This is a genomic window from Streptomyces sp. cmx-18-6, from assembly GCF_046548915.1.
Taxonomy (GTDB): Bacteria; Actinomycetota; Actinomycetes; order Streptomycetales; family Streptomycetaceae; genus Streptomyces.
Genome location: NZ_JAEBEP010000004.1, coordinates 282,810 through 340,480 on the forward strand (window position 1 = coordinate 282,810; position 57,671 = coordinate 340,480).

A 57,671-nucleotide genomic window follows, 5' to 3' on the forward strand; every position below is an offset into this window, starting at 1 on the left:
CCGAGGCGGTCGGCCAGGAAGCCCTGGGTGTCGCCGTCCGCGATGAAGCAGATGTCGTGGCTGTCGGGCTTCTTGGCGACGGCCAGGCCCCGGCGCTCGGCCTCGGCGCGGATCTCGTCCTTGGTGGTGAGGGTGTCGCCGAGCGGGAACATGGCGTGCGCGAGCTGCTTCTCGTCCAGGACGCCCAGCACATAGCTCTGGTCCTTGGCCATGTCGGAGGCGCGGTGCAGCTCGCGGCCGCCGTCCTCGGTCAGCACGACCGTGGCGTAGTGGCCGGTGCAGACGGCGTCGAAGCCGAGGGCGAGGGCCTTGTCGAGCAGCGCGGCGAACTTGATCTTCTCGTTGCAGCGCAGGCACGGGTTGGGCGTGCGCCCGGCCTCGTACTCCGCGACGAAGTCCTCCACGACGTCCTCGCGGAAGCGTTCCGCCAGGTCCCAGACGTAGAACGGGATACCGATGACGTCGGCCGCGCGGCGGGCGTCCCGGGAGTCCTCGATGGTGCAACACCCGCGCGCCCCGGTCCTGAAGGACTGGGGGTTCGCGGAGAGGGCGAGGTGGACACCGGTCACGTCGTGGCCCGCCTCGGCGGCGCGGGCGGCGGCGACGGCGGAGTCCACGCCGCCCGACATCGCGGCGAGGACACGCAGGGGGCGCTGGGAAGTCTGAGTCATAGCCCCTCCAGGGTACGGGTCGCCGGGAACCGAATGCTCGCGGATATGCGTTGGTGATCACATGGGGAACAACGGGAGCGCCCGGGCGTCGGCCAAGCCCTCGGGCGGGTCGTCGCGGAAGAAGCCCTCGGGCGGCGTCGGCCGGCGTGCGCTGCTGGTCGGCGGCGGTGCGATGGTGGCCGCCGGCGCCGCCGCCGTGCTCGCGCGCGACGAGCTGAAGCGGGCGTGGTGGCGGGTGCCCGGCGTGGAGAAGCCGCGCAAGCCGGGTGAGCTGGACTACGCGGGCGCGACCTGGGTGGCCGCCTCCGAGGCGAACTGGCGGCGGGCGGACCGGCCCGACGACTTCCGGATCGACCGCGTGATCGTCCATGTCACCCAGGGCAGCTTCGACAGCGCGGTGCGGGTGTTCCAGAACCCCGCCCACCGGGCCGCGACGCACTACATCGTGGGGCAGGACGGGCGGGTGGTGCAGATGATCCGCGAGCTGGACGTGGCGTACCAGGCGGGGAACCGCTCGTACAACGAACGTGCCGTCGGCATCGAGCACGAGGGGTTCGTGGACCGGCCGAAGGACCTCACCAAGGCGATGTACGAGTCCTCGGCGCGGCTCACGGCGTCGATCTGCGCGCGGTACGACATACCCGTCGACCGCGAGCACATCATCGGGCATGTGGAGGTGCCGGGCACCGACCACACCGACCCGGGGCCGCACTGGGACTGGGACCGCTATCTGAAGCTGGTGCGGCGGGCGGCGACGGCGCCGCCCTCCCCCACGCCCTCGGCTTCCGCGCCGGCGAAGGCGGAGTAGCGGCCCTCAGCTCAGTCCGGCCGTCCGCGCCCGCTCCACCGCCGGGCCGATCGCCTGGGCCAGCGCCTTCACGTCCTCCTCGGTCGAGGTGTGGCCGAGCGAGAAGCGCAGGGTGCCCCGGGCCAGGTCCGGATCGGTGCCGGTCGCCAGGAGTACGTGGCTGGGCTGGGCGATTCCGGCGGTGCAGGCGGAGCCGGTGGAGCACTCGATGCCCTGGGCGTCCAGGAGGAGCAGGAGGGAGTCGCCCTCGCAGCCGGGGAAGCTGAAGTGGGCGTTGGCCGGGAGCCGTCCCGCCGGGTCCGGGTCGCCGCCCAGGACGGCGTCGGGGACGGCATGGCGCACGGCGGCCACGAGGTCGTCGCGCAGGGAGCCGACGCGCCGGGCGAAGTGCTCGCGCCGCTCGGCGGCCAGGCTGCCCGCCACCGCGAAGGAGGCGACGGCCGGCACGTCCAGGGTGCCCGAGCGCACGTGCCGCTCCTGTCCGCCGCCGTGCAGCACGGGTACGGGGGTGTGGTCGCGGCCCAGCAGCAGCGCGCCGATGCCGAACGGGCCGCCGACCTTGTGCCCGCTGACCGTCATCGCGGCCAGCCCGGACGCGGCGAAGCCGACTTCCAGCTGACCGAACGCCTGGACCGCGTCGGCGTGCATCGGGATCCCGAACTCGGCGGCCACCGCAGCCAGTTCCCGTACCGGCATGATCGTGCCGATCTCGTTGTTGGCCCACATCACGGTGATCATCGCGACGTCGTCGGGGTTGCGGAGGATCGCCTCGCGCAGCTCCTCGGGGTGGACCCGGCCGTAGCGGTCGACCGGGAGGTAGTCGACCCTCGCGCCCTCGTGCTCGGCCAGCCAGTCGACGGCGTCCAGGACCGCGTGGTGCTCGACGGGGCCCGCGAGGACCCGGGTGCGGCGGGGGTCGGCGTCGCGGCGGGACCAGAACAGGCCCTTGACGGCGAGGTTGTCGGCCTCCGTGCCGCCGGAGGTGAGGACCACCTCGCTGGGGCGTGCGCCGAGGGCGTCGGCGAGGGCCTCTCTGGACTCCTCGACGGTGCGGCGGGCCCTGCGGCCGGCCGCGTGCAGTGAGGACGCGTTGCCGGTGACGGAGAGCTGGGCGGTCATCGCCTCGATCGCTTCGGGAAGCATCGGCGTGGTCGCGGCGTGGTCGAGGTAAGCCATGGTGTGGCCGATTCTACGAGGCCGGGGCGGGGCGCACGGCGGGCGTCTCACGGCGCGGGGGCCGCGCACGTGCGCACGGGGTGCGGCGGGTCTTTCCGGAGTCCCATCCGGAGCCCGGCCCGCGCCCGGTCCGGAGCCCGATCCGGAACGGGGTGAGCGGCTCGGGCCGGTGGCGTCAGGCGCCGAAGCTCCAGGCGACGGCGCCGTTGACGGTGACCAGGACGGCCAGGACCACGAGGTCGGCGACGCCCAGTGCGAGGCCGAGGTAGGCGCGGCGCGGACGTCGGGTGCGGCGGGCCAGGGCCAGCAGGGCCATCACGATCGCGGCGGGGCCGAGGAGCAGGTTGAACACCAGCAGGCCGACGAGGCCGAGGACGAAGGACGCCACAGCCAGCCCGTCCGCCTCCCGGCCGGCGGCCCGGCGGGGAGCGGGGGCGGGGGCGGGGGCCTCCACGGAGGCGGGGACGGGGGCGGGGGCGTCCTGCGGGGCCTGGGCGGATTCGGGTGCCGGGGCGGGAGCGGTTCCGGGTGCCGGGGCGGCCTTCTCGCGCGGACGCGGCGGTGATTCCGGGGCGACGGCCTTGTCGATGACGTGACTCGTACGGCGGGCGAGGTCGGTGAGGGTCATGGTGCGAGCTCCTTCGGATCGGTCCGGGTGCGGCCGGCTCGGCGGGGGCGACGGGATCGGGGCGATCGATGCGGGTCGGCGGGTGCGGGCCAGCAGGCGCGGGTCAGCGGATGCGGGTCCGCGGATGCGGGTCAGCGGATGCGGGTCAGCGGATGCGGGTCAGCGGATGCGGGTCAGCGGATGCGGGTCCGCGGATGCGGGTCCGCGGATGCGGGTCCGCACGTGCGGGCCCGGGTCAGCGGGTGTTGGTCCGCAGGCACGAGTTGGCAGGCGCGGATCAGCGGGCGCGGCGCGCGTGGCGTTCACGCGCGACGAAGGCCAGCAGCCAGCAGCCGATCACGGTCGCGAAGGCCAGGGAGAGCGGGAGCGGGAGCAGGGTGACCGCCCCGAGGACGATTCCCAACAGCAGCAGCGCGGCGACGAGGACAAGCACGGCGGAACCTCTCTGTGCGAAGACGAAAGCCGTTCGGAGTACAGGTGTTCACTGACTCGCCAGCCTAAACCTCCCAGCCCCTTCCTTGACTCGGAGAACGGTTGTTTACTGAATGGCATGAGTCACACCGCCGGAATCCGTCAGACCCAGAAGCTGAAGACCCGCCAGGCCCTCCTGGACGCCGCGCTCCTCCTGCTGGAGCACCAGAGCCTGAGCAGCCTGGGGCTGCGCGAGGTGACCCGGGCCGCCGGGGTCACCCCCACCGCCTTCTACCGGCACTTCGAGGACACCGCCGCGCTCGGCGTGGCCCTGGTGGAGGAGGCCCTGGGCAGCCTGCACGGGCTGATCGGCGCGGTGCTCGCGGAGACGGGCGACAGTGAGGAGCGGCTGGACCGCAGCGTGGAGGTGATAGCGCGTCATGTCGCCGCGCAGCCCGCCCACTTCCGGTTCATCGCCCGGGAGCAGCACGGCGGGGTGGGCCCGGTGCGCGAGGCCATCGCCGCCCAGTTGTTCCGGTTCGCGGAAGAGGTGGCGCTCGCGCTCGCGCAGGAGCCGGGGTCGGCCGGGTGGAGTGAGGAGGATCTGCTGATGCTGGGCGGTCTCTACGTGGACCACATGGTGATCACCACGTCGGCGCTGCTGGAGGCGGGGCCGCAGCACGAGAGAGACGTCGTCCGGGTGGCCCGGCGACGGCTGCGCCTGGTCTCGATCGGCCGCGCCCACTGGCTGGACGAGGCACCCGGGACGGACTGAGCCCCTGACCCCATGACCCGCCCCCGTCAGCCGACCCTGGACCCGTCAGCCGGCTCCGCCCCCGTCAGCCGGCTCCGGACCCGCCAACCGCCCCCGTCCCCTCCCCGTACATCTCCACCACCTCCGCCGCCGCCCGCGCCAGCAGCCGCCGGGCCTCGGGCGGTGCGAGGACCTCCAGGTTCGGCCCGAAGGAGAGCAGGGAGCGGGCCCAGGCGGCCTCGGAGACCGCGAGCTCGGCCAGCAGCCACTGCCCCGGCTCCTCCCCCGGCCGGGGTTCGTCGGGCCGCGGCTCGCCCGTCAGCACGCCCCCGTTCAGCCGCCGGAACAGGTCCAGTCGGGAGCGGTGCACCCGGACCCGCAGACGTACCCCGCGAGGGCGCTCCTCCACCTGGGCGCGCAACACCTCCCAGACGTCGCCCAGTTCGGCCCCGGCCCGCCGGTGTGCGGGCTCCTCGGCCGGGGCGGCCTCCTGGATCCGGTCGGCGCGGAAGAGGCGCGGGTCGCCGTCGAGGTCCGCGACGAGGTACCAGACGCCGGCCTTGACGACGAGGCCGTAGGGGTCGACGGCGTACGTGACGGGTGCGGCGGTCCCGCTGTGCCGGTAGCGCAGGCGCAGCCGTACGTCGGCGAGGACGGCTTCGTGGAGTTCGGCCACGTCGACGGCGGCCCGGGGGCCGCTCATCCAGCGGACCGGGTCGACCAGGACGCGGCGGCCGGTCTGTTCGGCGGCCGGGCGGTGCGGGGCGGGGAGGGCGGCCATCACCTTGCGCAGGGCGGAGCTCAGCGCGGCGTCCAGGCCGAGTGCGGCGTGCGCGCCCTCGGCGGCCAGGACGAACAGGGCGCGCGCCTCGTCGGCGGTCAGGCCGGTGACGTCGGTGCGGAAGCCGGGGAGCAGGGCGATGCCGCCGTACCGGCCGCGTTCGGCGTAGACGGGCACACCGGCGGTGGAGAGCGCCTCGACGTCCCGGTAGATCGTCCGCACGGAGACGTCGAGGCGCTCGGCCAGCTCGGTAGCAGGGACCGTGCCCCGGGTCTGGAGGAGCAGGAGGATGGAGAGCAGCCGGTCGGATTTCACCCGCCCATGATCCGCCGCGAGCCCCGTACGCGCCCGCCCCGGCCGCTACTTGGCGCGCGGGGCCTTCGCCAGCTGGCGGGACTGGGCGACCAGGCGGTCCGCGCTGTCCCAGACCTCCGCGTCCTCCTCCAGGAAGCCGCCCGCGAGGTTGCGGGTGGTGATGGAGACGCGCAGCGGGCCGGGGGCCGGGCGGCAGCGGATGTGGGTGGTGAGCTCGACGGTGGGGGTCCAGCCGGTGAGGCCCAGCTCGAACGAGGTCGGCGGCAGGGCGTCCACGGTGAGGAGCAGGGAGAGCGCGTCGGGGTCGCGGCCGTCCGCGAGGCCGAACCAGCCGCGCATCTCGCCCTTGCCGGAGGGAGCGCCGATCGCCCAGCCCACGGTCGCCGGGTCGAGCTTGATGTCCAGGCGGTCGGTGATGGCGGAGCTGCCGGGGATCTTGGGCGCGCCGTCGCTCGGGCCCAGGCAGTGGTCCCGGTCGGGCATGGCGGGCGGCAGGGCGGTGGTGCGTACGTCGTCGGGGAGGGCGTCCAGGTCGCCGTAGGTGGCGAGGACCCGGATGCGCTCGATCTCGCTGCCGTCCTCCGCGTACTGGAAGAGGGACGCCTGCCCGGTGGAGAGGGTGCGGCCGGTGCGGACGATCTGGGTCCGGATCACGGCGGGGCCGGGGACGGAGGCGGTCAGGTAGTGCGCCGAGACGGAGAACGGGTCCGAGTGCGGCAGGGCCTCGCCCAGCGCGCGGCCGAGGAGGGCCAGCAGATAGCCGCCGTTGACGGCGTGGATGATCGTCCAGCCCGCGGAGAGCTCCGCGTCGTAGACGCCCCCTTCACGCAGGGTGACCGCGGTGTCCCGGTCGAACTCGCTGTCGCCGATGGTTGCCCGGGCGGTCTGCGCCGCCGCCTCTGTCGCTGCCTGTGCCATGGCATGCACGGTACATGCAGTGCATTACTGAGCGGTAGCTTTTAAGCCGCCCATTCCCGCTCTAGGCTTCCTCCGCCCGCGCCGAGGACCGGTTGTACGCACGCGGCGCGCGCCAGTGGTAGCGCAGGGCCAGCAGGCGCAGGGTGAACGCGGCGATGACCGCCAGGCCGCTGGTGAAGGCGTTGAGGGTGTCGAAGCGGATGCACAGGACGACCATGGTCGCGCCGACGATCGCGGGCACCGCGTACAGGTCGCGGTCCCAGCGCAGCAGCGAGGGCACCTCGTTGGCGAGCACGTCGCGCAGCACACCGCCGCCGACCGCCGTCGCGAGGCCCAGCGCCGCCGAGGACGTGAGCCCGAGCCCGTACTCGTACGCCTTGACCGTGCCGGTCACGCAGAACAGGCCGAGCCCCGCCGCGTCGAAGACGTTGACGCCGACCTGGATGCGCTCCACGTGCGGGTGGAGGAAGAAGACCAGGACGGCGGCGAACAGGGGGGTGGTGAAGTAGCCGAGGTCGGTGAAGGCGGCGGGCGGGATCGCGCCGATCATCACGTCGCGGAACAGCCCTCCGCCCAGCGCTGTCACCTCCGCGAGAACCGCGATGCCGAAGACGTCGAAGTTCTTGCGTACGGCGAGCAGGGCGCCCGAGATCGCGAAGACGAAGATCCCGACGAGATCGAGCGCATGCTGGACGGAGGGCGTGAACAGTTCGGTGAGCACCGGGCAATTGTGCCGGTTTTACTCCTTGGCTCCGCCCTTCGCCCCTTCCCTGGCTGCGCCCTTGCCCGCGTCCGTGGCTCCGTCCGTAGCCGGTACGGAGTCGGGGGCGTCGGCCTGGCCCGGCACCTTCGCGGGCTTCTCCGCGGCGGGGGCGGGGGCGTCGCCCTCGGAGACCTCCACCGCCTCGGTCGCCACCGCCTCCGTGGAGATGACCGCCTCGATGCCCGTCGCCAGGGTCTGCTTCACGGTCCCGGCCTCGATCTCGGCCGTGAAGTGGCAGGCCACCTTGTGCCCGTCGCCCGTGTCGAGCAGCGGCGGGCGCTCCGTGGCGCACTTGGTCTCCTGCACCCAGGGGCAGCGGGTGTGGAAGCGGCAGCCGGCCGGCGGGTTCGCCGGGGAGGGCAGGTCGCCGTGGAGCAGGATGCGCTCCCGGCGGTCCTCGACCTCGGGGTCGGGCACCGGGACGGCCGACATCAGCGCCTTGGTGTACGGGTGCCGGGGCTTCGCGTACAGCGCGTCGCTCGGGGCCTCCTCGACCAGCCCGCCCAGGTACATCACCCCGATGACGTCCGAGATGTGCCGGACCACGGCGAGGTCGTGGGCGATGACCAGGTAGGTCAGGCCCAGCGACTCCTGGAGCTCCTCCAGCAGGTTGATGACCTGCGCCTGGACCGACACGTCGAGCGCGGAGACGGGCTCGTCGCAGATGATCACGTCGGGTTCCAGGACCAGGGCGCGGGCGATGCCGATGCGCTGGCGCTGGCCGCCGGAGAACTCGTGCGGGTAGCGGGACATCGCGTTGGCCGGCAGGCCGACCTTGGCGAGGATGTCCGTGATCTTCTCCCGGCGCTCGTCCCGGTCCTTGCCGATGCCGTGGGCGGCCATGCCCTCGGAGAGGATCGACTCGATGTTCTGGCGGGGGTTGAGGCTGCCCAGCGGGTCCTGGAAGACCATCTGGAGCCGGCGGCGGAAGGCCCGCATCTCCTCCGCCGGCAGCTTCGCGAGGTCGGTGCCGTCGAAGACGACCGCCCCGTCGGTGATGTCGTTCAGGCGCAGCACCGCGCGCCCGAGGGTGGTCTTGCCGCACCCCGACTCCCCGACCAGGCCGTATGTCTGGCCGGCCTCCACGCTGAGCGAGATGCCGTCGACGGCGTAGACATGGCCCACCGTACGGTCGAAGACGATGCCCTTCTTGACCGGGAAGTGGACTTTGACGCCGTCCAGTTCGAGCAGGCTCATGCCGGGACCTCCGCCTTGGGCAGGACCGGGTTGACGCAGCGCACCTGGTGTCCGGCGGCGCGTGGTTCGGTCAGTTCGGGGGTGCCGGTGAGGCACTCCAGCGTGTAGTGGTCGCAGCGGGGCGCGAAGGCGCAGCCGTCCGCCCAGGCGATCTTGTCGTTGATGGAGCCGCGGATCGGGCGGAGCGGTTCGCCGCGCGCCGAGTCGAGCCGCGGGATGGAGCCGAGCAGCCCGTGCGCGTACGGGTGGGTGGGGTGCGCGAACAGCTCGCGGCGGCCCGCCGATTCCACCGCCCGCCCCGCGTAGAGGACGTTGACCTGGTCGCAGAGGCCGGCCACCACGCCCAGGTCGTGGGTGATCATCAGCAGGGCGGTGCCCTCCTGGTCGACCAGTTCCTTCAGGAGCTCCAGGATCTGGGCCTGGATGGTCACGTCCAGTGCGGTGGTCGGCTCGTCCGCGATCAGCAGCCGGGGCGCGCAGGCCACGGCCATGGCGATCAGCGCACGCTGGCGCATACCGCCGGAGAGCTGGTGCGGGTACTCCTTCAGCCGCCGCGCCGGGTCGGGGATGCCGACCCGGTCGAGCAGCGAGGCCGCTTCCTTGCGGGCCTTGTCGCCCTTGAGGCCGCGGTGGCGCTGGAGGATCTCGGTGACCTGGACGCCGATGGGGACGACCGGGTTCAGCGAGGACAGCGGGTCCTGGAAGATCATCGCCAGCTGGCTGCCGCGCAGGTCGCGGAGCTTGCGCTCGCTGATGCCCAGCAGGTTCTGGCCGTCGAACTCGGCCCGGCCGCCGACGCGGACGCCCTTGCGGGGCAGCAGCCCCATCAGGGCGAGCGAGGTGACGGACTTGCCGCACCCCGACTCGCCCACCAGGCCGACGACCTGGCCCTGGTCGACGTCGAAGGAGACGCCGTCCACGGCTGTGGCGTCCTTGCGGCCGCGCGCGGTGAAGGTGACGCTGAGTTCTTCAACTGAGAGCAGTGGCATGGGACGTCAGCCTCGCAGCTTCGGGTCGAGGGCTTCGCGCATGGCCTCGCCGAGCAGGGTGAAGCCCAGTGCGGTGATGATGATCCCGACAGCCGGGTAGGCGGCCATCATCGGCTCGTTGTCGAAGAAGCGCTGCGCCTGGGAGAGCATCACGCCCCACTCGGGTACGGCCGGGTCGGGGTTGCCGAGCCCCAGATAGGACAGGGCCGCCGCCTCGATGATCGCGGTGGCGAGGCTCAGCGTCGCCTGGACGATCACCGGGCTCAGGGAGTTCGGCAGGATCTGGGTGAGCACGATCCGCTTGCGCCGGATGCCGACCGCCTTCGCGGCGAGCACGTAGTCCGCGCCGCCCTGGACGAGCATCGAACCGCGCAGCAGGCGGGCGAAGATGGGGATCTGGACGACGCCGACAGCGATCATCACGGTGGTCAGCGACTGCCCGAGCACCGCGGCGATGGAGACGGCCAGCAGCAGGGACGGCAGCGACAGCATGATGTCGGTGAAGCGCATGATCACGGTGTCGACGCGCTGTCCGGCCCGGCCCCCGAGGGTGGCGGCGGCTCCGGAGAGGATGCCGACCACAGCGCCGACGATCAGGCCGATGAGCATGGAGACCACACCGACGAGGAGCGTCTGCCGGGCCCCGACGAGCCAGCGGGAGAACATGTCGCGGCCCAGGTGGTCCAGGCCGAACCAGTTCTCGCCGCGCATGCCGACGAACTTGCCCTGGTTCTGGAAGACCTCGCCCCGCCAGTTCTGGCCGGTGGGGCTGTGCGGGGCGATCCAGGGGCCGATGATCGCGAGGACGACGAACACGGCGATGACGACGGCTCCGATGACCGCCATCTTGCTGTTGCGCAGCCGCCGCATGGCCTCGCGCCAGAGGCTCGCACCGCTGGTGACCTCGGACGTCTGCATCAGCTCGGCGAGCCGGTCGATCTTGTCGGCCTTCTTGGTCAAGGTCGTCACGTCAGTGCACCCGCACTCTCGGGTCGATGATGCTGTACGCGAGGTCGACCAACAGGTTGATGACGACGTACACCATCGCGATGAAGAGGATGAACCCGACGAGCACGGGGTAGTCGCGCGCGTCGATCGCGGTGCGGATGAAGGAGCCGATGCCGCCGAAGGAGAACACCGACTCGGTGAGCACCGCTCCGGACAGGAGGCTGCCGGTCAGCAGGCCGAGCGCGGTGACCACGGGCAGCATCGCGTTGCGCAGCACGTGACGGCCCCGTACGGTCCGCTTGTCCAGGCCCTTGGACTCGGCGGTGCGGATGTAGTCCTCGCCGAGCACCTCCAGGACGCTGGCGCGGGTCATACGGACGATCACCGCGAGCGGGATCGAGGCCAGGGCGACGGCCGGCAGGACGAGGTGCCCGAGCGCGTCCCAGGCCGCGTCCAGCTCGCCGGTCAACAGGCCGTCGAGGACGGCGAACCCGGTGATGTCCGTGGCGTCGATACCCGTCGACAGCCGCCCGTAGCTCGGGAACCAGCCGAGCTGCACGGCGAAGACGCCCTTGAGCAGCAGGGCGAGGAAGAACACGGGGATGCAGATGCCGATCAGCGAACCGGACACGGACGCGACGTCCAGCCAGCCGCCGCGGTGCTTGGCCGCCAGGTATCCGAGCGGGATGCCGACCGCGACGGCGATGAGGATCGCCGCGAGGCTGAGCTCCACGGTGGCCGGGAAGCGCAGCGTGAACTCCTCCCACACCGGCTGTCCGGTCTGGGTGGACGTGCCGAGGTCCAGTTCGACGATGCGCTTGAGGAAGCGCCAGTACTGGACGTACACGGGCTGATCGAGTCCCAGGGACCGGTTGATCCTCACGACGTCGGCTTCGGTGGCCCGCTCGCCCAGGATCGCTGAGGCGGGTCCGCCGGGTAGTCGGTTCAGCCACAGGAAGAGCAGGACCGACAGGCCGAGCAGGGTGGGAATGAGCTGGATAAGTCTTCTTACGACGAGTCGCAGCACCCCGCGTGCCCCTTTCTCACGTGCGTCGATGCGGGTCCGCCCGGCCACCGAGGTTCTGTGGCCGGGCGGACCCGCTGGTGTGCGATTACTTGAAGGAGACCTCGGCGAAGTTCTCCTGCGTCAGCGGGGAGACCTTCGGCGGGTTGACGTTCTTCGCGAACGCGATGGCCGGCGGGGAGGAGGAGATCGGCACGCCGGGCAGGTAGTCCATGACGATCTCGTTGGCCGCCTTGTACAGGTCGACGCGCTTGGCGGCGTCGGGCTCGGCGGACGCGGCCTTCAGGGCGTCGAAGACCTTCTTGTCCTTGAAGCCCCACTGCTTGTCGTACCCGGCGAACCAGGTGCCGATGAAGTTGTAGCCGTCGTTGAAGTCACCGGTCCAGCCGAGCAGGTAGAGGCTGCAGCCACCGTTCTGCGTCGTGTCGCTGTAGTCCGGGTTCCACTTCATCGCCTTGGGCGTGACGGTGATGCCGACCTTCTCCAGGTCCGCCTTCAGCAGTTCGAAGATGTCCTGGGGGGCGGGCATGTACGGGCGGGTGACCTCGGTCGGGTAGCAGAAGTCGATCTTGAGCTTCTCCTCGCCCGCCTCCTTGAGGAGGTCCTTGGCCTTGTTCGTGTCGTAGTCGTACGTCGTGACCTTGTCCGAGTACCCGGCGACCGTGTCCGGCATGAACTGGGTCGCCTTCACACCACCGGCCGGGAGCTGCGTCTTGACGATGTTGTCCCGGTCGATCGCGTGGGCGAGGGCCTGCCGGACCTCTTTCTTCTCCAGGGCCTTGTGGTGGTCCTGCGTGAAGCCCAGGTAGAAGATGTTGAAGACGTCACGGGACGGGACCTGGTAGCCCTCCTTCGCCAGCGTCTTGGCGTCGGCCGGGGCGACGAGGTCGTAACCGTCGATGTCACCGGCCTGGAGCGCCTGACGACGGCCCTCCTCGGTGGAGATGGTGCGGAAGACCAGGTTCTTCACCTTGGCCTTCTCGCCCCAGTAGTCGTCGAAGCGTTCCAGGGTGACTTCCTTGTTGCCCTTGTTCCACTTCGCGTACTTGTACGGGCCGGTACCGGCCAGCGCGCCGGCCTCCTGGCTGTACTTGGGGTACGTGATGGCATCGCCCTTGGCGCTCACGTCGTCCTTCTTGTACCTCTCCAGCGCCTTCGGCGAGTGGATCGCCAGCGCCTGGAGCGAGAATCCGCCGGGAAGGTTGGCGGTCGCCTCGTTCACCTCGATGACGGCGGTGTTCTCGTCCTTGGCCGTGCAGGACTTGAAGTTGGCCTTCGCCGTCTCCTTGTCCTGGTTCTTGGCGAAGCCCCCCATGATGGCCTGCCAGTAGTAGGACAGGGCGCTGGACTGGTACGTGCCCTTCCAGTTGAACCAGAAGTTGTAGTTGGCGCAGACCGCCTCGGCGTTGAACGCCTCACCGTCGTGGAACTTGACGTTCTTGCGCAGGTTGAAGGTCCACACGGTGCCTTCGGGGTTGCTCTCCCACTTCTCGGCGAGGCCGCCGACGAGGTCGCTGCCTCCCGGCTCGTGCTCGATGAGCGCCTCGAACGCCTGACGGGTCACCCGGAAGGTCTCCCCGTCGGTCGCCAGGGCCGGGTCGAGCGACTTGGGGTCGCCCGCGCCGGCGAAGACGAAGGTGTCCTTGGCGCTCGCGTTGCTGTCGTCGTCCCGCTCACTGGCGCAACCGGTCGCGATCAGGCCGACGGCAACGGTCGCCGTGAGTGCCCGGATTACTCCGGACTTGAATATTCGCATGGGGCCACCCCTGGTTCACCATGTGGGAGATCTTGACCGGCCGAACACTACAGACGGGAGGGACCGGGGAGAACAGTCCGGATAGCGGTGATACCCAGTCGAGACCCGGACGCTCAACAAAGGCGGCTGATACGGGACATCGCGGCGAATCACCCCTTCGCCACCCGGATGCGGCCGCTCCGGACCTCGCCCTCCGCGACCCGGGCGGAGGCGCGGTGGGCGGGGGCTCGGAAGGCGCGGCGGGGGGAGAGCAGGGCGGGTGCGGCACGGCCGGTGGTACGGCGGCGGCGCGGGTGGCGGGCACGGCGCGCGGGGGCCCGGCGGGGCCGGCCACTGCTCCGGGAGCACCGACCAGCCCACTTTCCCGGGGTCGATTCCTCGGGGGCCGAGACCTTCAGCGTGATATCGCTGCGTCAGGAATTCCTGGAGCAGAGAAATTCCGGCGGCTTTGTCCGGCCGACGGGATCGCAATCATCGGCACGCCCGAGGACGATCGGCTTCAGGAGACCGGACTCAGGAAGCGGTCTCCCAGTACCTCCAGCCGCGGAGGGTACTGACGATGTTCGCGGTGCCGGTGGCCCGCGTGGTCCTCTTGCAGTCGGGGGTCTCCTGGTAGTAGCGCCACTTCACCTGCTGGCCCCAGGAGCCGTACCGCATGTTGCCGTACTTCTTCTTGGCGACCTTGCGCGTGAACTTGCTCCCGACCGAGGTCGGCACCTCCTTGCGGAGCGTGTCCTTGACCTCCCGCTTGGCCTGGGCGATGACTCCGGCCGCCGACGCGCCGCCGGTGACCGGGACCCGGCTGCGGATCATCTCCTTCTTGGTGACCTTGCCCGTGAGCGTGCCGCCGGGGCCCTTCTTGAAGGTCTTCCCCACGCTTATGTGGAGCAGTTTGTTCGACGTGATGTCGTACTTCAGACCGCCCGAGCAGACCCCGGCGGGCGCCAGGGACGGAGCGGCCGCGACGGCGGCGACCGAGGACCCGGAAACCAGCGTGCCGGCCAGAACGGCCGAAGCGGCGACCAGTGAACCTATGCGAACTCTCACATTTCCCCTTTGAGTGTGAATCCGATATGCCCTCGAAAGAACCGGTAAAGGGGCCGGTCCGGGCGGCGGCTCCTTGAGCCTGGACTCACGCTATACGGACGCATAGAAGATTCGCACTAGTAATTACTCGCGAGACCCAACCGTAATCTCTTGAGCATTATTTGAGTTTTCCTGTGCAGCCTTCGAGGAGAACCCGGAAAGCGGAATTCCGCTTTCCCTATCTGGTTCAGCGGCCGTTCAGTAGGCGCGGGGAGCCGCGGGCGGATAGCCGTAACCGGGGGCGGCGGGCGGGGGGCCGGCCGGAACGTGCGCCTCGCGGTCGTAGAACGGGCGGGTGTTGGCCCGCAGCCACATCGCGACCGGGTCGTATTCGTCGGACATGGCGACGGTGGAGACGGGCAGCCCGTCGGGGACCGCGCCGATCGACTGCCGCATCATCGTGCGCACCGCGTCGACGGAGGCCCGCCCGGTGTCGTACAGGTCGAGGCCGATCGCGAGGTACGGGACGCCGACCGCGGGGTGCACCCAGGCGCGGCGCAGGGAGCGGACGGCCTGGGTGCGGTGGGCGTTCTGGGTGAGCTGGGCGTAGAACCGCGGGAGCTCGACGGCGGGTTCGGTCAGCCGGAGCGGGCCCGCGGGCAGCCGGTCCAGGCCGGTGGCGATCCGGCGCAGATCGAGCCAGGGGATGCCGACGCCGCCGCCGGGGGCGTGCGGGTTGAGCCAGATCCCCCAGCGGTCGGGGAACAGGGCGCGGGCGATGTCCCGGCCGGGGACCAGCTCGTGGGCCCTGCTCCAGCCGCTGGCGGAGAGCTCCTGGGCGGAGGTGACGCACGGGGTGTATCCCAGGCCGTCGATCTCCATGGCCCCGTACTGGGCGTCCGGGGAACCGGCCGTGCCGTGCCAGAGCAGCATCCAGACCCGGCCCTCGGCGAGGGCCGCGAGCAGCGCCTCGTAGGCGTCGTAACGCCCGGGGGTCACCTGGCGCAGCAGGTGCTCGACCTTTCCGGCCGCCGCGGTGCCTGACGCACTCACCCTGGGTCCCGCCCCTCATCGATCCGTCCGAGCCCCCGGGCACACGGGAGCGACCTCGCCATCAAACCAGCTTATGCGCCGCTTCTGACACCGACTTGACGCCACGGTCGGCCGGCGCCGGTGGGTCAGTGGCCCTCGCGCCGGTAGAACGGCCGTACTTTCTCCCGCATCCAGTCGCCGACCAGGTCCTGGGCCACGTCCAGCAGGACCAGGTTCACCGGCCAGGGGATCTCCACCCGGCCCAGCGCCCGCCCCAGGGCGTCCATCGGAGCGCTCTGCCCCGCGCCGTCCCAGGTGGCGAACTCGACGCCGACGAAGAGGACGGGGTCGCCGCCCTCGATGCTGGCCAGGGCCCGGCGGGCGGTGCTCACCACGCCGGTGGCCTCGAACTCCGCGGACACGGCGGCGAGGAAGTCGACCGGGTCGTGCTGCCAGTCCGGTTCGTACAGCTTGACCCGGCCGCCGGTGGCCGGCCCGTCCAGGGCGGTGCGCCCGGCCCGGCAGAGCTCGGCGACGGCGGGCGGCGGCAGCGGGATGCCGACCGCGCCGCCCGGGTTCACCGCGATGCCGACCTGCGGGGGCAGGCCCCGGGCGAAGTCGCGGGCGGGCGCCACGGCGAAGGCCATGTGGCTGCCGACGCAGGAGAGGAACTGGCCCTCGGAGCTGAAGACGGGGACGTACGCGGCGCCGTCGATGTCCATCATCGGCAGGTCCAGGTCGGCGCTGGCGGGCGAACCGCCGGCCGGCAGGGGCACCCAGACCGAGCTGCGGCCCAGCACCTCGACCAGGCGGCCGCCCGCGTCGGGGACGCCGAGGGACGCGGTCAGCACCTCTTCGAGCTCGTTGGCGGGCCACCCGTGCTGGGGGCGCGCCGGGACCTGGGCCGGAATGTCCACTGCCTCTGTGCCTCTCGCCGTTGTCGTCGCTCCGGCCAGAACCCTAACCGGAGCAGTCCGCCGGGTCGTGACCGTCCGTGAAGGAGATCCGGCTCAGCGCGCTCGCCGCCTCCCGGTCCAGCAGCACCGCCGAGCCGCAGCCGGGGGGCAGCTCGCCGCGTTCGGTGGAGCGGATCAGCCGGGCCACCGCGTGCCGGTGGCGGGCGAAGGCGTATCCGGAGACGCCCCGGCCGCGTTCGCGCTGCCCCTGGCGGGCGGTCTCGGGGTCCACGTCGAGGAGGAGCAGGCGCAGGGTGCGGCCCCGGCGGGCGGCGTACAGGGCGAGCCAGCGGCGTACCCAGGTCTGCGTACCGCAGTCGTGGACGACGACGGAGGCGCCGGAGCGCAGGACGGCCCAGAGCCCGAGGTAGTGGGCGGCGCGGACCAGGGGGCGGTAGAGGGCGTAGGGGAGTAACCGCGGCAGGGCGGCGGCCCAGCGGTCGCGGGTGTTCTGGGAGTCGATGGCCCGGTCGGTCACGGCCCGCCGGATCAGGGTGGACTTGCCCCCGCCGGGGAGCCCGGAGACGACCACGATGTCGCCGGGGGTGAAGTCGAGGCTGTACGGGCCGTGGCCGGTGCGCCCGCGCAGGTCGCGTACCACCGGCGTACGGGATTCCAGCAGCTCACGCGCGGGTGCGCCGGGCAGCGCGCGCGAGGACGCGCCGGGGTGCTCGGGGTGCTCGCGTGCGGACGCTCCGGGCAGTTCCCGTACGGGTGCGCCGGGCTGCTCGCGTGCGGGCGCTCCGGGCTGTACGGACCGGTCCGGCGCTCCGGGCTGCGCGGGCATCGCGTCGTGCGCGACCCCCGCGGTCGGTACCGACGGCTGCAACGTCATCGCCCATCCCCCTGCTGTCGGGCCCGCCCACGCCTGCTGTGAAGTGTAAAGAAACGGCAAGGCTCCACAACCGCCCCCGCTGTTCGCACACACGTTGCGGACCGGCCGCCCCACTCTGTCGCGATGCGTGCGATGATGACCCCGCCAACTGCATACCGGCCGTTCGAATCCGCGCGGGAGAGTTCCGGCCACAGTGTGAGCCGGGCGCCGAAGGAGCAAGATCCTCCCTTGAATCTCTCAGGCCCCGTACCGCGTGGATGAGGCAGATCTGAAAAGCGAGCCGCCCGGCGGCTCCACCCAAGGTGCAAGCCGAGCCCTGTGAACAGGGCGTCCCCCTCCAGGGGCATACCCCGTCAGGGGCTATCGGCGAACCTCTCAGGTTCCGATGACAGATGGGGAGGATTCGTCCTGACGTCGTCATGCCCTGGAGCCGTATCCATGAGCACTGCCCCCCGTCTCACCGCCCTCGACGCAACGCACCGCTCGCTCGGCGCGACCATGACCGACTTCGCGGGCTGGGACATGCCGCTCCGGTACGCCAGCGAGCGCGACGAGCACAACGCCGTACGCACCCGGGCCGGCCTCTTCGACCTGTCGCACATGGGCGAGATCACCGTCACCGGCCCCCAGGCGGCCGCCTTCCTGAGCTACGCGCTGGTCGGCAACATCGCCACCGTGGGCAACGGCCGGGCCCGCTACACGATGATCGTCCAGGAGGACGGCGGGATCGTGGACGACCTGATCGTCTACCGCCTGGGCGAGACCGAGTACATGGTGGTCGCCAACGCGGGCAACGCGCAGATCGTGCTGGACGCGCTGACCGAGCGCGTCGCGGGCTTCGACGCCGAGGTGCGGGACGACCGGGACGCGTACGCGCTGCTCGCGGTCCAGGGCCCCGAGTCCCCCGCCATCATGAAGGCCGTCACCGACGCCGACCTGGACGGGCTGAAGTACTACGCGGGCCTGCCGGGCACGGTCGCGGGCGTCCCGGCGCTCATCGCCCGTACCGGCTACACCGGCGAGGACGGCTTTGAACTCTTCGTATCGCCCGAGCACGCCGAGCGGCTCTGGCAGGCGCTGACGGAGGCCGGTCAGGCGCACGGGCTGATCCCCTGCGGCCTCTCCTGCCGCGACACGCTGCGCCTGGAGGCGGGCATGCCGCTGTACGGGCACGAGCTGACGACCGCGCTGACCCCGTTCGACGCGGGCCTGGGCCGGGTCGTGAAGTTCGAGAAGGAGGGCGACTTCGTGGGGCGCGAGGCGCTGAAGGCCGCCGCCGAGCGCGCCGAGAGCGCCCCGCCGCGCAAGCTGGTCGGCCTCATCGCCGAGGGCCGCCGGGTCCCGCGCGCGGGTTTCCCGGTGGTCGCGGACGGCAAGGTGATCGGCGAGGTCACCTCCGGCGCGCCCTCCCCCACCCTGGGCAGGCCGATCGCCATGGCGTACGTGGACGCGGCCTTCGCCGCGCCCGGAGCCGGGGGCGTGGGCGTGGACATCCGGGGCACGCACGAGCCGTACGAGGTCGTCGCGCTGCCGTTCTACAAGCGCCAGAAGTGATATCCCGGGAACGACCGGGCCGACCGGGCCGACCGGGCCTTCGCATCGGCACCTGCGCGTCACCGAAGTGACGTACCTCCGTCTCACACCGTAAGACCACCGTTCATCAGCACTCCCCCGCGTACAGGAGAATTCAGGTCATGAGCAACCCCCAGCAGCTGCGGTACAGCAAGGAGCACGAGTGGCTGTCGGCCGTCGAGGACGGCGTGGCCACGATCGGCATCACGGAGTACGCGGCCAACGCGCTCGGTGACGTCGTCTACGCCCAGCTTCCTGAGGTCGGTGACACGGTGACCGCGGGCGAGACCTGCGGCGAGCTGGAGTCGACCAAGTCGGTCAGCGATCTGTACTCGCCGGTGACCGGTGAGGTGACGGCGGCCAACCAGGACGTCGTGGACGACCCCTCGCTGGTGAACTCCGCTCCCTTCGAGGGCGGCTGGCTGTTCAAGGTGCGCGTCACGGAGGAGCCGGCCGACCTGCTCTCCGCCGACGAGTACACCGCGTTCTCCGGCAACTGAGACCTTAAGGGACCCCCTGATGTCGCTTCTGAACTCCTCCCTCCACGAGCTGGACCCGGACGTCGCCGCCGCCGTCGACGCCGAGCTCCACCGTCAGCAGTCCACCCTCGAGATGATCGCCTCGGAGAACTTCGCTCCGGTCGCGGTCATGGAGGCCCAGGGCTCCGTCCTCACCAACAAGTACGCCGAGGGCTACCCCGGCCGCCGCTACTACGGCGGCTGTGAGCACGTCGACGTCGTCGAGCAGATCGCGATCGACCGGATCAAGGACCTGTTCGGCGCCGAGGCCGCGAACGTCCAGCCGCACTCCGGCGCCCAGGCGAACGCCGCCGCGATGTTCGCGCTGCTGAAGCCGGGCGACACGATCATGGGCCTGAACCTGGCCCACGGCGGTCACCTGACCCACGGCATGAAGATCAACTTCTCCGGCAAGCTCTACAACGTGGTCCCCTACCACGTCGACGAGAGCGGTCTCGTGGACATGGAGGAGGTCGAGCGCCTCGCCAAGGAGTCCCAGCCGAAGCTGATCGTGGCCGGCTGGTCCGCCTACCCGCGCCAGCTGGACTTCGCCGCCTTCCGCCGTATCGCGGACGAGGTCGGCGCGTACCTGATGGTCGACATGGCGCACTTCGCGGGTCTGGTCGCGGCCGGTCTGCACCCCAACCCGGTGCCGCACGCCCATGTCGTCACCACCACCACGCACAAGACCCTCGGCGGTCCGCGCGGCGGCGTGATCCTCTCCACCCAGGAACTCGCCAAGAAGATCAACTCGGCGGTCTTCCCGGGTCAGCAGGGCGGTCCGCTGGAGCACGTGATCGCGGCCAAGGCGGTCTCGTTCAAGATCGCGGCGGGCGAGGAGTTCAAGGAGCGCCAGCAGCGCACCCTGGACGGCGCGCGCATCCTCGCCGAGCGCCTGGTCCAGCCGGACGTCACCGAGGCGGGCGTCTCCGTCCTCTCCGGCGGCACCGACGTGCACCTGGTCCTGGTGGACCTGCGCAACTCCGAGCTGGACGGCCAGCAGGCCGAGGACCGGCTCCACGAGCTGGGCATCACGGTCAACCGGAACGCCATCCCGAACGACCCGCGCCCCCCGATGGTCACCTCGGGCCTGCGGATCGGCACCCCGGCGCTCGCGACCCGAGGCTTCGGCGCCGAGGACTTCACCGAGGTCGCGGAGATCATCGCCGCCGCCCTCAAGCCGTCGTACGACGCCGACGACCTCAAGGCCCGCGTCGTGGCGCTGGCCGAGAAGTTCCCGCTGTACCCCGGCCTGAAGTAGCACCTGGCCTGCGGTTCCGCGCATCCGGACGGGGCACCGCGCACACTGGACGAAAGTGAGCGCGGTGCCCCGTTCCTTGCCCCTCGCCCGAAGTTTTCCCCCTGCTTGACCCGGTTGTTCCCCGCACCACCCAGGCAGACAACGGCGTCTTCCAACCCCCCAAGGAGTCCTCCCGTGGCCATCTCGGTCTTCGACCTCTTCTCGGTCGGCATCGGCCCGTCCAGCTCCCACACGGTGGGCCCGATGCGGGCCGCCCGGATGTTCGCGCGCCGCCTGAAGAACGAGGGGCTGCTCGCGCACACCTCCTCGATACGCGCCGAGCTGTACGGCTCCCTCGGCGCGACCGGCCACGGCCACGGCACCCCGAAGGCGGTCCTGCTGGGCCTGGAGGGCGAGTCGCCGCAGACGGTCGACGTGGAGAGGGCCGATGTCCGGGTGGACGAGATCCGCTCCTCGGGCCGGATCAACCTGCTCGGCATGCACGAGATCGCGTTCGCCTTCGACGACGACCTGGTCCTGCACCGCCGCAAGGCGCTCCCGTACCACGCCAACGGTATGACGATCTTCGCGTACGACACCGAGGGCGCCCCGGTCCTGGAGAAGACGTACTACTCGGTCGGCGGCGGCTTCGTCGTGGACGAGGACGCGGTGGCGGGCGAGAACCCGATCGTTCCCGAGGACACGGTCCTGCGCCACCCCTTCCGCACGGGCGACGAGCTGCTGCGGCTGGCCCGGGAGACGGGCCTGTCCATCTCCTCGATGATGCTGGAGAACGAGCTGGCCTGGCGCACCGAGGCGGAGATCCGGTCCGGGCTGCTGGACATCTGGCGGGTCATGCAGGCGTGCGTCTCGCGCGGCATGTCCCGCGAGGGCATCCTCCCCGGCGGCCTCAAGGTCCGCCGCCGCGCCGCGAACTCGGCCCGCCAACTGCGCGCCGAGGGCGACCCGCAGGCCCACGCGATGGAGTGGATCACCCTCTACGCGATGGCGGTCAACGAGGAGAACGCGGCGGGCGGCCGCGTGGTCACCGCCCCCACCAACGGTGCGGCCGGCATCATCCCGGCGGTCCTGCACTACTACATGAACTTCGCGGCCGGCGGCTGCACCGAGGCGGAGAGGGAGGACAGCGTCGTCCGCTTCCTCCTCGCCGCCGGGGCGATCGGCCTGCTCTTCAAGGAGAACGCCTCCATCTCCGGCGCCGAGGTCGGCTGCCAGGGCGAGGTCGGCTCGGCCTGCTCGATGGCGGCCGGCGCCCTGGCCGAGGTCCTGGGCGGCTCCCCCGAGCAGGTGGAGAACGCCGCCGAGATCGGCATGGAGCACAACCTGGGCCTGACCTGCGACCCGGTCGGCGGCCTCGTGCAGATCCCGTGCATCGAGCGCAACGGCATGGCGGCGGTGAAGGCGGTGACGGCGGCGAAGATGGCGCTGCGCGGCGACGGCAGCCACAAGGTCTCCCTCGACAAGGTCATCAAGACCATGAAGGAGACCGGGGCCGACATGAGCGTCAAGTACAAGGAGACGGCGCGGGGCGGGCTCGCGGTGAACATCATCGAGTGCTGAGGCCCGGCCCGGCGTCTGTCCACCGGCGTCGAACCGGACGCGAACCGGTTCGGGGTTTTTGCGGTTCACCGGAGGTGAGCGAGGCTTCGGACCCGATCCCGTGTGAGCGGGCAGCGGTGAGGGGCCGCTCGTTCTCGCTGGTGAGCGGCCCCTGACCGGTTTTGCTACGGATGTGCTCAGTTGGTGTTGAGCGTCAGCCCGTAGTGGTTGAGGGCGTCGTCGAGCGGCTGGAAGTAGGAGGAGCCGCGGGAGTTGACCCCGCCGGAGCACCTCTGGTTGAGCGGGCCGCCGGAGGTCATGCCCTGGGCCTGGTTGCCGGAGATGTACGCGCCGCCGCTGTCGCCGCCCTCCACGCAGACGCTGGAGGTGGCCAGGCCGCTGACGACCGTGTCGGGGCCTCCGTTCTGGTCGACGTAGGTGACGGAGTTGTTGTAGGAACCGATCGCGCCGCAGGTCCAGCCGGTGGTGGCGCCGGACTTGCAGACCGCGGCCCCGGAAGAGGCGCGGCTGCCGCCCCTGACGGCGACCGGGTTGCTGTTGCCCCAGGTGCCGACGCTGGTGGTGATCGAGTGGCCTGAGTTGATGGTGAGGATGCCCATGTCGACGCTGCGGGTGCCGACCGCGTAGCGGGTCTTGTAGCCCTTGGCGAAGGCCGCCCCGTCGTAGCGCAGGGTGTTCGTGACGCAGTGTCCCGCGGTCACCAGGTACTGGTTGCCCGACCGGTCGCGGGCCCCGTACCCGACGGAACACCACTGGCTGGTGTTGTTGAACGTCATCTTGCTGCCGGGGTAGATCGCGGCCTTGGCTTCCAGCTTCTCCTGGCCCCGTACGATCTCGACGGCGGAGCCGTGCTTGGCGGCCTCGGCGAGGAACGCCTTGGCGGCGGCGCCCCGCGCGTCGTTGACCTTGACGGTCACCTTGTCGGAGGCCACGTCCACGGACCAGGCGACCACCCCGGAGGGGACCCGCTCGGCGGCGACGGCGTCCAGCTCGGCCTTGACCTTGTCGAGCTCGGCCTCGCCACGGGCGGGCACCCGGGCGGCCAGGCCGGCCTTCTCGATTCTGGCCGCCTCGGCGGTGTCGTCGGCGTTGACGGTCAGCTGGCCGGAGGCGTCGAAGAAGGCCCCGTCGCCGGCTATCCCGCTCTTCGTCAGCTCGGCGAGCTTGGCCTGCTGGGCGTCCTGCCGGTCCAGCCGGTCGACCGCGGCCTTCTCGCTCACGCCGAGCGACGCGGCCAACGCCCGCACCATCTCCGGCTGGTAGCGGGGGGCGGGCGCCACGTCCTGGGCCTGCGCCATGGTCTGAGTGCCCAGGAGCGCGGAGGCCGAGAGCACGACGCCCGCGGCAAGACCGTACTTACGAGAGTTACGCACGTTGATTCCTTCCGAATCACAGCCAGAAACCCGAGGAGGGGGGTGTTCGCCGGCATACGTCAACGACGCACCGGCGAAAGGTGGTTTCTGTCTGACGGGGAGTTCGGAACTCGCCGCGCCCCGACTATCGCCCAGCGATTGGAGGGAATTCAAGACACGTGCGGGAGGAAGTTTTCACAGGGCTCCGAATACTTCCGTTGAATGGAGTGGAACCTCACGAGGCGTCAATTCGGACGGCTCTGACGGATTTTGGGCAGCGTTGAGCGAGCCGATGGAAATCCCCTCCGCTTGGTCGGGACCTTAGAGGTGTCGGGTTCGCCGCTGTATCAGGCGGGCGGATTTACGGATACGCAGAAAAACTCGGCGCGCTCCTCGACGGCGGCGACACCGCTCCGGCGCCCCGGTCCGACGCGTACCGGTGTGGCGATGTCGGCAGCTCGCAGGCGCTGCGCCGGGCCTGCGGGGTCCGCACGCTCGAACGATCGCTTCACCGCTCTCGCGGTAAGGGGATTCCCGTGGAGAACCTGAGCTCTTCGCGGAGTTCGCACCGGCAGGTCGTGGGTGCGGAATCAGTGGGAGTGGGTGATTCCGAGACGGACGGATTTCACGGAAGTGCTCACGCTTCTTCGGCATCCCCGCGCACCGCTCCCCTCGCTCGGCCCGCCCTGTGCGCGGCGGGCGGCGCCGCGCTCACCCGTGGGGCGCGAAGATACGTATAGGTGATGGGCTTGTTCCGGATATTCGGGGCCCGGAGCGCCTCGTACGTTGGTAGGACCTGTCAGCGGTCGGTCCGACGCGGGGAATCACAGCTCCACCCGCGCGAATCCGTCGCGGTCCGCGCCGGTAGGGCAGGGAGCCGCGACACCGAGGAGATGGCGCCATGACCAAGCTCTACTTCCAGGTCGATGTCCCCACCAGGAACTCTGTGCAGCCCGAGCGGTGTGGCCTGCATGTCTTCACCGGGTCCGCCGAAACCGAAACGGACGCCCTCCGCGTCGCGCGTGAGACCTGTGAGGCGGCGGTCGCCGCTCAGAAGGCGGGTTTCGCGCTTCCGCGCCGACGTCCGGACGGCTGGGGCGCGCGCGGGGTGCGTTCCGGTTGGGTGTTCGACTGGACGGCCGCGACCGTAGCCGTTTGGGAGCACGACAAGACGTTCCGGACCGCCAGGGCCCCTCTGCCCCTGCCCTCGCGGGACAGGTGACAGCGGCCCTCTCGCGGGGCAAGTGGTAGCCGCCACAGCGGCCTCCTCGCGGCAGAGCCCCGGCAGAGGCGTTCAGCGACGGTGCGGAGCCCGGCTCAGGAAGTCCGCCCCAGGCTGTGCGCGAGATCGCGGCGGGAGAGTGCGCCGCTCTTGCGCATGGCTCCGGCGATGTGCTGCTCCACCGTCCGGGGCGAGAGGCGCAGCGTCGCGGCGATCTCCCGGTTGGTCAGGCCGGAGACGGCGAGCTGCGCCACCTCCGCCTCCCGGGGCGACAGGGCGTCGGCGTGCGAGGGGCGTCCGGGCGGGCGGCCCTTCCTGGCCGGCTGTCGTGTGCGCAGCAGGGCTCTGGTCCGGGCGGCGTCCCAGACGGCGCCCAGGTCGGTGTAGCACTGGACGCACGACTCCAGCTCGGCGAGCGCCGACAGGGCACGGGCCTGATCGGACGCCGGGGCGGGGGAAGCCGCGGCGTCCTCGCACTCCGCGACCGGGGCGCGACCCCCTGTGGTGTCCGCCGCCAGCACGCAGCGGGCGGCGCCCTCCGTGGTCAGCGCCTGTGGGTACGGGCGGGGAAGCACCGCGTAGGCGGCCGCGGCCGTCCGGTACAGCTCCGCGGCTTCCAGCAACCCGTCCCGCCGCTTCTCGGCCAGGGCTTCGGTCTCGGTGAGGACGGCCCGGCTCCACATCAGCGCGGCTCTGGCGGCGGGCGCTTCACGTCGGCCGAGGCCCTGGGAGAAGGTGCGGACCATGGTGTGGGCCGCGGTCCTGTCCCCGGCGCGCGCCAGTGCCTCCACGGCCCACGGCGCGAGTTCAGCGGCCCAGGGCCATACCCCTTTGTCGACCACCGCCTTCCAGGCGGCACGCGCGTGTTCCGCCGCGGCCGCCACCTCCTGCCGGGCCAGGGCCAGACGGATCACGGCCCCGGCCGTCGCCGCGCCCAGGGGGACGGGCAGCTTCTCCGTCCCGAACGTCCCCTGCTGGGAGAACCAGGACCTCGCTTCTCCCCAGTCCCCCTGCGCGACGGCGAGCAAGCCGCGTACGACATAGGCGTCGGAGGCGAGGAACGGCATGTCGGCGGTGGCGGCGACGAAGTCCTCGCACCGTTTGTCCAGGCCCGGCCACTGGCCGGTCAGCCACTCGTGGAGCAGCCGCGTCGCCAGCGCACTGTGTTCGGTGTAGGGCGCGCCGCTTCGCGCGGACAGCTCGCGCCCCTCAGCCAACAGGGCGTCCACTCGCCCGTGGAAGCCGAGCCAGACGGCGGAGTCCGCGGCGTTGCACAGGCCGCGTGCCGCCTGCCGGGCGCACGCGGGGTCCGTGTCCGTCACGGGCAGTCGCTTCAGCAGCTCCCACGCCTCGGGGTCGGCGCAGCTCATGGCGAGTCCGATCCGGTTGGCCAGGACCGCCGCGCGCATGGCGTCGTCCCCGCTGTCGTCCGCGGCGGCCAGGGCCCTGATCAGCCACCCCTGGTGGACGTCGAGGGAACCGCCCGGCCAGTTGGGGCTGATCAGTGCCGCCATGGCGCGTACGGCCAGGGCGGAGCGGACTTCGTACAGTTCGGCGGCGGCGATCTCCAGCATCCGCCAGCCCTCGGCGAACCGGCCCATCTGGTTGCACAGCATCAGCCCCAGGTCGAGCCGCAGCTCCCCCCGTACGGCCGGCGGGAGGGCCGCGTCCCGCACGATCTGCGCGAGCACCTCCACGGTCTGGTCCGAGCGCAGTCCGGTCACCGCGTTGCGGGCCAGCAGCGGCGCCAGGCGGGCGCGGGCCCGCGGGGGCAGGCCGGGCGCGGCCAGCGTCTGTTCCAGGAGCGTGATCGCCTGCTCGTGCCGGCCGAAAGCCTCCGCCGACACGGCGGCCTTCTCCACCGCCCTGAGCCATTGGTGCCCGTCACCGGCCGCCCTGTGGTGTGCGGCGACGGCGGCCCATGCCACGGGCTGCCTGCGGCTGAGCACGCCGGCCGCCCGCCGGTGAAGATCCTGGCGTACGGGGCCGGGCACGGTGGCCCGTACGGCCGACGCGGCCAGGGGGACCGCGAAGCCGTAGCGGCCTTCGCCGAGCTCCGCCAGGGCCGCGCCCTCCAGGGCCCGCAGCAGCGCGCTGTTCCCCGTCGCGGCACCGAGCCCGGACACCGCGTTCAGTTCGTCACGGCCGGCGGGGCCGTCGAGGACGGCGGCCGCCCAGACCACCGGCCGGTACGCCGGGGGCACGGCGTGCGTACGGCTCAGCACCAGCTCCGCCAGTCGGGCGGGTGCCCCGGCCGCCGCCACCTCGGCGGCCGTTCCGGTGAACGCCGGCCGCTGTTCCCGCAGCGCGGCGAGGAGGTCGACGACCACGCGGGGCACTCCGCCGGTGCGCTCACGCAGCAGGCGCACCGCCTCGGCCGTGCAGCCGTCGCCCAGCGCCCTGGCGGCGGCCCGCCCGACGTGTTCCTCGTCCCAGGGCTCCAACCGGTGCCGGAGCACGGTCAGCCCGCTCGGATACGTCATCGGCGCGCCGCCCAACGGCAGCCCGGGCAGGGGCAGTTCCTCGGGGCGGTAGGTCACAGCGGCCGCCGAGCCCGGTTCCAGCGCCTCCAGCACCCGGCGCAGGCGGCGCAGCTCGTCCTCGTCCGCCCGGTGGACGTCGTCCACCAGCCACAGGGTCGCCTCCCGCCGGCGCCCGCCCTCGTCCGGCGGCCCGTCGTCGGCTCCGCACCGCCATCGCAGACGGGTCGCGTCCGCCGTCGTGGCGAGGTCGGCCAGTTCCTGGAGCAGGTGGCTCTTCCCCCCGCCGGCGGGGGCTTCGACGAACAGCAGCACCGGCCCGGCGTGCCGGGTGGAGACGGCACGCACGAGGGGCCCCAGGGCCGAACCATGCGTCGCGATCACGTCGCCACCCTCGCTCTCCTTCGCCCGGGCGCCCCGGGGCACCCGTGCCGGGAAGACGACGCCGGCCTGCCGGAACGGCACGGGGATTCGTTCAGGGGGCAGTCCCCGCACGCGCCTTCAGATGCCCTGCGGGCATGTTCATGCACGGGTGCGCGGAAGAGCTGTCGGCGCTGCCGCGTGCCGCGGAGCACGCTCGGCCGACTGCCGAAAAGCAAGGCGCGGCGCCATCCGGCCGGGACTGCCGAATGCGGCGCGCACAGCTCGTTCCGCGCACCCGTGCACAGTTCCGGCCGACCGGGGCTACGCGGTTTCGCGCATCCCACTTGCATGTGACGCAAGTCCGGTCGACCGGCGTCCGAACCTACGCCGCCCAGGTGTTCCCGAACATCCGGAGGGCCGGTTCACGGATACGCAATCAACGTGCGCAAGCCTGCTTCGGTGCGGCTGGTGCCGCGCACCCGATCCAGGGCAGCCCAGCCCTCCCCCGGCGGTCGTGACCGCTGGGGGAGCCTCCTCACGGTCGGGCCGCCGCCCGGAAGCCGGTCCAGCGCAGGTCGCCCGGCAGGTGGCTCATGTCGTTGAACATCACCAGCGTGGGCGACAGGCCGGCCCGGTACTCGATCACCGTGAGCCCCGTGTTCGCGCTGTCCAGGCCGAGCCATCGGGTCGGCGGGGCCCCCAGCGCGTCCCGCACCAGCCAGGCGATCGGGTACGCGTGCGTCACCAGCACCTCACGCACGTCGGGACCGGTGCGCTCGGGAGCCCTGGCGAACCGCGCCACCAGGGCCTCGGCGGTCCGCCTGCCGGCCTCGGCCTCGGCCTCCTCGAACCCGTCGAAGAAACCGGCCCAGGCTTGGGGCATCTCGTCCGCGTCCGGCAGGTAGGGCACATGGTCGATGAGCTCGGCGGCCTCGGCCACGGGCACGCCCGGCAGATGCCGGGCGATCTCCTGTGCGCTCGCGGCGGCGCGGGGCAGCATCGAGTGCCATACGGCGTCGACCGGCAGCCCGGCGAGCCGCTCGCCGACCAGGCCGGCCTGCTGGTACCCGATGTCGGTGAGCCGGCCGAACGGGTCCGCCGAGCCGTGCCGGACCAGGTAGAGACAGCGCGTAGCCACGGCCCGGGCCTACCGGTTTCCCGGCTCGGCGTCACGGGGAACCCCGGGGGCCGGCTGCTCGCGCTGCGGCCGGCCCTGGTCCGGGGCGCCGCTGCCCGGCCGCTCGCGCCGCGGCTGCCCCTCGTCCGGGGAGGCGCTCCCCGGACGCGCGTCCTCATGCTGCCCATCGCCTTCGCGAACGCCGTGGTCCGCCGCGGCGTGGCCCGCGCCCCGGCCCTCCGCGCGGGCCACGATCAGCCCGTCCCGCACCCGGATCGCGACCTCGGTGCGGTCGTCGGCCGACTCCAGGCCGATGGCGGCAAGAACCGTGCAGGCGTCATCGAACACGAGGCGCAGCCGGGGCAGTTCCCCGGCCGGGAACACGCGTCGCAGACAGCCGACGAGATCGGTGATCCGGAGCCGGGCCAGCCGGCCCGCCTCGGCGGGGTCGTCCGTCACGACGACGAGCGTCACCTCGTCGCGCGGCCCTGCCGAGCGCACCGCCTCCACGGTCGCGGACAGTCGCCGCACGCCCAGGACGACGACCACGCCGTCGTCGTCCAGATCGATCCGGCGGCCGGTGATCTCGTCGCGCAGCCCCCGGGGCGCGGCCCACCGGTCCTCGGCCGACCGTGCCGGGGCGACGTAGGGCAGGTGCGGCGGCTCCGAGTCGTCGAGGAGAGGGATGGCGGCCAAGTGCTCGGCGGCACGCGCCAGTTCGAACGGGTCACCGACGCCCGGGGCGTTCTCCGCGAGACCGGCCGCACCGTGGAGGAGCGTGAGCGCCAACTCGGCCAGGCGCACCGTCCGGGTGCGCGGCGCGGTGCGCGGTTCCAGCGCCAGGGCGAGCAACAGGGCTTCGAGGCGCAGGAGTTCGGCCAGCGCGGCCCGCACGGCCTCGGTGTCGAGGACCCCCGACAGCGAGCGCAGCTGAAGGTGACCGCTGCCCGGCGTGTCACCGGACAGGGGCAGCCGTTCGAGCCAGACCCGGGCGAACGTGCCGAGCGCCGCTCCGGCGGATCCGGGTGATTCCAGGGGCGGTTCGGCGTGGGCCAGGGCCTGTTCGGCGGCGTCGGCCAGCACGGCCAGATAGAGCGCGCGCTTGCCGGTGAAGTTGGAATAGACGGCGCCCCTGGTCAGTTCGGCCCGCTCGGCGATGCGGTCGACCTTGGCCTCGGCGTAGCCGTACTCGGCGAACTCCTGCCGGGCCGCGACCAGCACCACCCCACGGGTCCGCTCCTGCTGCTGTGCGCGGGTCAGCCGTGCCATCGTCTCCCCTTCCGTGCCTCCTCCTGCGTCCTGCCGCATGATGATACAGACGACATCCGGATGTTGTCACCATCCGAGATGCATGCGCAGCGGAGGCCGGTCGCGGGCGACCCTGATCGCAGCCCGCGCCTGCCGGAGCCCGCCGGTGCTCGGCGGTCCCGGCGGTCTCGGCGGTCCCGGCGGTCCCGGCGAAGCCTGGCGAAGGCCGTGCTATCCCTGGCCTCGACGCCCCTGCGCCTTCTCCAGCCATGGTCCGAACTCGCTCTCCAGCACCAGCCGGCCCAGTTTGCGGTACTCCTGGAGCACCGCCGTGACGATCTGGTCCATGGCCAGCGGCTCCCCCGACTCCGCCGCGAGATAGGCGGCGGTCACCGCGCAGGCCCGGATCGAGCCGCCCGCCAGCTCGAAGCGGGCCGCGCAGAACTCCAGGTCGAGCGCCGCGTCGCGGGGCATCGAGGACCCCAGGCACCGGTCCCACAGGGCGAGCCGCTGCTCGGCGTCGGGCATCGGGAACTCCGCGATCACGTCCAGACGGCGGGTGAACGCCTCGTCCAGGTTGGCCCGGAGGTTGGTCGTGAGCACGGCGATCCCGTCGAAGGACTCCATGCGCTGGAGGAGGTACGCGGACTCCACGTTGGCGTGCTTGTCGTGCGCGTCCTTGACCTGGGACCGCTTGCCGAAGATCGCGTCGGCCTCGTCGAAGAGCAGGATGCCGTTGACGTCGGAAGCCTCGACGAAGATCCGCTCAAGGTTCTTCTCGGTCTCACCGATGTACTTGTCCACCACCGTGGACAGGTCGACGACGTAGAGCTCCATGCCCAGTTCACGGGCGACCACCTCGGCGGACATGGTCTTGCCGGTGCCGGACTCGCCCGCGAACAGGGCGATGACCCCGCGCCCCCGGCCGCCGCCCGGCCGCATCCCCCACTGCCCGAGCACCTGTTCGCGGTGGCGGGCGCGCAGGGCGAGTTCGGTGAGCTGGGTGTGCGTGGCCGGGGGCAGGACCAGGTCGTCCCAGCCCACGGCGGGTTCGATGCGGCGGGCGAGCCGTTCGAGGCCCGCGCCGTTCTGGGCCCGGACCGCCGCGCGCAGGTCGTCCGGGTGCACCGGGCGCTGCTCCAGGACGGCGAGCCGGGAGGCGACGGTGGCGGCCTTGCGCAGCTGGTCGGAGTCCAGGCGGTAGGAGGCGGTGGCCTCGATCAGGCGGTCGTCGGCAAAGGCGTGCTCGGCGGGCAGGCCCACCGACCTGGCCGCGTCGGCGAGCGCCCGCCGCCACTGCCGTGCCGCGCCCGCGGGGCCCGGCGGCAGGACGGCCAGCGGGACGGGGCTGTCCCTGGTCCAGAGCGGGTCCCAGTTCTTCTTCCCGTACGCGATCAGGGGCGTACCGCTCAGCACCGTGCACAGGGTGGCCAACAGGCGGGCCCCCTCCGGGCGTTCGGGGGCCAGCGCTTCGAGCGGGCCGAGGACGACGCCGCCGTGGGCGAGGCGGGCCTCGGCCGCCAGGGTCCGTACCAGCTCGGCCGCCCGGTCACCGGCCGCCGCGAGGGCCCCGATGTCCACCACGAGGGGGCGGCGGCCGGCGGCGGTGAGCGCGTCGACGGCGAGCCCCGAGGGGTCGCCGCCCCGGTCGAGCAGGTGCACCAGGCCGCTGCCCGTGGCGAGCGCGGCCGCGATGCGGTGGGCCTCCGGCCGCTCGTCCGGTTCGCCGCCGGGGGCGGGCACGTGGACGAGGCCGCGCAGCCGCCCATCGGGCTCGTCGTCGCCGAGGAGGTGGGCGGTGACCCGGTCCGGCACCCTCAAGGCCCGGGAGAGCAGGGGGCGTTCGGGGTCGCCGATCTCCAGGAGCCCGCCCGCGACGAGCGGGGCGGACGGCTGGAACCGGAAGCGGCCGGAGCCCGCCGCGGGGAGCCCGCAGAGCTCCAGCGCCAGGCCGATGGCGGGGCGGCGGCGGGTCAGGTCGTCGTTGAGGTAGCCGTAGAGCCGCTCGAAGCGGGCGTCGACGTCCGGCGCCATCGCGACCAGCAGGAGTTCCACGTCGAGGGGGACGAGGCCGAAGCTCCGGGCCAGCCGGTCGAGCCGGGAGCCGGCGGGGGCGGCCTCCGTGACGTGGGTCCCCTCCGGTACGGGCGCGAACGCGTCGCGCGACTCCAGGACGCGTTCGACCCCCTCAGGGGTGAGGTACTGCCCCCGGTACGGGTCGTCGGGCTCCGGGTCGACGGCGCGGCGGGCCGCCACCGCGTGCCGGACGCGCTCCTCGACGCGGCCCAGCCGCTCCCACAGCACCTCGACGTCCGTCGTCGGCGGCCGGCCGGCCGCGTCCTGGACCGGCGCGCTCTGCGTGATCGTCATCGCGCCGCACTCCCCCGCTTGCGCCGGCCGGGCGGCAGCTGTCGTTCCCGTTCGGCGGCGAAGCCCCGCGACTCCAGGTCGCCCGCCCCTTCGTACCGCAGGCGGCGGCCGGGGTCGTCGCCCGCCGTGCCGTCGACGGCGGGCGCGGCCTTCATCACCAGGCCCTCGGTGACCGGCGGGCCGGCCGGGGCCCGTTCGCCGGCGAGCGGGGCCAGGACGCGCAGGTCGATCGCGGCCTTCAGCTCGCCGCCGAGCGCGGACCACACGTCGGAGGCGGACGGGCCGTCGGTGCGCGGGCCGGCCGCCTCCAGCTCCACGGTGAGCGCGAGTTCGGCGAGGCTGCCGGTGAGCATCCGGGCGGGCAGCACGTCGTGGCGCATCAGGCAGCGCAACACCTCGGAGAGCAGGCGGTGTTCGTCCTGCGGGCGGTTGGTCCAGGCGGTGACCAGGTAGGTCAGCTCGAACCAGCGCGGCGGGGTCCGCCAGCCGGTGATCACCCCGTTCTCGTCGTGCTCCTCGGCCGTGCCGGTCCGCCGCCTCCCCGCGTCCTCACGGATGCCGTGCAGGAAGACGCTGATCGTGGGGGCGTTGCGCCGGGCCGACCAGTCCTTCGTCGGCGCGTCGAAGACCAGGTCGACCCCGCTCTCCTGGAGCCCGGCGTCGACCAGCAACAGCCGCAGCCCTTCGTCGACTTCGTGGATCATCGGCGGGTCACCTCGTCCGGCGGGGTGATGGTGCCGACCACCACGAGGAAGTCCGTCCTGACCGGGCTGAAGCCGGGGCCCCTGGCCGTGATCGTGCGCGGGCCGGTCCGGTCCTTCGCCAGGATGAGCAGTTGGGCGATGAACGTGCCATCCGGGTTCGGCAGGGTCGGCGTGGCGGCGGCCGTGATGCCCGGGTTCCAGTTGAGCTTCACGGGCGCACCGGGCGGGAAGTCCTTGCCGCGTACGGAGGTGACGAAGCCGGGCTTGCCGATGGCGGGCACCGCGATGATGCGGGGCTGGAGGATGCGCAGCGGGATGCGGGAGACGTTGTCGCCCCGGTTCGCGTCCGTGCCGGTGGTGGTGAGGGTCGCCGTGATGGTCGTGCGCAGCGCGCGGTCCGGCGAGAGGACGACCCGTACGACGGTGGACGCGCCGGGCGCCAGGTCGGGCAGCGCGCACCGGCCGGCCGTGCAGCCGGCCGGGAGCGGGCCGGACGGGATGTTCCCGGGCAGGCCGAGTCGCAGCCGCAGGCCGGTGGCAGAGGCGTCGCGGCCGTTGCGCACGGTGTACGTGACCACCACCTTGCCGCCGACGTAGCCGGGGCTGGGCTGGGCCCGCACCACGACGCCGGGGCCGGCCAGGGGGGCGGGCGGCAGGGGGGCCGGGGGGCGGGCGGCGGGGGGCCTCGGGGCCGGGGGCCGGGGCGGCGCGGGCGCGGTGGTCGAGGGGGTGGGCGGCGGCGTGGGGCTGGACGTCGGCGGGGACGTCGGGGTGGTCGGGGTGGGAGTCGGGGTCGGGGTGGGGGGCGTGGGCGACGGGGTCGGCGGGGGCACGTCCTGGACCGGGACGATGGTGCCGGTGGCGTTGTCCGTGGGGTTCGGGTCGAGCACGGCGCCGGTGACGGACCAGCCGATCGGCTGGTCGCCCCGGGTGACCCCGGTCAGCCGGGCGGTGACCTCCACGCTCGTGCCGGGCTGGAGCACGCCCAGGTCGCACTGGGGCGATCCGGCGGCGCAGGTTCCGGCGTCGGTGGTCAGCTCCTCCAGCCGTACGCCGGGCGGGGCGTCGGCGGTGAACGTGGTGCCGGGCGAGGGCGACGGGCCGTGGTTGGTCACCGTGACCGTCACCTCGACCGATGAGCCCACCTCCACGGCGGGTCCGGTGGGCGGGGCGGCCACGGCGAGGTCGACGGACTGCTGGTAGCTGGGCTCCTTCTGCCGTCCGGCGTGCGTGTTGTCCAGGGGGGTCAGCTCGCCGGAGGCGATGTCGAGGACGGAGAGCTGCTCCATCGAGTTCGGCGCGAGCTCGCGGCGGGAGGTCAGCACGATCCGGCTGCCGTCCGGCGACCAGGCCACGTCACGCGGCTGGTGGGGGCCGGTCCCGGCGGTGTCGGGGATCGGCTGGTCGCAGCCGTCCGGGTCGTCCCGCTCGGAGGAGGGCAGCACGACCCGGCAGCCGCCGCCGCGCAGGGGCTTGATGAGGATGCCGGCCTGCTCGTTGATCCGGCCGCCGCCGTCCTTCCGGTTGAAGGCCACCTTCGTACCGTCCGGGGAGAACGCCGGGCTGTCGTCGATGACTTCGCAGTCGCCGGGGCAGATGGTGGCGCTGAGGTCCCGCTGCTGGTCGAGGGCGTTCACCGGCACGGTCCAGATGTGCTTGTTGCCGCCGTGGCCGTTGATCACGTGGTTGCGGGTGAAGGCGAGGTTGACGCCGTCCGACGACCAGGTCGGCTGGGCGTCGCCGCCCTCCTGCTGGCCCTCGGGCGGGCGGATCTCGTCCAGGATCGCGCCGGTGGCCACGTCAGCGACGAGGATGCGGCCCGGTCCCGCCGTCCCACCGGTCCCGCCGGGCGAGGTGCGGGTGAACGCCAGCTTGGAGCCGTCCGGCGAGAAGGTGGGGTCGGTGTCCCAGTCGCGGTCGCCGCGTCCGGCGAGCGGCAGCGGGGCGGCGTTGGAGCCGTCCGCGTCGACCATCCAGATCCGCTGGATCCGCGCGTCGTCGGGGCCCTCGAAGCGGGTCACGACGATGCGCCGGCCGTCCGGGGTGTAGTTCTGCCGCTCGGTCCACGGGTCGTACCCGGCACCCGGGTTGAACAGCGGGTCCAGCGCGGGGTCGGTGTTGGTGCGGGCCGCCGGGTCCTCGCGGAGGATGGTGAGCCCGAGGTCGCGCGGGTCGGAGCCGTCCTGCCGTACGTCCTGGAGCGTGACGGTGGTCGCCGCCGACGAGCTGATCCGGGAGACGATGACGCCCCCGGAGTCGGAGCCGCCGGTCCAGGTGGGCGACTGGACCTCGCGGTTCTCGGTGAGCAGTTGCGTCGGCGTCACGTCGGTGAGGGCGGGGGCCCGGTAGACGTGGTCGAAGTCGTCGCAGCCGCAGACGTGGAAGGGACTGAGGAAGAGGACGTCGTCGCCGTTCGGCAGCCAGGACACCGAGTGGCTGCCCCACTCCGCGTGGCCTCCGGCGAACAGCGGCCGGTCGGCGCCGATGCCCTCGGTGACCCGCAGCCGGGAGCCCTTCTCGGGGTCGGGGTCGGTGACATGGGTGTAGGCGACCCGGCTGCGGCGGGTGTCGTCGTCCACCGGGTTCCAGGACGGATCGACCGCGTCGCCGGGCGGGCCGTCGCTGATCCGGGTCCGCTCGCCGCCGGCGAGGGCCTGCTCGTATATCTGCCAGCCGAGTGAGGTGTCGCCGTCGCAGGCGTACGCGATGCGGGTCCCGTCCGGGGAGAAGGTCGGGGACTCCTCGTTGTCGGGGGTGTCCGACAGCCGCCGCAGGTCCGAGCCGTCCACGCCGACCGACCACAGGTCGCGCTGGACGCTCCCGCCCGGTCCGGGCTCCGCCGAGTCGAAGACGACGGTCCGGCCGTCCGGGGAGAGTTCGGGGTGCGCCGCGTCCCGGTCGGTGGTGAGCCTGCGTACGGTCCCGTCCGCGTCGCGCACGTACACCTGGGGGCGCACGCTGTCGCGGAGGCTGGTGAAGACGAGGACGTCACCGCGTACGGAGGGGTCCTCGTCGTAGTGGGCCGGGCCGCCCCCGAAGAGCGGCTCGGTGGCGTCCGGGCTCGCGACCCGGCCGAGGCTGCGGTGCTCCGTACCGGCGAAGGCGATCCGCCCCGCCTCCGCCGGGTCCGCCTCGGCCGCCGCCGGAGCGAGCCTGGGCGCCCCGTGCGGTGCGGAGGCGGAGCCGACGACCAGCAGCGGCGCCAGCAGCACCACCGCGCCCGCCAGTCGGGTCCACCGGGCATGCTTCGCCGGGCCAGCAGTGCCGGTCACGGCCCACCTCACAGTCTGTTGTCGACGCTCCCCGCCGATCATCGCGCTCGCGCGGGGCGGGAGGACAGGGCCCCGAGTACCCGGACCGGGGGAAGGAGCCGCTGCCCTTTGCGGCGGCCCCTTCCTCACCCCTGGTCCAGGATCGCCCAGGAACTCCCGTACGGCGACGGCTCGTACGGGTCGATATGACGCATGGTCAGCTGGCTGAACCGGCAACCCGGCGAACCGCCGACGCGGCCAACTGTCACCGCGGTGAACCGTCAGCGCGGTCGACGGCCACCGCGGTGAACCGTCAGTCGGGCGAACCGTCAGATCAGCCCGTGCCGCATCGCATAGCCCACCGCGTGGGCCCGGTTGCGCAGTTCCAGGCGGGTCGCCACCTCGTGCAGCACGTTCTTGACGGTGCGTTCGGAGTACGAGGTCTTCTGCGCGATCTCCGCCGTGTCGAAGCCCTCCGACACCAGCCGGATCATCTCCGCCTCCCGCGCCGTGAGGGTGGAGAGGGTGAGCCCGCGGGGGTCCAGGACCGTCCGCTGGAGGCTGCTGACGTGGTCGAGGAGCTTGCCGAGCAGGTCGCCCGGCAGGACGCCCTCGCCGTTCGCCATCGCCCTGACCAGGTGGACCAGCCGGTCCTGGTCGGCCTCGCCGCGCCGGAGCACGGCGGCGACCCCGCACTCGATCATGGTCTGGAGCGCGCCCGACTCGAAGAAGCCGACGACGAGTCCGGTGCGGGTGGAGGTGTTGCGCTGCAGGCGGTGCAGGAGCTGGACGGTGGCCTCGTCCACCATGTCCACCACCACCAGGGAGACTTGGGCCCGGTCCGCCTCGGCCTCCGGTATCAGTTCTATCTCCGGCCGCATCCGCAGCTGGTGGATCATCCCGGTCTGGAGGATCAGGTCCTCCGCGTACACCGCGACGGTGACCCTGCCCAGGGGCGTCGCCCCGGGCGCACTCCGCGCGGCGCGCTGCGCCGCGTCGGGCCGGCGGTACTGCCCGCGCTCCGTCGTCCCGCTCTTCGTCTGTGCCGTCGTCATCGTTTCCGCTGTCGTCATTGTTCCGCGCCGTCTTCCTGAGGTGCTTCCGCCCGATATGCCATGTCCGCCCCCGACCGCTCCGGTCTTCGGCAGGGGGCGCGGGCCCGGGGCGGGGTCGCGGGGCCCTGTCGCCGGTGTGCTCCCGGGGCATCTCCGCTGCCCGCCCGTTGCCCTCGCGACCCTGCTGCGCGGCCGCCCGGGCGGCTTACCGTCGCAGGGTGACCACATCTGCCGAACTCGAAATCCCCACGGTGACGGTGTCGCCCGGCGGTACCGCGACGACGACCCTGACCGTGCGCAACGACGGCGACATCGTCGAGGCGTACACGCTCGAAGTGGTCGGCGACTGCGCCCCGTGGAGCACGGTCGAGCCGGTCCGCGTGTCGCTGTACCCGGGCACCTCCGAGACGGTGACCCTCACCTTCGCCCCGCCCCGCTCCCACGAGGTGCGGGCGGGCGAGACCCCGCTCGCCGTTCGCGTGCTGCCCGCGGAGCACCCGGACGCGGTGGTGGTCCCCGAGGGCACGGTGACCGTCGAGCCCTTCCACGAGCTGCGCACCGAGCTGGAACCGCGCCGCCGCCGGGGCTGGCTGGGGGCCCGCTTCCGTACCGCCGTGCAGAACCGGGGCAACACCCCGGTCGATGTCGCGTTCGCCGGCAAGCAGGCCGGGGAGGAGCTGCGGTTGGGCTTCACTCCGGGTCAACGGCGGCTGGAGCCTGGGGAGTCGGCGGAGATACGGCTCAAGGTCCGGGCGGCCAAGCTGATCTGGTTCGGCGAGCCGGTCACCTGGCCGTTCGAGGTGGAGGCCGCCGAGACCGCGCAGGCCGACGCGGGGGCCGGGAGCGCCACGGGGTCGGAGGCCGTACCGGCCGACCGGCCGGACGTCGTGAGCGACCGGCTGGATCCCGTGCGGCCGGAGCCGGTCCCCGGGGAGTTCCTGCAACTGCCCGTACTGCCCAAGTGGTTGCTGATCGTGCTGGCCGCGCTGCTGGCGCTGCTGCTGGCCTGGTTCGCCCTGGTCCGGCCGGCGGTGCAGAGCACCGCGAAGCAGGCGGTGACCGAAGCCGCGAAGGAGGAGGCCGCCCGCGGCGAGCAGCAGCAGGGTGCGACAACGCCGGGCGGCGCGGACGACCCGGCGGCCGGCCCGGGGCAGGGCGCCGGCCCGGACGGATCGACCGCGCCCGGGGCCACCGGAGGCTCCGGCACGGGGCCGGGGACCGGGACAGGACCGGGCAACGGTACGGGAGTCGGCGGGGGCGGCGAGCAGAGCTCCGCGACGATCGACGTGGAGACCGACACGGGCCTGGAGAAGAAGGGGACGTACAAGGTTCCGCCGGGCAAGGTGTTCGGCATCACCGACCTCGTGGTGGCGAACTTCCAGGGCGACGAGGGAGTGCTGACCATCTCCTTCGGAGAGCGGAAGATCACCACCATCGCTCTGGAGACTTTCCGCAACCAGGACTATCACTGGGTCACCCCCATTCAGATTCCGGAGAACGCCACGGTCACCGCTGCCGTCACCTGTGCCAAGCCCGGCACTCCGGCGACCGGAACGCAGGCTTCCCAGTGCCATCAGGTGGTTAATGTCAGCGGCGTACTGAGCGATCTCGCACGGTAGAGCACGACAGAAAACAGCGGCGTCGAGTGCTCCGCTTCCCCTATGGGTGATGACAACAGCAGAAACCGGCCCCGGAGGAAACCCGGCGTGCCGAGCTGTGGCGCATTCATCCTCCCGAAAACGCCAAAGGTCTACACCAATTCGGTCACCGTCGACGCCGACAGCCACAGAAGAATATCCGGTTCCGGCAGGTCCAGGCACGAACGGACCTGCTCAGAACCGTTCCTGACGGTTCGCGTTCATCGGGCGGACGCCCGAACGGAAGGCCCGCGCGCCCGCTTCCATCGCCGGAACGGGGCCGGATCACCGCACCTTCTCGGCGCATTCTGGCCGAATCCCGTCTGTCGGCGACGATGGCCCGGGCCACGCCCGTACGGGCCCGGGCCTCGTTCCGTTCAGCGCGAAAAAGAGATACCGAACACACCGTCACACCGAACCGGAATCGACTCTTCCGGTGAAATCCCCGGCAACGACCGGAACGGAAACTGTTCTGTAACCCGCTGTTAGCCCTCTCTTCATCCGCGTCGTCCCGGTCGCCCGGGCCGCCGAATGCGGGCCCCGCCCCCCGGTGAATACGGCGAGCGTCGCGGCCCCGGCCCGCCGAGGGCAGCGTTTCCCCTCGTCCGGGTGCCCGGGAAGGCAGCGTCGTTGCCCCGCGCCCGGGACTTCCGGACCTACTCCCCGCCGTACCCGCCGGTCGAGACTGACGGGTGAACGAGTGACCACCCCGAAGGAGCGAGCATGCCGTCGTACCTCACCCCCGGTGTATACGTGGAGGAGGTGCAGTCCGGAGCACGGCCCATCGAGGGAGTCGGCACCGCGGTCGCAGCCTTCGTCGGCTTCGCCGAGACGGGCCCCTTCCACCAGCCGACGCTGGTGACCAACTGGGACCAGTACGTCCAGGCGTTCGGCGCCTTCACCGCCGACACCTACCTGGCGCACGCCGTCTACGGCTTCTTCGCCAACGGCGGCGGCGCGGCCTACATCGTGCGCATCGGAGGCCCGGCCCAGGGCGCGTCCGGGTCCACCGCCCCCGGCGCGGTCGCCCAGGCGGCCCCCGCGCCCGTCGCCCTCGGCGGCTTCCTGGTCTCCGCCAAGCCCGGCACGAGCGCCGACCTCTCCGTCGAGGTCGCCGACGCCGAGGGCGAGAACCCGCCGGAGGACCGCTTCCGGCTGCTGGTGCGGCAGGCCGGCAAGGTGGTGGAGACGTACGACGTCTCCACCCGCAAGAACGTCAAGGGCTACCTGGTCACCCAGGTCCGCGACTCCAAGCTCGTCCAGGTCGCCGAGCAGCCCGGCACGGCCCAGACCCGCCCGGAGAAGCAGACGGTCGCCCTGGCCCCCGCCGACTCCGCCCCGGGTTCCGGCGTGGCACGGCTCGACGCGTCCGAGTACGTCGGCGACGCCTCCGCCCGCACGGGGTTCTCCGGTCTCGAGTCGATCGACGAGATCACCATGGTCGCCGTCCCGGACCTGATGAGCGCCTTCCAGCGCGGCGACATCGACGCCGAGGGCGTCAAGACCGTGCAGCTCGCGGTCATCTCGCACTGCGAGCAGATGGGCGACCGCGTCGCCGTCCTGGACACCCCGCCCAGCCTGAACGCCCAGCAGGTCCGCACCTGGCGCAACGACGACGCCGGTTACGACTCCCGCTACGCCACCCTCTACTACCCGTGGGTCAAGGTCTTCGACCCGGCGACCGGCCGCAACTCCCTGGTTCCGCCGAGCGGTCACGTGGCCGGCGTCTGGGCGCGCAGCGACGGCGAGCGCGGCGTGCACAAGGCCCCCGCCAACGAGGTCATCCGCGGTGCGGTGGACCTGGAGATCCGCCTCAGCAAGGGTGAGCAGGACCTGCTGAACCCGATCGGCGTCAACTGCGTACGGGCCTTCCCCGGCCGCGGCATCCGCATCTGGGGCGCGCGCACCCTCTCCTCCGACCCGGCCTGGCGCTACCTCAACGTGCGCCGGCTCTTCAACTACCTGGAGGAGTCCATCCTCCTGGGCACCCAGTGGGTGGTCTTCGAGCCGAACGACGACCGCCTCTGGTCGAGCATCCGGCGCAACGTCACCGCCTTCCTCACCGAGGAGTGGCGACGCGGCGCGCTGTTCGGCCGCACGGCCGAGGAGGCGTTCTACGTCCGCTGCGACCGGAGCAACAACCCGCAGGAGTCGATCGACCTCGGCCAGGTCGTCTGCGAGATCGGCGTCGCCCCGGTGAAGCCCGCGGAGTTCGTGGTCTTCCGCCTCGCGCAGTTCTCCGACAGCACCAGCCTCATCGACGAGTGACCCTCGCGGTCCTCCCCCACCCCCATCGTCATTACCAGCGGAACAGGTGACACACAGTCATGGCAGAGGGCGACGCTCTTTCCACCCACGTATTCGGTGTACAGCTCGGCGGCTATCTCGTGGAGTCCATCCAGGAGATCAGCGGCATGACCGTCGAGGAAGAAGTCGTCGAGGTCCGTCAGGTGACCGCCGAGGGCAAGCAGATCATCCGCAAGCAGCCGGGCGCACGCCAGGCGGGCGAGGTGACGATCACCCGCGGGCTCGACAAGAGCAGCGAGTTCACCACCTGGATCAAGGAGACGCTCAACAACGGGGCCGTCGACACCGCGCGCCAGAACCTCACGATCGAGATCAAGGACTCGACCGGTGAGACGGTGCGCCGCATCCAGCTGATGCAGGGCTGGGCCTCCAAGTGGGAGGGCCCCTCCCTCAAGGCCGGCGAGTCCAGCGCCGCGACCGAGACGGTGACCATCACCTTCGAGGAGATCGTGGTCGAATGAGGCGGCGGACCGTTACGTCGGGCGGGCTCGACGAAGTCCTCGACCAGCTCGCCGCCGCGCCCGCCGCGCGCGAGGAGGCGTCGCCCGCGCCCGCCCCGGCCCGCGACCGGACCCGGGAACGGGACACGTTGCAGACGGAGTTCACGTTCGAGCTGCCGCGCGGTTACGTGGACGACGAGGGCCAGGTGCACCGGCAGGGCACCATGCGGCTCGCGACGGCCCGGGACGAGCTGCGCCCGCAGATCGACCTGCGGGTGAAGGAGAACCCGGCGTACCTGTCCGTGGTCCTGCTGAGCCAGGTCATCACCCAGCTCGGCACGATCACCGATGTGCACGCGGGGGTCGTGGAGCGGATGTACGCCACCGACGTGGCGTTCCTCCAGGACTTCTACCGCCGCATCAACAGCGAGGGCCACACGCACGCCGCGGTGACCTGCCCGCTGTGCCACGGCTCGTTCGAGGTGGACCTCTCGGGTGGGCGCCTGGGGGAATCGTGACGTACGCGCTTCCCCGGTTGCGGGAGGAGATCGCGTACGTCGCCTACCACTTCCATTGGCAGCGTGAGGACATTCTCGACCTCACCCACGGCGAGCGTCAGCAGTGGGTGCGGGAGATAGCGCGGATCAACACCCGCGTCAACGAAGGCGGGTGATCGTGTGGGGCTCGGGGACTGGTTGCGCCGGACGGACCGGCAACGTCCCGCCGCGCCCGCACGGGACGGTGCGGGGAGCGACGGGGCCGCCCACGGTGCCGGTACGGGTGTCGAAAGCGCCGGTGCCGTCGGTGCCCGCTCCGGCGGCGGTACGGGTTCCGGTAGCGGTACGGGGACGCGTACGGGCTCCGGGAGCGGTACGGGTACGGGCTCCGGCAGCGGTACGGGGGCGAGTGCGGGCTCCGGCAGCGGCGGCCCTGGTGCTTCCGGCGGGGAGTGGGACGGCGGCTGGCGGCAGGTCGCCCCGCCCGCGGTGACCGTCGCCCGGTCCTCGATCGGGGTGAGCGACGGACTGCGGTTCCGGTCCCAGCTGGCCTCGTGGCAGAACCCCACGTTCGGCGGCGAACTCGGCCACGCCGTCCTGCCGTCCGCCCCGGTGGGCCTCATCCACGGCGTGGCCCGCCCGGGCCGCGCGCGTTCCGCGTCCCCCGGCGGGCCGCTGCTGCTGCGGGCCGCCCGGACGGGCGCGGAGGAGCAGGCGGCGGAGCCCGCGCCGGAGCTGCCGGCCGCGACGGCGGGTCGTACGGCGGGGAGGAAGCCGGGGCGTGCCGCACCGGTGCAGCGGTCGGGCGGCGCGGTGCCGAAGACGGGGCGGGGGGCTGGGGCCGGGTCCGGGTCCGGCAGCGGGTCTGCCTCCGGCTCGGGGGCTTCGGCTTCGTCGGCTCCTTCGGTTTCGTCCGCCCCTTCGGCTTCGTCGGCTCCTCCGGCTTCTTCTTCGGCGGCGGCTGATGCGGGCTCGTCCGCTTCCGGTTCCACTCCGATTTCGGCGTCAACGTCCGGTACGACTTCGACGTCCGTTTCGGCTTCCCCTTCTGCTTCCGCTTCTGCTTCCGCTTCGGTGCAGCGGGCGCGGCCCGCTGCCGTACGTCCTCGGCGGACCACGCCGCCCCTGACCGTCGCCCGGCGTCCGACGATGCCATTGCGGCAGATCACGGGGCTGCGGCCGACCGCGCCTGTTACGCCTGCCGCGCCGGAGGCGCCGGCTGCTCCCGTCGTCGCCACCGACACCGTTCAGCGGAGTGCCTCCGCGCCGCAGCAGGGCCCCGGTCGAGGTTCTGCTCCCGCCCCCGAATCCGTACGCCCCGCGTTGGGCAAGCCCCTGCGGGAACTGCCCTCCGGGGCCATCCCGTTGAGCCCCGGAGGGCAAAGCGCAGCCGCATCGCCTTCCCCCGCAGGGCAAGAGGCGGCGGCCATGCCGGTACTCCAGCGCCAGACCTCGGAGACGGCGACGCCCGCCTCTCCCGGCGCGACGCCTTCGCCGGAGCAGCCGAAGTCGTCGGGGAGCCGGCAGGCGTCCCCGAAGGCCGGGCCCCAGCAGCCGTCCCCGCCGCACCGGCCACCGGCACCGATTCAGTCGGCCCCCGCCACGGCTGCGCGACCGTCGCCCTCACCGTCGCAGTCGGCAGAGGCGTTCCCGTCCGCCGACCCGTCCGGCTCCCGGGCCCGTCAGCGCGGCGGGATCGGCGCACCCCTCCCCTCGCTCCCGTCGACCGCCAGGCTCCAGCGCGACGCGCCGCTCCTCGGGGACCGCAGGCGCGCGCAGCCGGGGCCCGCAGGCGTACCGCAGGGCCGGACCGGGAACCCGCCCGCGACGACCCCACAGACCACCACGCCGACGTCCGCCCCGGCCACGCCTGCCGACATGCCGGTGCGCGCGACTCCCGCCCCCGGGACGGACGCCCCCGTGTCGCCCGCCGCAGTGCAGCGCGCGGTGAGCAGCGAGCGCCCCGGCCTGCCTGCCCATGCGCGTACGAGTTCGGGCACGCGTACAGGTGCGGGCCCGGGCACAGGTGCGCCCCCACCCGGCACCGCCTCGTCGCCCGCAGCCCCCGCCGGGCCGGTCCCTATCCGGAGGATCACCCGTCAGCGGGGCGCCGGACAGGCCGCCGCGCCCACCGCTGGCGTCGAGGGGCTGCCGCCCACCGTCCAGCGGTCGCGGACCCTGCTCTCGGGCAGGTCCCTGAAGGTGAACACCGGTTCCGCCGAAGGCTTTTCGGCGGCTCCGACCACGACGGCGGGCAGCACGGCCCGCCCGGTCGTCGCGGCCACCTGGCGTCGCGACGTACCGCAGCCGTCCTCCAGCGCATCGACGCCCGGAGCCTCGTCGTCGGGTGCACCGGCGCGCGCGAACACGCCGGCCGATGAACGCCGCACGCCACCGGGCGCGGCACCCCGGCACAACGCGCCCCGCCCCCGCGACGGCAACGGCAGCGGCAGCGGCAGCGGCAGCGGCAACAGCAACGGCAAGCGCAGCCCCCGCCCCACCGAGCCCGCTCCACCCGCCGCGCCCGCCGCACCGGCCACCCCGCACCGGACGCGCACCCCCGGCCCGGCCCCGACATCGGCGGGCCCCGCCCCCGGCGGCACCGTCCAGCGCGCCGTGCCGGGCACCACCGCACCCCGGCACGCCGCCGGCCACGACCACGGCCCCCGGAGCGCGACGCCCGGCACCGCCGCACCCCACCAGGCCGCTCCCGGCGCCGACCGGCCCGGCCGGACGACGCGCAAGGCCGACAGCCCCGGTCGCCTCACGGAGGCGGGGGCGGTCGCCCCGACGAAGCGCGGGGCCTCGGCCGGCAACGCCCTCCTGCGGCTCGTACAACGCCGCTCGGTACGCGGCACGGCAACCCCGTCGTCCCCCGGACCCGGACCCGATTCCGGCCCCGGCGTCCGCACCTCAGGTCCTGCACCGCAGCCGATGCCGATGCCGAGCACGAAGGCACAGCCCTCGCCGCCCGGCCTCGCTCCCCGCGCGCCGTCCGCCCCGCCCCGGGCCACGCACCCCGCCCGGCCGGTCCCGGTCGTGCGCCCGCATCCGCCCGTGGCAACAGCGCCCGGAGCCACCGTCGTACCCGTGCAGCGCATGCCGTTGCCGGTCGTGCCCGACCCGGCCGGCCCCCCGCCCGCCGGACCGGCCCCCGGCGGCGGTGCACCCCCGCCCGGGCCGCCCGCCCTGGCGGTACGGGTCCCGCCGCGCACGCCCGCCCCGGGCCCGGGAACGAGGACTTCGGGCGCGAGCGGCACCGGCACCACGGCACACGCCCGGACGGGCCCCCCGACACCGGGGAAGCCGGGACAGGCACAGGCACTGCAACGCGCCGCCGCCCACGCCGGCATCACCGGCGTCCCGGTGAAGGCGGTGGCTCCGAAGTCCGTCCAGCGGGCCGGGGAGAACGCCGCCTCCTCCACCGCCGCCGAGACCCCGGCCGCGCACGCGAACGCCGCGAGCCGTATCAGCGGAGCGGAGATCGAGGAGCTGGCCCGTCGCCTCCTCGACCCCGTGAGCCGGCTCATCCGGGCCGACATGCGGCGCGGGCGGGAGCGCGCCGGGCGGCTCCACGACGGCCGCCGCTGACGGCGGCCCCGCCCGGCGCCACCCGGCAGGAACAGGAATCAGCAGAGAAGAAGAGAAACGGCATGACGGACAACATCTTCGCGACGAGCGTGTTTTTCAAGCTCGTCATCGGCGGCAGCGATCTGGGAGCCTTCCACACCTGCTCCGGCCTGGGCGCCGAGGTGGAGATGGAGAGTTACGCCGAGGGCGGCAACAACGGGTTCACCTGGCAGTTGCCGGGGCGCATCACCTGGACCAACATCACGCTGACGCGTCCGGTCACCGCCGACACCCTCAAAATCGCGCGCTGGCTGAACGAGACGATCCGGCGCGTCGAGCCCAAGGACGGCGAGATCGTCGCCCTCCGGCCGGACCTCAGCCGCATCATCAGCTGGCAGGTGCAGGGCATCGTGCCGGTGCGATGGCAGGGGCCGTCGTTCGACCCGTCGAACTCCGAGGCGGCGATCGAGACGCTGGAGATCGCGCACGAGGGGCTGGAGCCGTCCTGATGCCCCGTCATATGACCGACGCCCCGCAGGCAGGGGCCACAGCGGACGGACCGACCCCGGAAGGAGGAACGCCATGTCACCCGCTCTCCGTGCGAGCCGTGCGCGCGCCCAACTGACCATCATGGAACCGCCGTCGACGGTCGGGGCCAAGCCGGGCGGCAAACTCGCCCAGCTCACGCTCCAGTTCAACCCCTCGCAGCTCTCGCTGAGCAAGAGCACCGAGTGGCGGCGCACTCCGTCCCGGATGGCCGGGCAGTCCGCGCTGCCCGAGTTCGTCGGGAGCGGGCCCCGGTCGCTCTCCCTGGATGTCTTCCTCGACGCCACGGCCACCCATGACAACTCCGTGGAGAAGGCGGTGGAGCAGTTGATGATCGCCTGTGTGCCCACGCCGACCAGCCTCGCGCGCAAGACGCCCGCGAGCCCTTGGGTGCGCTTCGACTGGGGGACGTCGAGGACGACCTCGTTCGACGGCGTACTCTCCAACCTCTCTGTCTCCTACACCCTGTTCGACGTGGACGGGAAGCCGCTGCGCGCCACGTGCTCCCTCTCCATCGAGGAGGCGAGCGTCGATCCGGCCGGGCAGAACCCCACCTCGGGCTCGAAGGAGGCGCGGCGCACCCACCGGGTCGTGGCCGGGGACAGCCTGCCGCTGCTCGCCTGGCGGGAGTACGGCGACGCCACCGCCTGGCGCACCATCGCGGAGGCCAACGACATCGACGATCCCCTGCGGTTGATCCCGGGCAGCGAACTCCTCGTGCCCGGGCTGGAAGACCACGTCGCGGAGGGCGGCCGATGACCGCCGCCGCCCCGGGGCGTTCCTTCGCCGCCGATCCGATCGTCGAGGCCCCCGGCGAGCTGCCGCCCGGCTGGGCCGCCCAGTTGGTGAGCTGTGTGGTCGACGAGAACGTCGGGCTGCCGGACACCGCCGTGCTGACGTACCGGGACCCGGACCACGATCTGCTGACCGAGAGCGGCATCACCCTCGGCACGCCGCTGAAGATATCCGTGGTCACCGTGCAGGACCGGGCCCGCGAGCGGCTGTTCACCGGCGAGGTCACGGCGATCGAGCTGGACCACGACACCACCGGGACGTTCACCGTCGTCCGGGCCCTGTCCAAGGCGCACCGGCTCCAGCGCGGCCGGAAGGTGGTCGCGTACCGGAACATGAAGACGGCGGACATCGTCCGCAAGGTCGCGGCGGGGGCCGGAATGGCGTGCGGGAAGGTCGAGGCCGCGCCGATCACGTACAAGCAGCTGACCCAGCCCAACGTCTCTGACTGGGAGTTCCTCCAGCATCTGGCGGCCGAGAGCGGTGCGCACGTGCGGGTGGACGAGCGGGGCGTGCTCCAGTTCACCAAGCCGAAGCCGGCCGCCTCGGCCCCCTCGCCCGACACCCGGGCCGCCCGCAACCCGATGGTCCTGGAATACGGGGACAACCTGCTCTCCCTGCGGGCGGTGGTGACCGGGTCGGACGGGGCGGGCGACGTCGAGGTGCGCGGCTGGAACGTGGACACCAAGACGCGGCTGGTGGCGCGGGAGCAGTCCGTCCGCTCCACCACCGTCACCCCGGGGATGAGCCCCTCGGTGGCGTCCGGGGCGTTCGGCGCGAGCGCCCGGGTGACCGTCGCCGACACCCCGTACCGGACCCAGGCGGAGACGACGGCCGTCGCCGGTGCGGTGGCCGCCCAGGTCAGTTCCGGATTCGGTGAGATCGAGGCGGTGGCCTTCGGCAATCCGCAGTTGCGGGCGGGCGCGCCGGTGGCCCTCGGCAACGTCGGGCCGACGTTCTCGGGCCGCTACACCGCGACCGCCGCCCACCATGTCCTGGAGCCGGACGGCGGCTACCGCACCACCGTGATCGTCAGCGCCTCGCCCGACCGTTCGCTGGCCGGGCTGACCGGCGGCCAAGCCCCCTCGCGCGGTCCGCGCATGCCGGGGCTGGCGATCGGCGTGGTCACCGACATCCGCGAGGGCAAGGCCCAACGGGGCTGGGTGCGGCTGAAGTTCCCCTGGCTCGACGACACGTATGTGACCGACTGGGTCCGTACGGTGCAGTGGGGCGGCAACGGCGGCGGCGGGGTCTTCAGTCCCGAGGTCAACGACGAGGTGCTGGTGGGCTTCGAGCAGGGGCTGCTGGACAGCCCGTATGTGCTGGGCGGCCTCTACAACGGGATCGACCGGCCCTCCGAGCATGACGTCCCGCTCGTGGACAAGACCAGCGGCAAGGTCAACCGCCGTTCCCTGGTGTCCCGTTCGGGCAACCGGCTGGAGCTGCTCGACACCCCGCGCGGCCCGTCCGGCGTCCGGCTGGCCAGTGGGAACAAGCGGCTGGAGGTCACCCTCGACGAGCGGAAGAACGAGATCGCCCTCACCGTGTTCGCCCCCGGCTCCAAACGCGCGCAGAGCTCCGTCACCCTCTCCTCCTCGGGCATCACGCTCGACGCCGGCACCGGAAGCGTCGAGGTCAAGGGCCGTTCGGTGACCATCAACGGCAAGACGGGAGTCACCGTGGACGGCGGGCTGCTCGCCGTGCTCAAGGCCAAGCTCATCCGCATCAACTGACGCCCCTTCTCCCCACGTCCACGGACCACGCCCCTTTCACCGCACGTCCCTTTCCCCGCACGTCCCTTTCACAGCAAGGAGAACCCCGGCCATGCCCCCCGCAGCCCGTACGGGCGACAGCACCGCCCACGGCGGTCTCATCGGCACCCCGCCCCCGGGTGCGGTGGCCGTCGCCACCGTGCTGATCGGCGGCCGGCCCGCGGCCGTCACCGGGAGCCTGCACGTGTGCGTGGTCCCCCCGCACGCGGCGCTCGGGCCGGCGAACGTGATCATGCCCAACCTCGCGGGGGCCGTCACCGGCCAGGTGCTGATCGGCGGGCTGCCCGCCGCCCGGATGCGGGACACCACCAGCTGCGGCGCGCCGATCATCAGCGGCGCGCTGAACGTCCTGATCGGGGGCCCGATGTGAGCGGCGGCGGATTCATCGGGCGCGGTTGGGGCTTCCCGCTGCGGACCGGTGCGACCGGCGGGATCGCCCTGGTCGAGCGGGACAAGGAGATCGAGGAGGCCATCGGCCTGATCCTCGGCACCGCGCCGGGCGAGCGGCCGATGCGGCCCGAGTTCGGCTGCGGCATCCACGACTACGTCTTCGCGCCGGGCGACGGCGCGACCGCCGGGCGGATCGCCCAGGAGGTCCGTACGTCGCTGGAGCGCTGGGAGCCGCGCATCGAGGTGACGGACGTGGTGATCGCCTTCGACGCGATCGAGGAGGGCACGCTCTACATCGACGTGCGCTACACCGTGCGCGCCACCAACGACCTGCGCAACCTGGTCTTCCCCTTCTACACGATCCCGTCCGACGGGGACGCCTCCGAAGCGGCCGTGGAAGCGGGGACGCGCTGATGGCCCTGCCCTCCCCCAACCTGGACGACCGGCGATTCCAGCAACTCGTCGACGAGGCCAAGCGGTACGTCCAGCAGCGCTCCCCCGAGTGGACCGACCACAATGTGTCGGACCCCGGGGTCACGCTGATCGAGACGTTCGCGTACATGGTCGACCAGTTGCTGTACCGGCTGAACCGGGTGCCCGACAAGAACTACGCGGCCTTCCTGGATCTGCTGGGCGTCACCCTCTTCCCGCCGACCGTGGCGCGGGCCGAGGTCGACTTCTGGCTCTCCGCTCCGCAGCCGGAGACCGTGCACCTGTCGGCCGGGACCGAGGTGGCGACGGCGCGCGGAGAGTCGGAGGACCCGGTGGTGTTCTCCACCTCCGACGACCTGCCGATCGTGCCGAGTTCGCTGGTCCGGCTGGTCACCGCGCCGAAGTCCGGCGACCAGACCGACCGCACCGGACCGCTCGGCGCGGGCAAGGACATCCCGTGCTTCTCGGCGCGGCCGGAGCCCGGTGACGCGCTGCTGTTCGGGCTGCCCACCGCCGTACCGCGCTGCATCGTCGCCGTACGCCTGGACAGCCGGGTGGAGGGCGTGGGCGTGGACCCGCGTCAGCCGCCGCTGGTGTGGGAGGCGTGGGACGGGGCCCGGTGGGCGGAGTGCGCGACCGGGGACGACAGCACCGGCGGGCTCAACCGGCCCGGCGAGGTCATCGTGTTCGTGCCCGCCGGGCACACCGCGTCCGTGGTCGCCGGTACGCGGGCGGGGTGGCTGCGCTGCCGCGTCACCGCGCCCGAGCCGGGCCAGCCGTTCTACTCCGAGTCGCCGACGATCCGTGAGGCCGAGGTGTTCACGGTCGGCGGCACGGCGGCCGTCGAGCACGCGGAGACGGTCCTCGACGTGCCGCTCGGGGTCTCCGAGGGGGTGGCCGGGCAGCGGTTCTCGGTGAGCCGGGTGCCGCTGCTGATGGACGGGGAGCCGCCGGTGGTCCAGGTGTCGACCGCCGAGGGCTGGCAGGTCTGGACGCCCGTCGAGCACTTCGGGGCCTCGTCGCCCGGTGACCGGCACGTACGGATCGACCCCGTGTCCGGCGAGTTCGCGTTCCCGCCGGAGGTGCGGGAGCCGGACGGCACGATGCGCGCGTACGGAGCCGTCCCGGAGCAGGGGGCCCAGCTCCGCGTCCCCCGCTACCGCACGGGCGGCGGGGCGGCCGGGAACGTCGCCCGGGGCGCGATCTCCGTACTGCGCAGCTCGGTCCCGTACGTCGCGGGCGTCGACAACCGCGAGGCGGCGACCGGCGGCGTCGACGGCGAGAGCGTGGAGAACGCCAAGGTGCGCGCGCCCAACATCCTGCGCGTGCAGGAACGGGCCGTCACCGCGAGGGACTACGAGGTCATCGCCCGCGAGGCCGCGCCCTCCCTGCGGCGGGTGCGATGTCTGCCGGCCGTCGCGGGCGAGGCCGGTGCGGTACGGGTGCTGGTGGTGCCGGACGCGGTCCCCGACGAGGGCGGCCACCTCCGGTTCGAGCAGCTGATCCCCTCGGACCAGGTGCTCGCGGCGGTCGCGGAGCGCCTGGACGAACGCCGTCTGGTGGGCACCCGGCTGGTCGTGGAGCCGCCCGCCTACCAGGGCGTCACCGTGGTCGCCCGGCTGGTCGCGGCCCCCGCCGACGTGGACCGGGTGCGCGCGGAGGCGCTGGAGGCCCTGTTCCGGCACATCGACCCGCTGCGGGGCGGTGCGGACGGGGCGGGCTGGCCGTTCGGGAGGCCGGTGCAGTACGGGGAGGTCTTCGGCGTGCTCCAGGGCGTGCGAGGGGCCGGTCTGGTGGAGGAGGTCCGGCTGTTCCCGGCGGACCCGATCACGGGGCGGCGGGGCGGCGCGGTGGACCGGGTCGACGTGGCTCCGGGCGCGCTGGTCTTCTCGCACCAGCACCAGGTGATCGTCACGCCGAGCGGGGCCGGTGGGGGCGCGTGAGCCGGGCCGCCGTACCCGGGCTGCCGAGCCGCTACCCGATCGGCGAACTGCTGCCCGCCCTGTACGCGGACGACGACCTGGCCCAGCGCTTCACGGCCGGGCTCGACACCGTGCTGGCTCCGGTCCTGTCCACCCTGGACAACCTGCCCGCCTACTTCGACCCGGCCCTCGCCCCGGCCGACTTCCTGCCCTGGCTGGCGACCTGGGTGGGCGCGGGCATCGACCCGGACTGGCCGCCGGAGCTGCAACGGGCCGTGGTGGCCCGGGCGGTGGAGCTGCACCGGTGGCGCGGCACCCGGCGCGGCCTGGTCGAGCACCTGCGGCTCTGCTTCGGCGTGCACGCCGACGTGCGGGACGGCGGGGGCGTGGCGTGGTCGTCGGCGCCGGGGACGACGCTGCCACCGGCCCCGACCGGTGAACTGCTCGTACGGGTATGGCCGTCGACGTCCGGAGGCACGGTGGACGCGGACCGGGTGCTGGACGTCGTCGCGGCCTCCTGCCCCGTCCATCTGACCTGCCGGGTGGAGATCCTCCCGGGGCCGCCCGAGGGTGCGCCCGGGACGCGGCCCGAGACACCTGGGACGCCCGATGCGCCCGATGCGCCCGTTGAGACAGGAGGCTGACGCGATGATGCGCGCATGTCCGGCGTGCGGTACGGCCAACCGCGAGGACGACGACTTCTGCGGCAACTGCGGGTCGTACCTGGGATGGTCCTCCGAGAGCCCGCGCGGCAGGGGCGGGGACGGGAACGGGGCTGGGGCTGGGAGCGAGGGCTCCGGCGAGAGCGAGTCCGTGCCTGCTGTCGGGCCGGCCGCTCGGCCCGCCGCCGAGCCTGAGGTCCGGCCTGACGCCGAGCCCGTGGCCCGGCCTGACGCCGGGTCGGGTGACTCGGTGGGGCCGGTGGGGCCGGTGGGGCCGGTGGGGCCAACGGAACCGGCAGGACCAGCGGGACCGGCAGGACCTGCGGGACCGGCGGCACCTTCCGCACCTGCCGCACCTGCCGCACCTACGGGCGAGGCTTCGGTGACCGCAGGGCCTGCCGCCCGGGGCGCGGAACCCGCTCCCCCGCCACCCGCCGCACCCCCCTCTCCCTCTCCCGCCCTACCCCCAACTCCCCCTGCTCCGACCGCTCCTCCCCCTCCCGCTGTTCCCCCCGCACCGCGCGCCGCACCGGAGACCGCCGAGCCCACCTCCGTACGCCCAGAACGCCCGCAGCACCCGGAACGCCCCGTACGGCCGCCGCAGCCCGCCCCCGTACGCCCGGCAGCGCCCACCACGCCGGGAGCCGCAGCCGTCACACCGGCCGCGCCCGCGCCCGAGGCCCCCGTGGGCGCGGTCCGGCCGGCGAAGCCCGTCGCCCGGCGGCCGGTCGTGCGGCCGGTGGAGGCGGACGAGACGCCGGACGGGCCGCCGTGCCCGGCCTGCGGTACGCCGAACCTGCCCGGGCGGCGGTTCTGCCGGCGCTGCGCCGCCCCGCTCCGGCCCGGGGATCAGCCCGCGCCCCTGCCGTGGTGGCGGACGGTGTGGCCGTTCCGCCGCCGGGTGCGGGTCCGGTCGGGCCGGGCGGTGCGGCGGATCCTGCTGGTGCTGGCGGTCGTCGGGCTGCTGTTCGTGGGGTACCTGTTCCTGCCGGCCGGGCGCGTCCTGTTCGAGGACGTACGGGACAAGCTGGGCGGCACCGGGGAGATCAGCCCCGCCGACGTGACGGCGAGCGGTGCCGCGCGCGGCCACCCGGCGCGCGCGGCCGTGGACGGCCTGACCAACAAGTACTGGGGCGCGCCCGGCCCCGGTGCGTCGCTGACGTGCGCCTTCGGCACGCCCTTCCGGCTGGTCGGGGTCGTCCTGCACACCGGGGCGTCGACGGAGCCCGAGGAGTTCCGGCGCGAGCCCCGGCCGACCCGGGCGGACCTGATCGTCACCACGGCGGACGGCACGGTCCATGAGAAGGAGCTGACGCTCAACGACAAACCCGGGCCGCAGACGGTACGGACCGGCATCAGCGACGTCGTCTCCGTCCAGCTCGTCCTGCGGGAGGCCGCCGGACAGACCGGCAGCCGGCCGATCGCGGTCGGGGAGATCGAGTTCTTCCGGCGCACCTGAGGGCCGGGACCGCCCCGACGGGGGCGGGTCAGGGCGGGCGGTGTCGCCCCGCCCTGACCGGCCCCGTTCCGCCCGGCCCCGTTCCACCCGGACCGGCCCCGTTCCGCCCGAACCGGCCCCGTTCCCGTGCGCCGTCGTCAGGAGACGGGGACCGACGGACTCTTCGCGCTCTCCCCGGAGTCGTCCCGCTGAGCGGCGCCCACACGCCGCAGCGCGGTCACCGCGATGACGGCGGTGGCGGCGGCGACCACGGCGCACACGACAGCGACCGTGTTCATGCCGCTCGTGTAGGCGTCGCGGGCGGCGGCCAGCGCCTGCGCGCCCAGTTCCGGCGAGAGCTGCTGGGAGGCGGCGATCGTGCTCTCCAGGCTGTCGCCGGTGGCCCGGGCGGCCTCCGCCGACAGGCCCTCGGGCACCTCGACCTGGCCGCGGTAGACGGCGCTGCCGATGCTTCCCAGGGCGGCGATGCCCAGGGCCACGCCCAGGTCGCCGCTGATCGAGGACAGCGCAGCGGCCGATCCGCCCTTCTCGGGCGGCGCGGAACTCACCACCAGGTTGGTGCCGAGCGCGCCGGCGGGGCCGCTGCCGAAGAACACGACGATGAAGCCGGACACCAGCAGCGGCAGCCCGCCGGCCGGGCCGACGAAGGCGATCAGCACATAGCCGACCGCGCCGATGCCCAGCCCCAGGCCGATGACGACGCCGAGCGGCAGCCGCTTCGCCAGGGTCGGGGCGATCTGCGCGGAGACGATGGACGCGAGGGCGGACGGCACCATCCACAGTCCGGCCTCCATCGGGGACAGGCCCTCGACCATCTGGAAGTACCCGGTGATGAACAGGTAGAAGCCGCCCATGGCCACCATCGAGACCAGCAGGACCACCAGGGCGAAGCTGAAGGAGGCGTTGCGGAACAGGCGCAGGTCGAGCAGCGGGGCGGCGAGCCCGCGCTGGCGCACCACGAACGCCCACCCCACGGCGGTGCCGACGACGACCGCCCCGAGCGCCACCGGGTCCCAGCCGTACTTGGCGAACTCCTTGAGCCCGTAGACCACCGGGAGGATCGCGCCCAGCGAGAGGGCCACGCTGAGCAGGTCCACCTTCCCCGCGTCGGGGTCGCGGTACTCGGGCAGCAGGATCGGCGCCGCGATCAGCAGGATCACCATGATCGGCACGCCCAGCAGGAAGACGGAACCCCACCAGAAGTGCTCCAGGAGCACACCGCCGATCACGGGACCGAGCGCGGTGCCCGCCATGAAGCAGCTGGCCCAGACCGCGATGGCGCGGCCGCGCTCCTGCGGGTCGTGGAACATGTTGCTGATCAGCGCCAGGGTGGACGGCATCAGCGTCGCCGCCGAGACGCCGAGCAGCGCGCGCGCCGCGATCAGGGCCTCCGCGCTCGTGGAGTAGGCGGCGAGCAAGGAGGTGAGGCCGACGCAGACCGCGCCGATCATCAGGAGCCTCCGGCGGCCCACCCGGTCGCCGAGGGTGCCCATGGTGATCAGGAATCCGGCGATCATGAATCCGTAGATGTCCATCATCCACAGCGTCTGCGTCCCGGTGGGCTCCAGGGCCTCGGCCAGGTGCGGCAGGGCCAGAAAGAGGACGCTCTGATCGAGGGAGATGAGCAGGGTGGGCAGGGCCAGCACGGCCAGCCCGGCCCATTCCCGGGCGCCCGCTCGCGGAGCGGTGGGCGAAACAGCCTTCGTTGACATGGGGTTCCCTTCGTTCCGGCAGCACCCTGCCCGAAGCCGCTCCCGGACTTCTCCCGGAGTTCTCCCGGCCCGGGGCCCGGGCGCTCCCGGGCCGGGTCCGGTCTTCTCCGGGGCCGGGCTCCGGTCTTCTCCCGAGCTGAGCTCCCGATTTCTCCCGAGCTGGGCTCCGGTCTCCCCCGGGCTGGGCTCCGGTCTCCCCCGACCCGGGCTCCCGGTCTCTGCCGAGCTGGGCTCCGGCCTCTCCCGGCCCGGGCTCCGGTCTCCCCCGGCCCGGGCTCCCGGTTTCTCCCCGCCCGGCCCCGGCCCGCCCTGCGCGGCCCCCGCCCCGCCGGGATAGCGTGATCACATGCGTTTCGGTGTGCTCGGTCCGTTGGCGGTGTGGGCGGCAGACGGACGGCCGGTGCGGGTGCCGGAGGCCAAGGTCCGCGCGCTGCTGGCCCTGCTCCTCGCCGAGCAGGGGCGTCCCGTCCCGGCGGACCGGCTGATCGACGAGTTGTGGGGCTCGAAGCTGCCCGGCAACCCCACGGGCGTGTTGCAGACCAAGGTGTGGCAGCTCCGCCGCGCGCTGGAGGACGCGGAGCCGGGGGGCCGGGAGCTCGTGGAGTCCCTCTCCCCGGGGTACGCGGGATACCGCCTGCGCACGGACGAGGACGCGGTGGATTCCGGCCGGTTCCTCCGGCTGACGGCCCGGGCCCGCTCGGCCCCCGGCCCCCGGGAGCGGGCCGCGTTGCTGGCGGACGCGCTGACGCTCTGGCGCGGGGCCGCCTTCGCCGACTTCGCCGACGCGGAGTTCACCCGGGTCGCGCGGGAACGGCTGGAGGAGCAGCGGCTGACCGCGCTGGAGGAACAGGCCGAGGCGCGCCTGGAGTTGGGGGAGCACGCGCTGGTCGCCGATGAATTGGGCGATCTCGTCGCGCTGCACCCGCTGCGCGAGCGGCTGCGCACCGCGCAGATCCGGGCCCTGTACCTCGCGGGCCGGCAGGGGGCGGCGCTGAGCAGTTACGCGGACCTGCGCACGCGGTTGGCGGAGGACCTGGGCGTGGACCCCGGGCCCCAGATCACGGCGCTGCACCGGTCGATCCTCGGCCAGGACCCGGCGTTGACCGCCGCCCCCTCCCCCGCGACCAGCGCGGTCCGGCCGGCGACGAACGTACCGGCCGCGCTGAGCGAACTCGTCGGCCGGTCCGGCGAGATCGACGAGTTGTGCGCCCTCCTGGCCGCGAACCGGCTGGTGACGCTCACGGGGGCGGGCGGCGTCGGCAAGACGCGGCTCGCCCTGGCGACGGCCGCGCGGCTCGTGGACCGCTTTCCGGGCGGGGTGCGGCTGGCCGAGTTCGCCGCGCTCGCCCCGCCCCGGGGGCCGGCCGGGGCGGGCCGGGAGCCGGGGGGCGACGCGCCCGCCGGCGTGCACGAGGTGGTCGGCGCCGCGCTCGGAATGCGCGACGATACGGCCCCGGGCCCGGCCGGGGGCGGACCGCTCACCCCGGTGGAGCGGCTCGCGCACGCGCTGGGCGACGAGCCCGCGCTCCTGGTGTTCGACAACTGCGAGCATGTGATCGGGCCCGTCGCCGAGCTGGCCGAGCAACTGCTCAAGGCGGCACCCCGGTTGCGGATCCTGGCGACCGGTCAGAAGCCGCTGGGGATCGCCGGTGAACGCCTGCGGGAGGTGGAGCCGCTGCGGAGCCCCGGGCCCGAGGACACCGGTCTCGGCCCGGCCGCCGTGCGCCGGTTCAGCGCGGTGGAGCTGTTCGAGGCGCGCGCCGCGGCGGCGGCCCCGCACTTCGTCCTGGACCGGGAGAGCGTCGAGGCGGTCGTCGCGATCTGCCGCCGCCTGGACGGCATCCCGCTCGCCCTGGAGATGGCCGCGACCCGCGTCCGAGCCCTGGGCGTACGGGAGTTGGCGGCCCGTCTGGACGACCGGTTCGCGCTGCTCGCGGTGGGTTCGCGGGGTGCTCCGGCACGGCAGCGGACCCTGCGGGCGGTGATCGACTGGAGCTGGGAGCTGCTCGACGACCAGGAGCGCACGGTGCTGCGCCGGCTGGCCGTGCACCAGGACGGGGCCACGCTGGAGGCGGCCGAGGCGGTGTGCGCCGGGGACGACCTCGACCGCGCTTCGGTCCTGGACCTGCTCGCCCGGCTGGTGGACTGCTCGCTGGTCGTCATGGCGGACGGGAGTGACGGCCCCCGCTACCGGCTGCTCGAATCGGTGGCGGCCTACTGCGCCGAACGGCTGCGGGAGAGCGGTGAGTCACCGGTCCTGAGCCGGCTGCACCGGGCGTACTACACGGATCTCGCCGCCCGGGCCGATCCGCATCTGCGGGGCCACGGCCAGCGGCAGTGGCTGCGCCGGCTGGACGCGGAGACCCCGAACCTGCGGGCGGCACTCGACAGCGCCGTACGGGAGAAGGACGCGGACCTGGCGCTGCGCCTGGTGAACGCTCTGGCCTGGTACTGGCGGTTGCGCGGCCGCAG

At 72.9% G+C, this 57,671-nt stretch carries 47 protein-coding genes and 1 riboswitch (2 of these 48 cut by a window edge); of the genes, 22 read left to right on the forward strand and 25 right to left on the reverse strand.

The genetic code is table 11. The features are described from left to right. Nucleotides 1–671, reverse strand: the 5' portion of a protein-coding gene (mnmA, locus tag ACLJPL_RS11995; protein ID WP_411080748.1) for a tRNA 2-thiouridine(34) synthase MnmA. It extends 463 nt beyond the left edge of the window; 671 of the gene's 1,134 nt are visible here — the first part of the coding sequence; the start codon lies at nt 669–671; the stop codon falls past the left edge of the window. A 61-nt stretch (nt 672–732) separates the two neighbouring features. Here mnmA and ACLJPL_RS12000 point away from each other — a divergent pair, with 61 nt between their 5' ends. Continuing rightward, a complete protein-coding gene (locus ACLJPL_RS12000; protein ID WP_411080749.1) occupies nt 733–1,479 on the forward strand; it encodes an N-acetylmuramoyl-L-alanine amidase in 747 nt (248 codons plus the stop codon). Between the two features lie 6 nt (nt 1,480–1,485). Here the strand turns inward: ACLJPL_RS12000 and ACLJPL_RS12005 are convergent, their stop codons facing one another. The 3 genes from ACLJPL_RS12005 to ACLJPL_RS12015 all read right to left on the reverse strand — a co-directional run bounded on the left by ACLJPL_RS12005 (nt 1,486) and on the right by ACLJPL_RS12015 (nt 3,716). Then, on the reverse strand, nt 1,486–2,655 hold the full coding sequence (locus ACLJPL_RS12005; protein WP_411080750.1) for a cysteine desulfurase family protein: 1,170 nt from the start codon (nt 2,653–2,655) through the stop codon (nt 1,486–1,488). Nucleotides 2,656–2,830: 175 nt separating this feature from the next. After that, a complete protein-coding gene (locus ACLJPL_RS12010) occupies nt 2,831–3,283 on the reverse strand; it encodes a hypothetical protein (protein WP_411080751.1) in 453 nt (150 codons plus the stop codon). Nucleotides 3,284–3,560: 277 nt separating this feature from the next. Continuing rightward, nucleotides 3,561–3,716: a hypothetical protein gene (locus ACLJPL_RS12015; protein WP_411080752.1), complete on the reverse strand. Its 156-nt coding sequence runs from the start codon at nt 3,714–3,716 to the stop codon at nt 3,561–3,563. A gap of 117 nt (nt 3,717–3,833) precedes the next feature. Here ACLJPL_RS12015 and ACLJPL_RS12020 point away from each other — a divergent pair, with 117 nt between their 5' ends. Then, entirely contained in the window at nt 3,834–4,469 is a 636-nt protein-coding gene (locus ACLJPL_RS12020) for a TetR family transcriptional regulator (protein WP_411080753.1), read from the forward strand. Nucleotides 4,470–4,533: 64 nt separating this feature from the next. Here ACLJPL_RS12020 and ACLJPL_RS12025 read toward each other — a convergent pair whose 3' ends face one another. The 12 genes from ACLJPL_RS12025 to ACLJPL_RS12080 form a co-directional block, all read right to left on the reverse strand. Beyond that, nucleotides 4,534–5,544 (reverse strand): helix-turn-helix transcriptional regulator, encoded by a 1,011-nt coding sequence (locus ACLJPL_RS12025; RefSeq protein ID WP_411080754.1) that lies wholly within the window; start codon nt 5,542–5,544, stop codon nt 4,534–4,536. Nucleotides 5,545–5,589: 45 nt separating this feature from the next. Further along, on the reverse strand, nt 5,590–6,462 hold the full coding sequence (locus ACLJPL_RS12030) for a thioesterase family protein (protein WP_411080755.1): 873 nt from the start codon (nt 6,460–6,462) through the stop codon (nt 5,590–5,592). 61 nt (nt 6,463–6,523) lie between these two features. Continuing rightward, complete coding sequence (locus tag ACLJPL_RS12035) at nt 6,524–7,183, reverse strand: trimeric intracellular cation channel family protein (protein WP_411080756.1); 660 nt, start codon at nt 7,181–7,183, stop codon at nt 6,524–6,526. Between the two features lie 18 nt (nt 7,184–7,201). Then, nucleotides 7,202–8,422 (reverse strand): ABC transporter ATP-binding protein, encoded by a 1,221-nt coding sequence (locus tag ACLJPL_RS12040; protein ID WP_411080757.1) that lies wholly within the window; start codon nt 8,420–8,422, stop codon nt 7,202–7,204. Next, on the reverse strand, nt 8,419–9,411 hold the full coding sequence (locus ACLJPL_RS12045) for an ABC transporter ATP-binding protein (protein WP_411080758.1): 993 nt from the start codon (nt 9,409–9,411) through the stop codon (nt 8,419–8,421). Before ACLJPL_RS12045 ends, ACLJPL_RS12040 begins: the two co-directional genes overlap by 4 nt. A 6-nt stretch (nt 9,412–9,417) precedes the next feature. After that, a complete protein-coding gene (locus tag ACLJPL_RS12050) occupies nt 9,418–10,380 on the reverse strand; it encodes an ABC transporter permease (RefSeq protein WP_411080759.1) in 963 nt (320 codons plus the stop codon). Nucleotide 10,381: 1 nt separating this feature from the next. Next, nucleotides 10,382–11,386 carry an ABC transporter permease gene (locus ACLJPL_RS12055; protein WP_411080760.1) on the reverse strand — a complete coding sequence of 335 codons (1,005 nt, stop codon included), beginning with the start codon at nt 11,384–11,386 and terminating at the stop codon, nt 10,382–10,384. An 85-nt stretch (nt 11,387–11,471) separates the two neighbouring features. After that, the gene (locus tag ACLJPL_RS12060; RefSeq protein ID WP_411080761.1) at nt 11,472–13,139 is read right to left on the reverse strand and encodes an ABC transporter substrate-binding protein; all 1,668 of its coding nucleotides are present in this window, start codon (nt 13,137–13,139) and stop codon (nt 11,472–11,474) included. Between the two features lie 513 nt (nt 13,140–13,652). Beyond that, on the reverse strand, nt 13,653–14,186 hold the full coding sequence (locus ACLJPL_RS12065) for a hypothetical protein (protein WP_411080762.1): 534 nt from the start codon (nt 14,184–14,186) through the stop codon (nt 13,653–13,655). 237 nt (nt 14,187–14,423) lie between these two features. Further along, nucleotides 14,424–15,218 carry an enhanced serine sensitivity protein SseB C-terminal domain-containing protein gene (locus tag ACLJPL_RS12070; protein ID WP_411080763.1) on the reverse strand — a complete coding sequence of 265 codons (795 nt, stop codon included), beginning with the start codon at nt 15,216–15,218 and terminating at the stop codon, nt 14,424–14,426. A gap of 125 nt (nt 15,219–15,343) precedes the next feature. Next, on the reverse strand, nt 15,344–16,114 hold the full coding sequence (locus ACLJPL_RS12075) for an enhanced serine sensitivity protein SseB (RefSeq protein WP_411080764.1): 771 nt from the start codon (nt 16,112–16,114) through the stop codon (nt 15,344–15,346). A 43-nt stretch (nt 16,115–16,157) separates the two neighbouring features. Next, nucleotides 16,158–16,988 carry an AAA family ATPase gene (locus tag ACLJPL_RS12080; protein WP_411080765.1) on the reverse strand — a complete coding sequence of 277 codons (831 nt, stop codon included), beginning with the start codon at nt 16,986–16,988 and terminating at the stop codon, nt 16,158–16,160. A 164-nt stretch (nt 16,989–17,152) separates the two neighbouring features. Beyond that, nucleotides 17,153–17,250: riboswitch (glycine riboswitch) on the forward strand. A gap of 176 nt (nt 17,251–17,426) precedes the next feature. Between ACLJPL_RS12080 and gcvT the strand changes: the two genes are divergently transcribed. The 4 genes from gcvT to ACLJPL_RS12100 all read left to right on the forward strand — a co-directional run bounded on the left by gcvT (nt 17,427) and on the right by ACLJPL_RS12100 (nt 21,899). Further along, nucleotides 17,427–18,542 carry a glycine cleavage system aminomethyltransferase GcvT gene (gene gcvT, locus ACLJPL_RS12085; protein ID WP_411080766.1) on the forward strand — a complete coding sequence of 372 codons (1,116 nt, stop codon included), beginning with the start codon at nt 17,427–17,429 and terminating at the stop codon, nt 18,540–18,542. Between the two features lie 140 nt (nt 18,543–18,682). After that, entirely contained in the window at nt 18,683–19,060 is a 378-nt protein-coding gene (gene gcvH, locus ACLJPL_RS12090) for a glycine cleavage system protein GcvH (RefSeq protein WP_018509777.1), read from the forward strand. Nucleotides 19,061–19,079: 19 nt separating this feature from the next. Next, nucleotides 19,080–20,339 carry a serine hydroxymethyltransferase gene (glyA, locus tag ACLJPL_RS12095; RefSeq protein WP_411080767.1) on the forward strand — a complete coding sequence of 420 codons (1,260 nt, stop codon included), beginning with the start codon at nt 19,080–19,082 and terminating at the stop codon, nt 20,337–20,339. Nucleotides 20,340–20,513: 174 nt separating this feature from the next. Next, entirely contained in the window at nt 20,514–21,899 is a 1,386-nt protein-coding gene (locus ACLJPL_RS12100; RefSeq protein ID WP_411080768.1) for an L-serine ammonia-lyase, read from the forward strand. A 176-nt stretch (nt 21,900–22,075) separates the two neighbouring features. Here ACLJPL_RS12100 and ACLJPL_RS12105 read toward each other — a convergent pair whose 3' ends face one another. After that, nucleotides 22,076–23,272 carry a S1 family peptidase gene (locus ACLJPL_RS12105; protein WP_411080769.1) on the reverse strand — a complete coding sequence of 399 codons (1,197 nt, stop codon included), beginning with the start codon at nt 23,270–23,272 and terminating at the stop codon, nt 22,076–22,078. Between the two features lie 880 nt (nt 23,273–24,152). Between ACLJPL_RS12105 and ACLJPL_RS12110 the strand changes: the two genes are divergently transcribed. Beyond that, entirely contained in the window at nt 24,153–24,473 is a 321-nt protein-coding gene (locus ACLJPL_RS12110) for a hypothetical protein (protein WP_411080770.1), read from the forward strand. A gap of 95 nt (nt 24,474–24,568) precedes the next feature. Here ACLJPL_RS12110 and ACLJPL_RS12115 read toward each other — a convergent pair whose 3' ends face one another. The 7 genes from ACLJPL_RS12115 to ACLJPL_RS12145 form a co-directional block, all read right to left on the reverse strand. Beyond that, entirely contained in the window at nt 24,569–27,337 is a 2,769-nt protein-coding gene (locus tag ACLJPL_RS12115) for a LuxR C-terminal-related transcriptional regulator (RefSeq protein ID WP_411080984.1), read from the reverse strand. 514 nt (nt 27,338–27,851) lie between these two features. After that, nucleotides 27,852–28,454, reverse strand: a complete 603-nt coding sequence (locus ACLJPL_RS12120; RefSeq protein ID WP_411080771.1) for a histidine phosphatase family protein — start codon at nt 28,452–28,454, stop codon at nt 27,852–27,854. A gap of 9 nt (nt 28,455–28,463) precedes the next feature. Beyond that, a complete protein-coding gene (locus ACLJPL_RS12125; RefSeq protein WP_411080772.1) occupies nt 28,464–29,702 on the reverse strand; it encodes a TetR family transcriptional regulator in 1,239 nt (412 codons plus the stop codon). 210 nt (nt 29,703–29,912) lie between these two features. Then, nucleotides 29,913–32,051, reverse strand: coding sequence for an ATP-binding protein (locus tag ACLJPL_RS12130; RefSeq protein WP_411080773.1), 2,139 nt, complete (start codon nt 32,049–32,051; stop codon nt 29,913–29,915). Further along, nucleotides 32,048–32,755, reverse strand: coding sequence for a DUF4255 domain-containing protein (locus ACLJPL_RS12135; RefSeq protein ID WP_411080774.1), 708 nt, complete (start codon nt 32,753–32,755; stop codon nt 32,048–32,050). The genes ACLJPL_RS12130 and ACLJPL_RS12135 overlap by 4 nt, the downstream gene beginning before the upstream one ends. Then, entirely contained in the window at nt 32,752–36,027 is a 3,276-nt protein-coding gene (locus ACLJPL_RS12140; RefSeq protein WP_411080775.1) for a hypothetical protein, read from the reverse strand. Before ACLJPL_RS12140 ends, ACLJPL_RS12135 begins: the two co-directional genes overlap by 4 nt. A 308-nt stretch (nt 36,028–36,335) precedes the next feature. Then, entirely contained in the window at nt 36,336–37,061 is a 726-nt protein-coding gene (locus ACLJPL_RS12145; protein WP_411080776.1) for a response regulator transcription factor, read from the reverse strand. A gap of 218 nt (nt 37,062–37,279) precedes the next feature. On the opposite strand from ACLJPL_RS12145, the gene ACLJPL_RS12150 reads away from it, so the two are divergent. The 14 genes from ACLJPL_RS12150 (at nt 37,280) to ACLJPL_RS12215 (ending at nt 53,487) form a co-directional block, all read left to right on the forward strand. Next, nucleotides 37,280–38,680 (forward strand): hydrolytic protein, encoded by a 1,401-nt coding sequence (locus tag ACLJPL_RS12150; protein ID WP_411080777.1) that lies wholly within the window; start codon nt 37,280–37,282, stop codon nt 38,678–38,680. A 741-nt stretch (nt 38,681–39,421) separates the two neighbouring features. After that, nucleotides 39,422–40,966, forward strand: a complete 1,545-nt coding sequence (locus tag ACLJPL_RS12155; protein WP_411080778.1) for a phage tail sheath family protein — start codon at nt 39,422–39,424, stop codon at nt 40,964–40,966. A 59-nt stretch (nt 40,967–41,025) separates the two neighbouring features. Next, nucleotides 41,026–41,466 (forward strand): phage tail protein, encoded by a 441-nt coding sequence (locus ACLJPL_RS12160; RefSeq protein ID WP_007457189.1) that lies wholly within the window; start codon nt 41,026–41,028, stop codon nt 41,464–41,466. Further along, complete coding sequence (locus tag ACLJPL_RS12165) at nt 41,463–41,963, forward strand: hypothetical protein (RefSeq protein ID WP_411080779.1); 501 nt, start codon at nt 41,463–41,465, stop codon at nt 41,961–41,963. The genes ACLJPL_RS12160 and ACLJPL_RS12165 overlap by 4 nt, the downstream gene beginning before the upstream one ends. Beyond that, a complete protein-coding gene (locus ACLJPL_RS12170; protein ID WP_003966147.1) occupies nt 41,960–42,118 on the forward strand; it encodes a DUF6760 family protein in 159 nt (52 codons plus the stop codon). Before ACLJPL_RS12165 ends, ACLJPL_RS12170 begins: the two co-directional genes overlap by 4 nt. Before the next feature lie 2,026 nt (nt 42,119–44,144). Beyond that, a complete protein-coding gene (locus ACLJPL_RS12175; protein WP_411080780.1) occupies nt 44,145–45,533 on the forward strand; it encodes a hypothetical protein in 1,389 nt (462 codons plus the stop codon). 62 nt (nt 45,534–45,595) lie between these two features. Continuing rightward, nucleotides 45,596–46,021, forward strand: coding sequence for a phage tail protein (locus ACLJPL_RS12180; RefSeq protein ID WP_411080781.1), 426 nt, complete (start codon nt 45,596–45,598; stop codon nt 46,019–46,021). Between the two features lie 73 nt (nt 46,022–46,094). Then, complete coding sequence (locus ACLJPL_RS12185) at nt 46,095–46,817, forward strand: peptidase M23 (protein WP_411080782.1); 723 nt, start codon at nt 46,095–46,097, stop codon at nt 46,815–46,817. Next, nucleotides 46,814–48,583: a VgrG-related protein gene (locus tag ACLJPL_RS12190; protein ID WP_411080783.1), complete on the forward strand. Its 1,770-nt coding sequence runs from the start codon at nt 46,814–46,816 to the stop codon at nt 48,581–48,583. Before ACLJPL_RS12185 ends, ACLJPL_RS12190 begins: the two co-directional genes overlap by 4 nt. A gap of 91 nt (nt 48,584–48,674) precedes the next feature. After that, on the forward strand, nt 48,675–48,992 hold the full coding sequence (locus ACLJPL_RS12195) for a PAAR domain-containing protein (protein WP_355083158.1): 318 nt from the start codon (nt 48,675–48,677) through the stop codon (nt 48,990–48,992). Further along, nucleotides 48,989–49,426 (forward strand): GPW/gp25 family protein, encoded by a 438-nt coding sequence (locus ACLJPL_RS12200; RefSeq protein WP_319342540.1) that lies wholly within the window; start codon nt 48,989–48,991, stop codon nt 49,424–49,426. The genes ACLJPL_RS12195 and ACLJPL_RS12200 overlap by 4 nt, the downstream gene beginning before the upstream one ends. Then, nucleotides 49,426–51,387: a putative baseplate assembly protein gene (locus tag ACLJPL_RS12205; protein WP_411080784.1), complete on the forward strand. Its 1,962-nt coding sequence runs from the start codon at nt 49,426–49,428 to the stop codon at nt 51,385–51,387. The genes ACLJPL_RS12200 and ACLJPL_RS12205 overlap by 1 nt, the downstream gene beginning before the upstream one ends. Then, on the forward strand, nt 51,384–52,010 hold the full coding sequence (locus tag ACLJPL_RS12210) for a phage tail protein (protein ID WP_411080785.1): 627 nt from the start codon (nt 51,384–51,386) through the stop codon (nt 52,008–52,010). The genes ACLJPL_RS12205 and ACLJPL_RS12210 overlap by 4 nt, the downstream gene beginning before the upstream one ends. Before the next feature lie 703 nt (nt 52,011–52,713). Continuing rightward, the gene (locus tag ACLJPL_RS12215; protein ID WP_411080786.1) at nt 52,714–53,487 is read left to right on the forward strand and encodes an NADase-type glycan-binding domain-containing protein; all 774 of its coding nucleotides are present in this window, start codon (nt 52,714–52,716) and stop codon (nt 53,485–53,487) included. Between the two features lie 137 nt (nt 53,488–53,624). Here ACLJPL_RS12215 and ACLJPL_RS12220 read toward each other — a convergent pair whose 3' ends face one another. Beyond that, complete coding sequence (locus ACLJPL_RS12220) at nt 53,625–55,199, reverse strand: MFS transporter (RefSeq protein WP_411080787.1); 1,575 nt, start codon at nt 55,197–55,199, stop codon at nt 53,625–53,627. Between the two features lie 346 nt (nt 55,200–55,545). Between ACLJPL_RS12220 and ACLJPL_RS12225 the strand changes: the two genes are divergently transcribed. Next, nucleotides 55,546–57,671: the 5' portion of a BTAD domain-containing putative transcriptional regulator gene (locus tag ACLJPL_RS12225; protein ID WP_411080788.1), read on the forward strand. 1,213 nt of this gene lie beyond the right edge of the window; only the first 2,126 of its 3,339 coding nucleotides appear in the window; it begins with the start codon at nt 55,546–55,548; its stop codon lies beyond the right edge, outside the window.

Coding starts and splice junctions, on each gene's coding strand:
- ACLJPL_RS12000 (WP_411080749.1), top strand. CDS start 733: ATGGGGAACAACGGGAGCGCCCGGGCGTCGGCCAAGCCCTCGGGCGGG.
- ACLJPL_RS12005 (WP_411080750.1), bottom strand. CDS start 2,655: ATGGCTTACCTCGACCACGCCGCGACCACGCCGATGCTTCCCGAAGCG.
- ACLJPL_RS12010 (WP_411080751.1), bottom strand. CDS start 3,283: ATGACCCTCACCGACCTCGCCCGCCGTACGAGTCACGTCATCGACAAG.
- ACLJPL_RS12020 (WP_411080753.1), top strand. CDS start 3,834: ATGAGTCACACCGCCGGAATCCGTCAGACCCAGAAGCTGAAGACCCGC.
- ACLJPL_RS12030 (WP_411080755.1), bottom strand. CDS start 6,462: ATGGCACAGGCAGCGACAGAGGCGGCGGCGCAGACCGCCCGGGCAACC.
- ACLJPL_RS12040 (WP_411080757.1), bottom strand. CDS start 8,422: ATGAGCCTGCTCGAACTGGACGGCGTCAAAGTCCACTTCCCGGTCAAG.
- ACLJPL_RS12045 (WP_411080758.1), bottom strand. CDS start 9,411: ATGCCACTGCTCTCAGTTGAAGAACTCAGCGTCACCTTCACCGCGCGC.
- ACLJPL_RS12060 (WP_411080761.1), bottom strand. CDS start 13,139: ATGCGAATATTCAAGTCCGGAGTAATCCGGGCACTCACGGCGACCGTT.
- ACLJPL_RS12080 (WP_411080765.1), bottom strand. CDS start 16,988: ATGACGTTGCAGCCGTCGGTACCGACCGCGGGGGTCGCGCACGACGCG.
- gcvT (WP_411080766.1), top strand. CDS start 17,427: ATGAGCACTGCCCCCCGTCTCACCGCCCTCGACGCAACGCACCGCTCG.
- gcvH (WP_018509777.1), top strand. CDS start 18,683: ATGAGCAACCCCCAGCAGCTGCGGTACAGCAAGGAGCACGAGTGGCTG.
- glyA (WP_411080767.1), top strand. CDS start 19,080: ATGTCGCTTCTGAACTCCTCCCTCCACGAGCTGGACCCGGACGTCGCC.
- ACLJPL_RS12110 (WP_411080770.1), top strand. CDS start 24,153: ATGACCAAGCTCTACTTCCAGGTCGATGTCCCCACCAGGAACTCTGTG.
- ACLJPL_RS12125 (WP_411080772.1), bottom strand. CDS start 29,702: ATGGCACGGCTGACCCGCGCACAGCAGCAGGAGCGGACCCGTGGGGTG.
- ACLJPL_RS12130 (WP_411080773.1), bottom strand. CDS start 32,051: ATGACGATCACGCAGAGCGCGCCGGTCCAGGACGCGGCCGGCCGGCCG.
- ACLJPL_RS12135 (WP_411080774.1), bottom strand. CDS start 32,755: ATGATCCACGAAGTCGACGAAGGGCTGCGGCTGTTGCTGGTCGACGCC.
- ACLJPL_RS12145 (WP_411080776.1), bottom strand. CDS start 37,061: ATGACGACGGCACAGACGAAGAGCGGGACGACGGAGCGCGGGCAGTAC.
- ACLJPL_RS12155 (WP_411080778.1), top strand. CDS start 39,422: ATGCCGTCGTACCTCACCCCCGGTGTATACGTGGAGGAGGTGCAGTCC.
- ACLJPL_RS12160 (WP_007457189.1), top strand. CDS start 41,026: ATGGCAGAGGGCGACGCTCTTTCCACCCACGTATTCGGTGTACAGCTC.
- ACLJPL_RS12165 (WP_411080779.1), top strand. CDS start 41,463: ATGAGGCGGCGGACCGTTACGTCGGGCGGGCTCGACGAAGTCCTCGAC.
- ACLJPL_RS12180 (WP_411080781.1), top strand. CDS start 45,596: ATGACGGACAACATCTTCGCGACGAGCGTGTTTTTCAAGCTCGTCATC.
- ACLJPL_RS12185 (WP_411080782.1), top strand. CDS start 46,095: ATGTCACCCGCTCTCCGTGCGAGCCGTGCGCGCGCCCAACTGACCATC.
- ACLJPL_RS12190 (WP_411080783.1), top strand. CDS start 46,814: ATGACCGCCGCCGCCCCGGGGCGTTCCTTCGCCGCCGATCCGATCGTC.
- ACLJPL_RS12195 (WP_355083158.1), top strand. CDS start 48,675: ATGCCCCCCGCAGCCCGTACGGGCGACAGCACCGCCCACGGCGGTCTC.
- ACLJPL_RS12205 (WP_411080784.1), top strand. CDS start 49,426: ATGGCCCTGCCCTCCCCCAACCTGGACGACCGGCGATTCCAGCAACTC.
- ACLJPL_RS12220 (WP_411080787.1), bottom strand. CDS start 55,199: ATGTCAACGAAGGCTGTTTCGCCCACCGCTCCGCGAGCGGGCGCCCGG.